The sequence below is a fragment of the Thermomonospora catenispora genome (assembly GCF_006363815.1).
GTDB lineage: Bacteria > Actinomycetota > Actinomycetes > Streptosporangiales > Streptosporangiaceae > Thermomonospora > Thermomonospora catenispora.
This window is the reverse complement of record NZ_RRYT01000005.1, coordinates 56047-113717: the sequence shown is the minus strand read 5'-3', so window position 1 is coordinate 113717 and position 57671 is coordinate 56047. Positions and strand designations below refer to the sequence as shown.

General features: G+C 71.5%; 51 protein-coding genes and 2 tRNA genes. 32 read left to right on the top strand and 21 right to left on the bottom strand.

The window, feature by feature from the left end:
* Positions 1–750: 750 nt before the first annotated feature.
* Positions 751–1221: an NUDIX domain-containing protein gene (locus EIO00_RS06285; RefSeq protein WP_140176079.1), complete on the bottom strand. Its 471-nt coding sequence runs from the start codon at positions 1219–1221 to the stop codon at positions 751–753.
* Positions 1222–1243: 22 nt separating this feature from the next.
* Positions 1244–2464, bottom strand: a complete 1221-nt coding sequence (locus EIO00_RS06280) for a helix-turn-helix domain-containing protein (protein WP_140176077.1) — start codon at positions 2462–2464, stop codon at positions 1244–1246.
* 457 nt (positions 2465–2921) lie between these two features.
* On the opposite strand from EIO00_RS06280, the gene EIO00_RS06275 reads away from it, so the two are divergent.
* The 12 genes from EIO00_RS06275 to EIO00_RS06220 all read left to right on the top strand — a co-directional run bounded on the left by EIO00_RS06275 (position 2922) and on the right by EIO00_RS06220 (position 10880).
* Positions 2922–3212 carry a hypothetical protein gene (locus EIO00_RS06275; RefSeq protein ID WP_241661162.1) on the top strand — a complete coding sequence of 97 codons (291 nt, stop codon included), beginning with the start codon at positions 2922–2924 and terminating at the stop codon, positions 3210–3212.
* Between the two features lie 70 nt (positions 3213–3282).
* Complete coding sequence (locus EIO00_RS06270) at positions 3283–3561, top strand: hypothetical protein (protein ID WP_140176074.1); 279 nt, start codon at positions 3283–3285, stop codon at positions 3559–3561.
* On the top strand, positions 3558–3848 hold the full coding sequence (locus EIO00_RS06265) for a DUF2867 domain-containing protein (RefSeq protein WP_140176072.1): 291 nt from the start codon (positions 3558–3560) through the stop codon (positions 3846–3848). The genes EIO00_RS06270 and EIO00_RS06265 overlap by 4 nt, the downstream gene beginning before the upstream one ends.
* Before the next feature lie 32 nt (positions 3849–3880).
* Positions 3881–4303, top strand: a complete 423-nt coding sequence (locus tag EIO00_RS06260; protein ID WP_140176070.1) for a hypothetical protein — start codon at positions 3881–3883, stop codon at positions 4301–4303.
* A 133-nt stretch (positions 4304–4436) separates the two neighbouring features.
* Entirely contained in the window at positions 4437–5171 is a 735-nt protein-coding gene (locus EIO00_RS06255; RefSeq protein WP_140176068.1) for a GntR family transcriptional regulator, read from the top strand.
* Between the two features lie 117 nt (positions 5172–5288).
* On the top strand, positions 5289–5726 hold the full coding sequence (locus EIO00_RS06250) for a plasmid replication, integration and excision activator (RefSeq protein ID WP_140176066.1): 438 nt from the start codon (positions 5289–5291) through the stop codon (positions 5724–5726).
* Positions 5726–5989, top strand: coding sequence for a hypothetical protein (locus tag EIO00_RS06245; RefSeq protein WP_140176064.1), 264 nt, complete (start codon positions 5726–5728; stop codon positions 5987–5989). Before EIO00_RS06250 ends, EIO00_RS06245 begins: the two co-directional genes overlap by 1 nt.
* A complete protein-coding gene (locus EIO00_RS06240) occupies positions 5986–6273 on the top strand; it encodes a hypothetical protein (protein WP_140176062.1) in 288 nt (95 codons plus the stop codon). The genes EIO00_RS06245 and EIO00_RS06240 overlap by 4 nt, the downstream gene beginning before the upstream one ends.
* Before the next feature lie 191 nt (positions 6274–6464).
* A complete protein-coding gene (locus tag EIO00_RS06235) occupies positions 6465–7832 on the top strand; it encodes an FtsK/SpoIIIE domain-containing protein (protein WP_140176276.1) in 1368 nt (455 codons plus the stop codon).
* Positions 7829–9481 carry a replication initiator gene (locus EIO00_RS06230; protein WP_140176060.1) on the top strand — a complete coding sequence of 551 codons (1653 nt, stop codon included), beginning with the start codon at positions 7829–7831 and terminating at the stop codon, positions 9479–9481. The genes EIO00_RS06235 and EIO00_RS06230 overlap by 4 nt, the downstream gene beginning before the upstream one ends.
* On the top strand, positions 9478–9726 hold the full coding sequence (locus tag EIO00_RS06225) for an excisionase family DNA-binding protein (protein ID WP_241661161.1): 249 nt from the start codon (positions 9478–9480) through the stop codon (positions 9724–9726). The genes EIO00_RS06230 and EIO00_RS06225 overlap by 4 nt, the downstream gene beginning before the upstream one ends.
* Positions 9726–10880: a tyrosine-type recombinase/integrase gene (locus EIO00_RS06220; protein WP_140176059.1), complete on the top strand. Its 1155-nt coding sequence runs from the start codon at positions 9726–9728 to the stop codon at positions 10878–10880. Before EIO00_RS06225 ends, EIO00_RS06220 begins: the two co-directional genes overlap by 1 nt.
* A gap of 52 nt (positions 10881–10932) precedes the next feature.
* Here the strand turns inward: EIO00_RS06220 and EIO00_RS06215 are convergent.
* Positions 10933–11005 (bottom strand) — tRNA-Ala (locus EIO00_RS06215).
* Between the two features lie 344 nt (positions 11006–11349).
* On the opposite strand from EIO00_RS06215, the gene EIO00_RS06210 reads away from it, so the two are divergent.
* Together EIO00_RS06210 and EIO00_RS25075 are read left to right on the top strand one after the other, a co-directional pair.
* Positions 11350–11538: a hypothetical protein gene (locus tag EIO00_RS06210; protein ID WP_140176057.1), complete on the top strand. Its 189-nt coding sequence runs from the start codon at positions 11350–11352 to the stop codon at positions 11536–11538.
* Positions 11538–12563 (top strand): peptidoglycan-binding protein, encoded by a 1026-nt coding sequence (locus tag EIO00_RS25075; protein ID WP_140176055.1) that lies wholly within the window; start codon positions 11538–11540, stop codon positions 12561–12563. Before EIO00_RS06210 ends, EIO00_RS25075 begins: the two co-directional genes overlap by 1 nt.
* Positions 12564–12818: 255 nt before the next feature.
* Here the strand turns inward: EIO00_RS25075 and EIO00_RS25070 are convergent, their stop codons facing one another.
* Positions 12819–12938 carry a DLW-39 family protein gene (locus tag EIO00_RS25070; protein ID WP_241661160.1) on the bottom strand — a complete coding sequence of 40 codons (120 nt, stop codon included), beginning with the start codon at positions 12936–12938 and terminating at the stop codon, positions 12819–12821.
* A gap of 211 nt (positions 12939–13149) precedes the next feature.
* Here EIO00_RS25070 and EIO00_RS06200 point away from each other — a divergent pair, with 211 nt between their 5' ends.
* Complete coding sequence (locus tag EIO00_RS06200; RefSeq protein ID WP_140176053.1) at positions 13150–13479, top strand: hypothetical protein; 330 nt, start codon at positions 13150–13152, stop codon at positions 13477–13479.
* A gap of 142 nt (positions 13480–13621) precedes the next feature.
* Here the strand turns inward: EIO00_RS06200 and EIO00_RS06195 are convergent, their stop codons facing one another.
* The gene (locus tag EIO00_RS06195) at positions 13622–14566 is read right to left on the bottom strand and encodes a DMT family transporter (RefSeq protein WP_140176051.1); all 945 of its coding nucleotides are present in this window, start codon (positions 14564–14566) and stop codon (positions 13622–13624) included.
* Positions 14567–14910: 344 nt separating this feature from the next.
* On the opposite strand from EIO00_RS06195, the gene EIO00_RS06190 reads away from it, so the two are divergent.
* On the top strand, positions 14911–15771 hold the full coding sequence (locus EIO00_RS06190; RefSeq protein ID WP_140176049.1) for an aldo/keto reductase: 861 nt from the start codon (positions 14911–14913) through the stop codon (positions 15769–15771).
* 96 nt (positions 15772–15867) lie between these two features.
* On the opposite strand, the gene EIO00_RS06185 is transcribed toward EIO00_RS06190, so the two are convergent.
* Positions 15868–16866 (bottom strand): NUDIX hydrolase, encoded by a 999-nt coding sequence (locus EIO00_RS06185; RefSeq protein WP_140176047.1) that lies wholly within the window; start codon positions 16864–16866, stop codon positions 15868–15870.
* Positions 16867–17172: 306 nt separating this feature from the next.
* The gene (locus EIO00_RS06180) at positions 17173–17409 is read right to left on the bottom strand and encodes a hypothetical protein (protein WP_140176045.1); all 237 of its coding nucleotides are present in this window, start codon (positions 17407–17409) and stop codon (positions 17173–17175) included.
* Between the two features lie 278 nt (positions 17410–17687).
* Here EIO00_RS06180 and EIO00_RS06175 point away from each other — a divergent pair, with 278 nt between their 5' ends.
* On the top strand, positions 17688–20135 hold the full coding sequence (locus EIO00_RS06175) for a HelD family protein (RefSeq protein WP_241661159.1): 2448 nt from the start codon (positions 17688–17690) through the stop codon (positions 20133–20135).
* A gap of 10 nt (positions 20136–20145) precedes the next feature.
* Here EIO00_RS06175 and EIO00_RS06170 read toward each other — a convergent pair whose 3' ends face one another.
* Positions 20146–21195 (bottom strand): DUF418 domain-containing protein, encoded by a 1050-nt coding sequence (locus EIO00_RS06170; RefSeq protein WP_241661158.1) that lies wholly within the window; start codon positions 21193–21195, stop codon positions 20146–20148.
* A 445-nt stretch (positions 21196–21640) separates the two neighbouring features.
* On the opposite strand from EIO00_RS06170, the gene EIO00_RS06165 reads away from it, so the two are divergent.
* Complete coding sequence (locus EIO00_RS06165) at positions 21641–22819, top strand: methyltransferase (RefSeq protein WP_241661157.1); 1179 nt, start codon at positions 21641–21643, stop codon at positions 22817–22819.
* A gap of 469 nt (positions 22820–23288) precedes the next feature.
* Here EIO00_RS06165 and EIO00_RS06160 read toward each other — a convergent pair whose 3' ends face one another.
* Positions 23289–23810, bottom strand: coding sequence for a pyridoxamine 5'-phosphate oxidase family protein (locus EIO00_RS06160; RefSeq protein ID WP_140176040.1), 522 nt, complete (start codon positions 23808–23810; stop codon positions 23289–23291).
* A gap of 1386 nt (positions 23811–25196) precedes the next feature.
* Here EIO00_RS06160 and EIO00_RS06150 point away from each other — a divergent pair.
* The 3 genes from EIO00_RS06150 (at position 25197) to EIO00_RS24115 (ending at position 27227) form a co-directional block, all read left to right on the top strand.
* Positions 25197–25706, top strand: a complete 510-nt coding sequence (locus EIO00_RS06150; RefSeq protein ID WP_140176036.1) for a hypothetical protein — start codon at positions 25197–25199, stop codon at positions 25704–25706.
* 742 nt (positions 25707–26448) lie between these two features.
* Positions 26449–26571, top strand: a complete 123-nt coding sequence (locus tag EIO00_RS25545; RefSeq protein ID WP_277752851.1) for a hypothetical protein — start codon at positions 26449–26451, stop codon at positions 26569–26571.
* 5 nt (positions 26572–26576) lie between these two features.
* A complete protein-coding gene (locus EIO00_RS24115; RefSeq protein WP_161602661.1) occupies positions 26577–27227 on the top strand; it encodes a tyrosine-type recombinase/integrase in 651 nt (216 codons plus the stop codon).
* A gap of 63 nt (positions 27228–27290) precedes the next feature.
* Here the strand turns inward: EIO00_RS24115 and EIO00_RS06140 are convergent.
* From EIO00_RS06140 to dnaA, 9 genes are all read right to left on the bottom strand, one after another.
* Positions 27291–27367: transfer RNA gene (locus tag EIO00_RS06140), tRNA-Ile, on the bottom strand.
* 115 nt (positions 27368–27482) lie between these two features.
* Positions 27483–28235, bottom strand: a complete 753-nt coding sequence (locus EIO00_RS06135) for a DUF3566 domain-containing protein (protein ID WP_241661156.1) — start codon at positions 28233–28235, stop codon at positions 27483–27485.
* Between the two features lie 133 nt (positions 28236–28368).
* Positions 28369–30915, bottom strand: a complete 2547-nt coding sequence (gene gyrA / locus EIO00_RS06130; protein ID WP_140176032.1) for a DNA gyrase subunit A — start codon at positions 30913–30915, stop codon at positions 28369–28371.
* A gap of 55 nt (positions 30916–30970) precedes the next feature.
* Positions 30971–32914, bottom strand: a complete 1944-nt coding sequence (gyrB, locus tag EIO00_RS06125; protein ID WP_140176031.1) for a DNA topoisomerase (ATP-hydrolyzing) subunit B — start codon at positions 32912–32914, stop codon at positions 30971–30973.
* A 393-nt stretch (positions 32915–33307) separates the two neighbouring features.
* Positions 33308–33940, bottom strand: coding sequence for a DciA family protein (locus EIO00_RS06120; protein ID WP_241661155.1), 633 nt, complete (start codon positions 33938–33940; stop codon positions 33308–33310).
* 144 nt (positions 33941–34084) lie between these two features.
* Positions 34085–35299, bottom strand: a complete 1215-nt coding sequence (recF, locus tag EIO00_RS06115) for a DNA replication/repair protein RecF (RefSeq protein WP_140176029.1) — start codon at positions 35297–35299, stop codon at positions 34085–34087.
* A 97-nt stretch (positions 35300–35396) separates the two neighbouring features.
* Positions 35397–36317: a phosphogluconate dehydrogenase (NAD(+)-dependent, decarboxylating) gene (gene gnd, locus EIO00_RS06110; RefSeq protein ID WP_140176027.1), complete on the bottom strand. Its 921-nt coding sequence runs from the start codon at positions 36315–36317 to the stop codon at positions 35397–35399.
* Between the two features lie 266 nt (positions 36318–36583).
* Positions 36584–37711 (bottom strand): DNA polymerase III subunit beta, encoded by a 1128-nt coding sequence (dnaN, locus tag EIO00_RS06105; protein ID WP_140176025.1) that lies wholly within the window; start codon positions 37709–37711, stop codon positions 36584–36586.
* 1210 nt (positions 37712–38921) lie between these two features.
* Entirely contained in the window at positions 38922–40910 is a 1989-nt protein-coding gene (gene dnaA, locus EIO00_RS06100; RefSeq protein WP_140176023.1) for a chromosomal replication initiator protein DnaA, read from the bottom strand.
* 622 nt (positions 40911–41532) lie between these two features.
* Between dnaA and rpmH the strand changes: the two genes are divergently transcribed.
* The 6 genes from rpmH to rsmG all read left to right on the top strand — a co-directional run bounded on the left by rpmH (position 41533) and on the right by rsmG (position 45257).
* Positions 41533–41670: a 50S ribosomal protein L34 gene (gene rpmH / locus EIO00_RS06095; RefSeq protein ID WP_012855281.1), complete on the top strand. Its 138-nt coding sequence runs from the start codon at positions 41533–41535 to the stop codon at positions 41668–41670.
* Positions 41671–41704: 34 nt separating this feature from the next.
* Entirely contained in the window at positions 41705–42103 is a 399-nt protein-coding gene (gene rnpA / locus EIO00_RS06090) for a ribonuclease P protein component (protein WP_241661154.1), read from the top strand.
* 16 nt (positions 42104–42119) lie between these two features.
* Entirely contained in the window at positions 42120–42434 is a 315-nt protein-coding gene (gene yidD / locus EIO00_RS06085) for a membrane protein insertion efficiency factor YidD (protein ID WP_140176019.1), read from the top strand.
* Positions 42427–43380, top strand: a complete 954-nt coding sequence (yidC, locus tag EIO00_RS06080) for a membrane protein insertase YidC (RefSeq protein WP_140176017.1) — start codon at positions 42427–42429, stop codon at positions 43378–43380. Before yidD ends, yidC begins: the two co-directional genes overlap by 8 nt.
* Before the next feature lie 97 nt (positions 43381–43477).
* Entirely contained in the window at positions 43478–43963 is a 486-nt protein-coding gene (locus EIO00_RS06075) for a Jag family protein (protein ID WP_140176015.1), read from the top strand.
* A gap of 619 nt (positions 43964–44582) precedes the next feature.
* Positions 44583–45257, top strand: a complete 675-nt coding sequence (rsmG, locus tag EIO00_RS06070) for a 16S rRNA (guanine(527)-N(7))-methyltransferase RsmG (protein WP_140176013.1) — start codon at positions 44583–44585, stop codon at positions 45255–45257.
* 1213 nt (positions 45258–46470) lie between these two features.
* Here rsmG and EIO00_RS06065 read toward each other — a convergent pair.
* On the bottom strand, positions 46471–46761 hold the full coding sequence (locus tag EIO00_RS06065) for a hypothetical protein (protein WP_140176011.1): 291 nt from the start codon (positions 46759–46761) through the stop codon (positions 46471–46473).
* 1048 nt (positions 46762–47809) lie between these two features.
* Here EIO00_RS06065 and EIO00_RS06060 point away from each other — a divergent pair.
* Positions 47810–48631: a ParA family protein gene (locus EIO00_RS06060; protein WP_241661153.1), complete on the top strand. Its 822-nt coding sequence runs from the start codon at positions 47810–47812 to the stop codon at positions 48629–48631.
* Between the two features lie 40 nt (positions 48632–48671).
* A complete protein-coding gene (locus EIO00_RS06055) occupies positions 48672–49619 on the top strand; it encodes a ParB/RepB/Spo0J family partition protein (RefSeq protein WP_140176009.1) in 948 nt (315 codons plus the stop codon).
* A gap of 1250 nt (positions 49620–50869) precedes the next feature.
* Here the strand turns inward: EIO00_RS06055 and EIO00_RS06050 are convergent.
* Together EIO00_RS06050 and EIO00_RS06045 are read right to left on the bottom strand one after the other, a co-directional pair.
* A complete protein-coding gene (locus EIO00_RS06050) occupies positions 50870–51859 on the bottom strand; it encodes a D-alanine--D-alanine ligase family protein (protein ID WP_140176007.1) in 990 nt (329 codons plus the stop codon).
* Between the two features lie 1134 nt (positions 51860–52993).
* Positions 52994–54226: an aminotransferase-like domain-containing protein gene (locus EIO00_RS06045; RefSeq protein ID WP_140176264.1), complete on the bottom strand. Its 1233-nt coding sequence runs from the start codon at positions 54224–54226 to the stop codon at positions 52994–52996.
* A 351-nt stretch (positions 54227–54577) separates the two neighbouring features.
* Here EIO00_RS06045 and EIO00_RS06040 point away from each other — a divergent pair, with 351 nt between their 5' ends.
* The 3 genes from EIO00_RS06040 to EIO00_RS06030 all read left to right on the top strand — a co-directional run bounded on the left by EIO00_RS06040 (position 54578) and on the right by EIO00_RS06030 (position 57147).
* Complete coding sequence (locus tag EIO00_RS06040) at positions 54578–55195, top strand: GNAT family N-acetyltransferase (RefSeq protein WP_140176005.1); 618 nt, start codon at positions 54578–54580, stop codon at positions 55193–55195.
* 989 nt (positions 55196–56184) lie between these two features.
* Complete coding sequence (locus tag EIO00_RS06035; protein ID WP_206664056.1) at positions 56185–56595, top strand: hypothetical protein; 411 nt, start codon at positions 56185–56187, stop codon at positions 56593–56595.
* Between the two features lie 153 nt (positions 56596–56748).
* A complete protein-coding gene (locus EIO00_RS06030; RefSeq protein ID WP_140176003.1) occupies positions 56749–57147 on the top strand; it encodes a DUF3224 domain-containing protein in 399 nt (132 codons plus the stop codon).
* The last annotated feature ends 524 nt before the right edge of the window (positions 57148–57671 follow it).

The window sequence follows — 57671 nt, the reverse complement described above, 5'->3', positions numbered from 1 at the left end:
GATACGCGGGCGATCCGGCTTATTGCTCCGAGTAGGAGCCGAACCGGAGAGCGCACAGCACAGTTCCGCCTGCCTGGTCTTCCCGTCTGCCGTCGTCCCACCCTCCGGGGAGCGGGCCAGGGCCAGGGCGTGAAGGTGGAGCGCCCCACTGGACGAACGACCTTCGCGCCCTGGCCCTGGTCTGCTCGGCTGTGCCTGGGACGGCGGTGGGCGGGAAGACCAGGCTTCCACCGCCACCACAGATCACCGGTTCCCGTGCGGGCTGGGCTTCCCGGAGCCGGAGTGCCCCCGCCGGAGGCGTTGTCTGTCTGCCGGGTCCTGGTGGAGGCTGGGTGCGTTGTCGGCTGTCGGAGGGGCGCTGTGCTCGCTGCGTTCGTGGGCCTCGTGGTCGGCGGGCTGGTGGGAGCGCTGTGGGGGGCCAGTAGCGGTTATGAGGCTTCCGACAGTGCGATAGGCACTGGCCTGCTGGGGGGTTTTGCGGGGACGTGGGTCGGTTTGATCGTGGCATCGGTGCGTAACTGGTCGAGCCGTCGTGGGCGTCGCCAAGAACGCTGAGGCGGCGGCGCGTACCCCGTGACCGCCGGTACAGCGGGGCACCTGGCGACGGGTTCGCGATGCGCGGCCGGCCGGACCGGCGGCCGGTGACCGGCGCCCACGCCGCACGCGCCGGACGGCGGGGCCGGGCGGCCGGGGCGGCGGCGCGAGCGCCGCCGCCTCTTGATCCCAAAAGGCTTAATTCGGCAAGGAAGATCAGTGGCGTGGCTGGCCGTGCTCCAGGTATCGGGTGCTGCCGTCCTGGCGGGCGGCTTGGCCCTGCACGATGCGGCGGGCGAGCCGGGTGATGGTCAGTTCGTGGACCTGGGCGACGTCGTGGAACTCGTATCGCGTGATCTCGGCCGGGTCGAGCTGGATCTTGTCGAGGTACTCGGCGGTGAGCGTGCCGCCGTCGAACAGGAACAGCAGCTTGTCGCCCTCGATCTGGTTGGGTGCCCAGTCGATCACCAGCAGACGGCCGATCGACGGGGAGATCCCGAGTTCCTCCCGCACCTCTCGGGCGGCGGCTTCGGTAGGGGTCTCGCCGTGTTCGAGATAGCCGCCGGGGATGTCGCGGTAGTCCTTGTAGGAGGGCACGACCAGCAGAACGCGGTCTTGCTCGTCGAAGAACAGGACGCCGGCTGCGACACGGGGACGGGCGAAGCTCTCTGTGGGATCTGGGGTCACCTGCACGACTCTAGGAGATGGGCTAGATGACCTTCATCCTGCGGGCTAGCTCTGCGAGCTTGCGACTGCGCTTGCCCGCGCTGGTGGTGCGGAGTCGTAGGACGAGCTGACGGCTCATGATGTGGTCGTGCACCTGCTCGGGGGCTCGGCGCTCGGCGGTCAGTAGCTTCTCGATCGCCTGCTCGGTCATGTTGCGGGCGAGATAGGCGTTCACCACTTCGAGGGCGTGGCGGACGCGTCGCTCAACCGGTAGTCCTCTGGTGTCCACGCGGGGGATGAGATCCAGGGCGATCTGTACATCACCGAGGGACATCGCTGCCGTGACCCGGTGGATCTTGACGTTGGTGGGGCCGAATGCCGTCCAGAGGTGGTTTGCGTCCGTGCCGATGAGCGTCGCCATCTCCTCGGCCTCGTCCAGGTACTCGGCGGCGGTGCTGCGGTCGCCGGCCCGCGCGGCGGCGACTGCTCCAGGGAGCAGCAGCGTTCCGTAAATCGAGACGATCTCCGGCGCGGAGGGGGTGAGTTCGCGGCGGAGGTAGTCGGCCGCCTTGCGGGTCATCTCCTTAGAGTCGCTGTGCCGGTCTTGGGTGTGCAGGGAGTGGATCACCGATCGGAAGAGTGAGCCGATCACGGCCGGGTCTTCGGATCGTTCGGCGGCGGCAAGACCCTTCTGGGCGGCGATCCATGCGAGATCGGCCTCTCCCAGCTTGGTAAGGATCATCGCAGCGGCCTGGTTGGCCAGGGCTGCCACGCGCTCGGCGCTACGGTGCTCGTCGCCGATGTACTCGCGGGCGGCAAGCTGTGCCTGAGTGATCAGCTCGGGAAGCCTTCGGAGCATGAGGCCATAGCGGGATGCCTGGTACGCCTCCATGACCTCAGCGAGATCGCGTTGTAGCTGGTCGAGTCGCGGGGCCTCGTGGTCTGCCTCGATGGTCCGCAGCAGCGGTGAGAGCTGCCGGTGATCGGTGAGAGCGGTCCGAACCGCCGACACGCCCGGCACTTCACGGGTGGGTTTGTCCGGCGTTGGCTCGCCGATCAGGTCGAAGACCGAGACTCCCAGCGCGTCGGCCAGTGCGCGAATGACGGACAAGCGGTCCAGGGGTGCCCGGTCGTTTTCGATCTTGCTCAGCCAATCCACGGTCCGGCCGACCAGTCCGGCCAGCACCTCTTGGGGCATGCCGCGCCGGACTCGATGCCAGGCCACACGCTGGCCTGGAGTCAGGCTCTCCCATTGATCGGTCATGGCCTGCCTGAAGCCTCCGGGGGATCCCGGAATTTCTTTCCGGGTTGAGGTCTACCAGCGGTTCTAGCTTCTCGACACGTCAGAACGCAATGGGTTTGCGTGATGACGGCTTTGAGCAGGGTCGAACGCTCCGGGAGGAAAGTGCATGAGTCAGGCGCATCGCGGGGGTGAAAGCGCTCCGTGCGCGTCCTGCGGTAGGCGTGGATGGAAGTGGCTCCATCCTCGCCGGGCGGTGTTGGTCGGGCGGCGGGATGAGCGGTCGGGGCCTGGGCTGACGCGGACGCCTTGTCTGCGGTGCAGCCCTCCACGGGTGACGCGGGCGGCGTGACGAGTCTGCGGGGTGGCCGACTGTCTTGGTCACCGAGATCGGATGACTGATCGGTGGTCGAGGTGCGCGTTTGGCGTGCTGGCGGGTCGTTCAGGAGGTGATGGGTTCATGCGTGGTGCGGGGCGGGCGATGGATGCCCCTCGGGAGCGGGACTTGCAGCGGTTGCGGTTGTGGGCGTTGGCGCAGGCGTTGCGGGCGCATGGGTTCGCGGCGGAGCTGGCGGAGTCCGATCCGCTGCTGGTGGTCGCCGGCGGGCCGGGGGTGCTGGTGCAGGTGCGCTGTCAGGTCCGGGACGAGTGCGGCGGTGAGCTGTGGTTCCGGTCGGCGAACGGCGTGATGATCGCTCCGGCCGATGACGCGCATCTGCATGAGGCGGTGGTGGCGGTCAAGGGCCTGGCGGTGCCCGATGCCGGGGCGTAGCGGCGGATACTCCCGCTGCGCGGCGCTGCACGGCATTGACCTGCATGTGGTGGCGGGTACTGAGGTCCCCATGTCTGACCCTCGTGTGGTCCACCTGGAGGCCCTGTGCCGCTGCCTGGAACAGCTCGGCGGCGGGTTCGGCGCTGCGCTGGTGCGGGCCTGGGATGGTCCGGTGGTGCTGCGGGTCACCTATCCGCATCCGGCCCGGCCGGCGGAGGACATCGGCTGTGTCCTGGAAGAGGGCGAATGGTGGTTCGCCTGGAGCGACGGGCGGACCATCGGCCCGGCCGATGACCCCGAGGGCGTGGCGCGCGTGATCGTCCGCGACCCCGGGAGGGGGCCGGTATGAGCAGGGCGGCGACGGCGACGGCGACGGATGAGACGGGCCGGTGGGTGCCGAACGTGCGCGCCGACCGGTTGGAGGCGGTGTGGCGGCTGGCGCGGCGGGAGTTCGGCGGGGAGTTCCCCACCGTCACGATCTGGTATGGGCTGACCTCCGGTCTGTGGCGGGCGATGGTGCCCGGCCCCGGCGGCTGGCGCTTGCTCGAATCACCCGAACCCGACGACCTGCGGATGCAGATCCGGGGCGCGGTGGGGTTCTGGCCGGTGTACGGCTCCCAGCACCACCGGTGCTAGAGGGCACGGCAGCATGGGAACGGGGTGAGGTGGTGGGGCGGGCCAGTGCGGCGCGTGATGTTCGTCGGCTGCTGGATGCGGGGTTGCGCCTGGCCTACGGCGACTCCGAGGAGGGCCGGGTCAGCGAACAGGCGTTCCTGGAGGTGGAACGGCTGGCCGTCAAGCTGTCTCGTCGGCACGGTCAGTTGCGGTTTTTGGGGATGCTGGCGGCCACGGTGCAAGGCGGGGTGGGGGGGCTGGCGCGGCTGACCGGTCGGTCCCCGGACGACATCGCCGCCGAGCACACCGGTTTTTGCTCCGATCGCGGGCTGCGGGAATGGATGGCCGAGGTCATGCGTACCCCTCCGGGTGCCGCGTGGTCACCGCCTCCGGCGGATGCGCCGATAGCTCCGGCGATGGCGCTGGTCCATCTGCATGTCACGGTCTGCCTGGCCCTGTGCCGTGCGACGGATTGACGACCCCTTCCCCTCGTGGGCTGGTTGAAGGTCCTGGTCAGGGCTGGGGTCGGGGGTGACGGGCTGGGGTGGTGGGCGTTAGAGTGCCGTAGGCGCTTGTGCGCTCATGTACCTAAGTCGTCAGGTGGTCGCCATGCCGAGTCTGGAGTTCGAGCCCCCCAAGTACGCGCGTGTCGTGCTGGAGCTGCGGCGGCGGATCGAGGAGGGCCAGTATCCGCCCGGCTCGATGCTGCCTTCGGAGTCGCAGCTCGTGCGGGAGTTCGCGGTCGGCCGTACCACCGTGGTCCGGGCGTTGCAGATGCTCCAACAGGAGGGGTGGATCGTCCGTGAGCACGGGCGGGGCTCGTTCGTGAAGGGGCGGCCGGCTTCCGAACGTGAGGTGACCCGGCCCGGCCTGGCGGTGCTCGACCAACCAGAGGCCCGCGATGGGGTGAGTCTCGTCCAGGTGGGCACGGTGCCGGCGCCCTCGCCCGTGGCGGCCGTGCTGGGCCTGGCCGAGGGTGCCTCGCTGGTCATGCGGCGTTGGGTGAGCACGCGGGACGGCATCCCCTCCGAGTTGGTGACCTGCTGGTTTCCGCCGGAACTGGCCTACGGCACCGATCTTGGATCGGACTCGCCGCTGCCGGTCGGTGTCCGCGCGCACCTGCGCTCTGTCAGGCAGTTGCGCATCGACCACATCGCCGAACGGCTCACCGCCCGCCTGCCCGATGCGGACGAGCCGACGTTGCTCCAGGTCGGCTCCTCTGATCCGCTCCTGTCGATCCTGGCGACCGCGCATGACGCCACCGATGCGGCGCTGTTCGCAGTCGAGATCGTCATGCCCGGCACTCTGCATGAGCTGGAAGACGTTTACAGTGTCCCCGACTGACCGCCCGAGTGTGACCTAGGTCACCTACTCCGCCACTTGTCCGCATGAGTTGATCGCTTATGCTGACAGCAGTCCACTTGATCGGACGAGTGGATGGGCGGAGAAGGAGTGATGTGAATGGGTATTCAAGGGCGGATTCCGGTGGAGTTCGGGCAGGTGTTCCCGCACGGCGTGTACGCGACCGGGCAGGCCGAACCGCTGACCAACTTCGACACCAAGCGGCAGGAGATCGACAAGGACACCGGTCTGCCGGTGTGGGTGGTGGACGTGTACGACGCCGACCCGGCCGCCAGGCACAAGGCGTCGGCGATCCGGGTGCGGGTCATCGCGCGGGAGTGCCCGGTGCTGCCGGAGCCGGTGATGGGGCCGTTCCGGCCGGTGGAGTTCACCGGAATGACGGTGACGCCGTATGTGGAGGTGTCCGGCAGGAACCCGCAGGGTGAGCCGATCACCCGTATCGCCTACTCCTACCGGGCGACCGGCGTCCAGGCCCCCGGCGGCTCGGCGGCGGGTCGGGGCGGTGCTCGCCCGGCGGCTGGTAAGGACGCGGCCTGATGTCCGGGCGGGTGTCGGCGCTGTCGCTGCCGGTCGGGTCCGGGGCCTCCAGCGAGTTCCGGGCCTTCCGGTCCCGGACGCCGCTGTTCACCGTGGCGGCCGGTCGGCTGCTGGTGACCTTCACCCTTCCGGAACGGCTGGGGGCCGGTGAGGTCGAGTTCGCCCGGCGGCTGGCCGAACAGGCGGCGGCGTACGCGGTCGAGGTCGAACGGCTCTACCGCTCCGGACACTCCTCGGCCCGGACTAGCAAGGGGGCGGCGTGACCCGGTCCTCGTTCATGTCGCAGAGCGTGCTGTTGGGCGCGGACGCCCGCATCACCTGCTCCACGTACCCGGACCGGCCCGAAAGCGGACCGATCCTGAGCATCAGCACCGGTGACCTCAACCTGATGATCTCGTCCGCGACCCGTGGCCGGGCGACCGATAACGACCTGGCCACGGCCCGGCGGCTGGCCGAGGCGGTCACGGCCTACGTCGCCGAGATCGAACGCCAGCACTCCGAGAACACCCGCTGCGACACGTCCACCCCGGACACGTCGGCGGCCTGACTGCTGTAGGTGGGGCGGCTGGAGCTGGTCCCTCCAGCCACCCCGGTTCTCTCCCCAACCAGTGCAGAAGTGAAGAGGTGAACAAGCGTATGTCGTGGGAGTTCCGCAAGGTCAAGCCAGGTGACAACGTCGCCGTCGAAGCCCAACGGGATCCGTTCGCCGCACCGAAGTGGGCGCCTCCGATCTGGCACATGCCCGAGGGCCTGGTCCTGCTCGTCAACCTGCTCCGCCTCCTGCTGCGGGCGGTCGTGTTCTGCCTGCGGCACCCGATCGCGGTCGGCTCGGCGGTGGTGGCCGGCTGGCTCGGCTGGCGGTACGGCTGGCGCGTGCCCGCCCTCGTCGGCGTCCTGGTCGCGGTCGGCCTGGGCGTGTGGGCGGCGATGGATCGGGCCTCGTTCCTGCGCCGGGTCTACCGTCCGGCGCGGGCGCGGTGGCGGGGCTGGTGGGTGTACCGGCGGCACTGGCAACCGGTCCTCGTCACCGCCGGACTCACCAAGACCCACCGGGGCCGCGAATACCTGCCCACGCTGCGCCGGGTCGAGTGCGGCCCGGCCTCGGACCGGCTGCTCGTCCAGATGCTCAAGGGGCAGGCTCCCGACGCCTGGGAGAAGGTCGCCCCGAACCTGGCGCACGGTTTCGGCGCCACCCTGGTCCGGGTCCGCGAGGGGAACCGGCCCGGCCGTGTGTGGCTGGAGTTCGTTCGCGTTGATGCCCTGGCGTCTCCGATTCCGGCGCTGCCGATCCCGGACGCGGCGGCGGTGGACCTGCGGGCGGTGGAGGTCGGCCGCCTGGAGGACGGTTCGCCGTGGCGGCTGCGGCTGCTGGGCACCCACGTGCTCGTGGCCGGGGCGACGGGTTCCGGGAAGGGCTCGGTGCTGTGGTCGGTGATCCGCGCCGTGCTGCCACTGATGGTCGCCGGGCTGGTCGAGGTCTGGGCCATCGACCCCAAACGGATGGAACTCTCGTATGGCCGCCCGCTGTTCGAGCGGTTCGGCCGCTACTCCTCCGACCCTGGCGGTGGCATGGTCGCCCTGCTGGAGGAGGCCGCTGGCGACATGAACGCCCGCGCCGACCAGTTCGCCGGCCACACCCGCACCTTCACGCCTACGGTGGAGCATCCGTTCCGGCTGATCATCGTGGATGAGCTGGCGTTCCTGACCGCCTACAGCCCCGAACGCGACCTGCGCAAACGCGCCGAATCCGCGTTGGCGATTCTGACCAGTCAGGGCCGGTCGGTCGGGTACTGCGTGCTCGGCGCGCAGCAGGACGCCCGCAAGGAGGTCAACAACCTGCGCAACCTGTTCCCGGACCGGATCGCGCTGCGGCTGGATGAGGACGAACAGGTCGACATGGTCCTGGGCGACGGCGCACGCGACCGCGGGGCGCTGGCCGACCAGATCTCGACCGTTCCGGAGGTCGGGGCCGGCGTCGGGTTCGTCCGGCTGGAGACCTGCCCGGACCCGGTGCGGGTGCGGGCGGCGTACGTCTCGGATGAGGACATCCGGCAGATGGTCGCCTACGCGCTGTCCGGTGGCGCCTACCGGCCGGAGGCCGCATGACCGGCACCGCTGAGACCACCGCCTCGGCTCCGGTCAAGACGCTCGCGCCGCTGGCGCGGGAGGTCGTCAAGGCGGTCGCCATCGAGCACGGGGTGTGCATCCGGCCGGTGCCGATGCGGCGGGTCAACCTGGCCACCGGCGAGAGCGAACGCTTCGACGTGCCGTGCGGGCACACGCTGGCCTCGGTCTGCCCGTCCTGCGCCGAACGCAAGCGCAAGCTCCGCGCCGTGCAGTGCGCCCAGGGCTGGCACCTGGACACCGAACCGGTGATCGAGCGGGCCGACCCCAACGCCGAACAACGCCACCTGATGCAACTACGCGCCCACGCCCAGGCCCGGCGGGACGCGGTCGAGGCGGACGGGCCGGACGAGCACGGGGACCTGGCCTGGTGGGACGGGCTCCTGCTGGAACTCGATCGGGAGATCGAACGCACGGGCGTCGCGGGCAGGCTCCGCACCGGCGACCAACGCTCCCGGCGGACCCGCTCCACCCGGCGGCGTCAGGACGTGCCCGACCTGCCCCGCCGGCCAGTGGAGAACCGCACGGTCGGGCGGACCTTCCTCGGCAAGGGCGGCCGAACGTTCCGGCCGTCGATCTTCCTGACCCTCACCCTCGACTCCTACGGCAAGGTGCGGGCGGACGGCACACCCGTCGACCCGAGCACCTACGACTACCGGCGGACGGCCAGGGACGCGCTGCACTTCTCCAAGCTGATCGACCGGTTCGTGCAGAACCTGCGCCGCTTCGTCGGCTACGACGTCCAGTACTTCGCCACCGTCGAACCCCAAAAGCGGCTCGCCCCGCATCTGCACATGGCCATCCGCGGCACCATCTCCCGCGCCGACCTCCGCCGCGTCGCGGCGGCCACCTACCACCAGGTGTGGTGGCCCTCCACCGACCGGATCGTCTACCCCAACGGGCGGCTACCGGTCTGGGATCCAGCGGCCGGTGACGACGGCGCGGGCGGCTACGTCGACCCGGACACCGGGGAGGTGCTGCCCACCTGGGATGAGGCACTGGACGCGATCGGCGCCGACCCGGACGCCACGCCGCTGCACGTGGTCCGGTTCGGTGAGCAGGTCCACGCCGAGGGGGTGCTGGCGGATACGCCGGACGCGCGGCGGTGCATCGGCTACCTGACCAAGTACCTGGTCAAGAACGTCGCCGAATGCCACGCACCCGAGACCGAAGCCCAGCGGGCGCACGTCGACCGGCTGGCCGACGCCCTGCGCTATGAGCCGTGCTCGCCCACCTGTGCGAACTGGCTGCGCTACGGGGTGCAGCCCCACAACCCCCGGCCCGGCCTGGTCCCCGGCTTCTGCAAGGGCAAAGCCCACCGCCGCGAACACCTCGGCTACGGCGGCCGGCGCGTCCTGGTCTCCCGGCGCTGGTCCGGCAAGACCCTCGCCGACCACAAGGCCGACCGCAAAGCCTGGATCCTCGCCCGGCTGGCTGAGGCGGGCATCCCGGCGGCCCGGCCCGACGAGCCGAACGGCACCTACGCCTGGGAACGCGCCGGACCCGGCGACCCCGACGTACGGCCACTGGACGAACGACTGCTCCATCTGATCGACGAACGCCTACGGCGACGCGCACAACTCGACCAAGCGACACAGGCTCAACTCTCGGCAACTGCGGAGGCGGCGTGACCGAGCGGAAGGACATGATGCAGCTCGACCCTGATGACCGGCTGCTGACCGTTGCGGAGGCGGCCGAACTGCTCAACACGAGTCCGCGGTTCCCTCGGCGGTTGATCGAGGAGCGGCGGATCCGCTTCGTTCGCTATGGGAAGCGGCACGTTCGTATCCCTGAGTCGGCGCTTCGGGAGTTCATCGCGGCGGGCCTGGTGGAGCCGGTGACGGTGCGGGGTCGGTCGAGGGGACGGGCGGCCTGATGGCTGGGAAGCGTCGGTTCGGAAGAGTTCGGCAACTGGCGTCGGGGCGTTGGCAAGCCCGCTACAAGGGTCCGGACGGCATCGACCGGCCGGCTCCGCACACGTTCGCCACCAAGACGGAGGCGAACCGATGGCTCGCCCTGAAAGAGGCGGAGATCCTGGCGGGTGACTGGCTGAACCCTGACGCGGGGCGGGTGCCGTTCAAGGAGTACGCGGAGGCGTGGATTCTGGAGCGTCCGAACCTGCGGCCTTCGACGGTGGCGCGGTATGAGGCGCTGGCCCGGCTGCACCTGGTGCCCACGTTCGGCAAGTTGGATGTGGGCGACATCAACGATGCGCACGTGCGGCGGTGGCGGAAGACGCTGCTCGACAACGGCGTCGGGCCGGTCACTTTGGCGAAGGCGTATCGGCTGCTCAAGGCGATCATGGGCACGGCGGTCTCGGACGGACTGACCAAGCGCAACCCGTGCAACATCAAGGGCGCGAGCGTGGAGCGCTCGCCGGAGCGACCGGTCCTCAGCATCGGGGAAGTGTTCGCCCTGGCCGATGCGATCGACGCGCGGTACAAGGCGCTCGTCCTGCTGGCGACGTTCGCCAACCTGCGGTGGGGTGAGGCGGTGGCGCTGCGCCGCAAGGATCTGGATCTGGAGGCGGGCACGGTGCGGGTTGAGCGGGTGCTTGTCGAGGTGAGCGGTCGTCCGTTGCACTTCGGTCCGCCCAAGACGGAGGCGGGTGTGCGTACGCTTCCGATCCCGAAGGTCGTGCTCGGCGCGGTGAAGGAGCATGTCGAGCGGTTCGCCCAGGACGGGGATGAGGGCCTGGTCTTCGTCGGGGAGAAGGGCGCGATGCTGCGGCGGCCGAACTTCCGGCGCAACTGGCTGCGGGCGCTGGACAAGGCGGGCCTCAAGGGCGTCCGGTTTCACGACCTCCGGCATACCGGCAACACGCTGGCGGCCATCGCCGGCGCGACGCTCCCCGAGTTGAAGCAGCGGATGGGGCACGCCAGTGATCGGGCGGCCATGATCTACCTGCACGCCACCGATGAGCGGCACCGGGAGATCGCGGACACGCTCAGCGCGATGGCCAAGAAGGAACTCAAGCGGCGGAACCGATCGGGCACGCAACGGGCACGGAAGCGGCGGCGGGCGTCCTGAACGATCAAGGCCCAGGTCGAGAAAGAGGCTCTGACCTGGGCTTTCGGCTGGGTGGAGCCTAGGGGAGTCGAACCCCTGACACCCGGCTTGCAAAGCCGGTGCTCTGCCAACTGAGCTAAGGCCCCCTGGTTCTCACGGTCGGGGTCGTGTGCTGGAGAACCGCGACCGATCGTACACCGTGACGCCGCCGGTCGAAGCGGAGCGGGTGACCGGGAGGGGGACAACGATGTGGCGGCAGAGTCCGAGTTGCCGGATTCTGCTGACAGGTCACCCAGTGTGGTCGGATGATAGCGGTGAGGCGCCGGATGAGTTCGAGCGGCCGAGGGGCACCGGTCGGCGCAGGCCTGTTCCGGCTGCCGCCGAACACCAGCGTATCGGGCGTTTCGCCCTGAAGACAGGGCGGCATGTCGCGCCGCTCCGTTCATCGCGCGGCATGCCGCCGAACCCCCCGACACCAGGAGAACGAAGAATGCCCCAGACCAACGAGCCGCAGGGCCCGGCGGAGATTCAGCTGATGGGCCAGGTGGACGTCCATCTGAACGCGCACAGGCCCACCGAACCGGACGAAGAGGAGGTCCTGCGGCAGCTCTACGGCGATCCCGACCCCGACGGGTTCTTCCGCAGCGCCGGCGAGGCGGACGAGGAGGCGACCGACTGATGGGCACCGCAGCAGGGATGCTGGCGGCCGCCCGCGCCGACATCGGGCTGTCCGGCCGCCCCAACAAGATCACCCGGGATTACGCCTCCCGGAACGGCAACGAGTTCCTGTCCGCCCCGTGGTGCGACATGGCCGTCACCTACTGGGCGCGCAAGAGCGGCAACCGCGCCGCCGTCCTGCCGGGCGGGGACCGCGCCTACACGGTGTGGCACGCCCAGGACTTCCAGAAGATCGGCCGCTGGTACAGCGGGACGGTCGCCAACGTCAACCGCGCCAAGCCGGGCGACATCGTGTTCTTCGACTGGGGACAGTCCAACTCGATCGGCGCGATCGACCATGTCGGCGTCATCGAGAAGGTGCTCGGCGGCGGGCGCGTGCAGACCATCGAGGGCAACACCGGGGACGCGGTCCGCCGCCGCGTCCGGTCCGCCTCGGTGATCGCCGGCTACGGCCGTCCCGCGTACGGGGTCGACGACTACAAGTGGGACGGCAAGGTGCCGGCGGGCGAGCCCGCGCTGGTCAAGGGCGACACGGGCAAGCGGGTCCGCGATCTGCAGAGCGCCCTGATCAAGGCCGGCTACAAGCTGCCCCGCTACGGCGTCGACGGTGACTTCGGCGACGAGACCGAGGCCGCCGTCAAGAAGCTGCAGGCCGACCATCCCGACATCGTCCCCAAGGTCACCGGCAAGTACGACCAGCAGACCGCCACGGCCCTGGCCAAGAAGCTGGGGCAGGAGCCGCCGAAGCCGGCCCCGAGCAAGCCCAAGCCGCCCAAGGCACCGTCGACGCCCGCGCCGCCGTGGCCCGGCCGGTACCTGCGTCAGCCTCCGATCATGCGGGGGGACGATGTCCGTCGCTGGCAGGCCCGCATGAAGGAGCGCGGCTGGCGGATCACCGTCGACGGGGCCTATGGGCCCGAGTCGGAGCGGGTGTGCCGGGCGTTCCAGGCCGAGAAGGGCTTGGAGGTGGACGGCATCGTCGGCCCGATCACCTGGCGGATGACCTGGGAGGCGCCGATCACGTGAGGGCGGCCGAGACCTGAGCGAGGAGGCCCTCCGCCGCGCTGCACCCGTCCAGACCCCGGCGTCCGCGCCGGGACCTGGACGGGTGCAGGCGTGGAACGTCCGGTGGATCGCCTCACCGGCAGGGCTCTTCACAGAACACGGCCCGTACGGCGCGAGGCGCGTTCATGCGCTTCGCAGGCCGTGAACGGGCCGCGGCGGGGTCATGCGTTGTCACCGGGACGTCCCCGGTGGTCGCGGGGATGTCCCCGGTCGAGATCAGCTGTCAGAGGATGTGGCCTCGGTCCACAGGTCCAGCTCGGCGCGGTCCTGCTGCAGTCGACGCCACACGACCAGCCCGCCAAGAGCGATGACAGCGAGAATGATCAGCTTCTTCACGGTGCGGACCCCTTCACCTCGACAATGTCGACCCGGGACGGCCAGTGGACACTTCCCCGGGCTCTCCGCAGCCTAGCAACCGGGACGGGCGTCTCCGCACCCCGTGGCCCAATTTCACCCCACGTGCCGGGCTTCCCATGGTCAGGGCGTGTGGAATCCCGGAGGAAGGGCGATAACAGGACTGTTGCCGACACGAAGGTCAGGCAGTCCGATGGGCGTACAGGACGACTTCGACCTCTGGGAGTCCGAGCTGCAGGGTCTGCTCCCTCCCTCACCCGACCCTTACGACGACGGCATCCCCGATCCGTCCTCGACGCCGTCCGGGCCGAAGAGCACTCCCTCCGCCGATTCCTCCGGACGGCAGGACGCCGCCGGGGACGACTCCACGGGACGCCGTCCCGGCGGCCGCTGCCTCCTGGTGACCCTCGCGGTGATCGCCGTGGGGTGCGGTCTGCTTTGTTACCTGGGCGGCTGGGTCCTGGCCGCCGCCGTTCTGGCGGTGTGCTCCCTCATCCTCTTCCTGTGGCGCATCGGCTGGTGAGCGGCCGTCCGGCCGACCACCGAGCCGACCGCCGGCCGCCGGGCGGGTGACAGACCTGCCCTCGCCCCACCAGGCCGACCACCGAGCCGCCGGAGCCGGGGCCGGGGGGCGGGCGGCGGATGTTCCACGTGGAACCTTGCGATCAACGGGAGGCCCGGTCGGCCGAGAAGGGCTCCTCGGCCACGGGCGGGGAGACCTCCGACGGTGCCGGCGGCCCGGCGGGCTGCCTGCTCATGGCCAGGATCGAGCCGCCGAGGATGAGCACGAAGGCCGAGACGATGATCGGCGTGAAGGGCTCGCCCAGGAAGACCACCCCGGCGAGCACCGCCACCGCCGGGTTGACGTAGGTGAAGACCACGGCCCGCGCCGGCCCGACCTCACGGATCAGGGCGAAGAAGATCACGAACGCCAGCGCCGTGCAGATCACCGCCAGGCCCGCCAGCGCCGCCAGCACGCGACCGGAGGGCATGGCGTCCGGCCAGGTGGCGGCGGCCGGTCCCGCCGACAGCGCGGTGGCGAACGTCAGGCAGACCGCGGTCATCGGCAGGCCGGGCACGTCCGACAGGCGCCGCGCGGCCAGCAGCGGCCCCAGGGCGTATCCGCAGGCGGTCAACAGGACCTCGACGATCGCCCGGGCGTCCCCGCCGCGCAGACCGGGCGCGGTCAGCACGGCGACGCCGGCGAACCCGATCGCCAGGCCCGCCCAGCGCCGTCCGCCGATCCGTTCCGACCCGCCGGTCAGCCGTCCCGCCAGCACCGCCAGGATCGGGGTGACCGCGATCAGCAGCCCGGTCATCGAGCTGGTCAGCCGATGTTCGGCGTGCGCCAGCAGCCCCCAGGGGAGGACCATGTCCACCACGGTGAAGGCGGCCAGCGTCGGCCAGTGCCGGCGGACCAGGTCCGCCAGGCCGCCCGCCCCGAGCGCGCATAACGCCAGCGGCAGCAGCACCACGGCCCCGACCGCGGTGCGCGTGAACACCACCATCGGCACCGAGACGCCGCCCTCCACGGCGACCTTGATCATCAGGTACGGAACGCCCCAGATCACGCTCATCAGCGTGAACAGCACCCATCCTCGGCGGCTCACGGTCCTCCCCGATCACGACGGCGCCGCCCGTCGGACGGCGCGGCGTATGCTCATCCACACCCGGGCGGCCCGAGCCGCCACGGGCTCTTCGCGTTTCCTTCTCGGCGGCTTTCCTCCCCGGCGGCATGATCGGCATCACCCCTCACTTCTCTCCGCCTCGCGGCCCGGGACCCCGCGCCCCGCCCCGGCGGGTCCGCCGCGGCCACGAGGCCCGTGGCGCATCCCGGCGCGGCGCGGATGCGACGAGGCGCGCACGGATCCGGAACGTTCGTCCGGGGAGGCGGCAGAGGCGATCGCGGGAAATCGGGGAAGAATGGGCACGGCGATGTCACAAGGAGGTGCGCATGACCGAGCGGCCGGCGGCGGCCAGCGGTGAGTTCGCGCTGGGCGGTGCCCTGCCGGTGAACCGGCTGGGGTTCGGGGCGATGCGGATCACCGGCCCCGGAGTATGGGGGGAGCCGGAGGATCGGGACGAGGCCATCCGGGTGCTGCGCCGGGCCGTCGAGCTGGGCGTGAACCTGATCGACACCGCCGACTCCTACGGGCCGTTCGTCAGCGAGGACCTGATCGCCGAGGCGCTGCACCCCTACCCGGACGGGCTGGTGATCGCCACCAAGGGCGGCTTCACCCGGCAGGGACCGGGGATCTGGCAGCCGGTGGGGCGGCCGGAGTATCTGCGGCAGTGCGTGGAGATGAGCCTGCGGCGGCTGAAGCTGGAGCGGATCGACCTGTATCAGCTGCACCGGATCGACCCGAAGGTGCCGCTGGAGGACCAGGTCGGCGTGCTGCGCGACATGCGGGACGAGGGCAAGATCCGCTACATCGGCCTGTCGGAGGTCGATGTGGAGCAGCTCGAGGCCGCCCGCCGGATCGTCGACATCGTCACCGTGCAGAACCTCTACAACCTCACCCAGCGGGACCACGAGCCGGTGCTGGAGCACTGCGAAAAGCACGGCATCGGCTTCATCCCCTGGTTCCCGCTGGCCACCGGCAAGCTCGCCGCCTCCGGCGGGGTGCTGGACGACGCCGCCGAACGCCACAACGCCACCCCGGCCCAGATCGCCCTGGCCTGGCTGCTGCACCGTTCTCCGGTGATGCTGCCCATCCCCGGCACCTCCAAGGTCGCCCATCTGGAGGACAACGTCGCCGCCGCCACGATCTCCCTCGCCCCCGAGGAGGTCGACCGCCTCTCCGCCCTCGCCTGACCGGCCCGGGAAGGCCGGCGAGCGCGGCGGGCGTTCCCCGAGGCCCGGCGGGGTCGCGACGCCGGCGCGGGACCGTCGGTCCCGGCTCGGCCCGGCTCAGTCCCGGCCGGTGAACAGGGCGGTGACGGCCTCCAGGTCGGCCTCGGAGACGCGGATGACGCCGAGGCGGGCGTACCAGTGGACCCACACCGGCTCCAGGCCCGGCTCGTTGGCGAAGTCGAGGGCGGAGACGCGTCCATGGGCGTGGGCGACGGTGCGTTCCGCCAGGCGCTGGATCTCGGCGGGGGTGCGCCAGCCCACGTTGCGGGCCTCGTCGGCGCCCGGGGCGAGATCCCCGGTGACGGTGGCGGCGTAGATGCTCCAGTCGTGCCCGGCCCGCCGGCCGGGCGCGACCGGGCGGCGGCACCGGTTGGGCAGCCATCCTCCGGTCAGCGGCCGCAGGGACACGACCGTCAGGCCCAGCTCTTCACCGGTCTCCGCCCGTGCGGCGTCTTCGGGGGTGCCGTGGTCGTCCACGTGCCCGGCCACGGGCGCGATCCCCACCGGGGGACGCACGCGTTCCAGCAGCAGGCGGGCCCCGTCGCCGCGCACGATGTCGATCCCGACCGACCGGTGGTCGCACACCGGCACGCCGGGGGCGGGGGCCTGGGGGAAGGGTCCGCCGGTCCGCGCCCATTCCTCGGCGGGGTGCTCGGTGGAGGCGATGCGCGCCCACCGTGACTGGGCGGTGGACCGGGGCACGCCCATGGCCGCCCCCAGTTCCGCGTACGAGGCGCCGGAGGCGCGCAGCGCCCGCAGCGCCAGGGTGCGGATCGCCTCCAGCCGGGGCATCAGCCCCTGCTCGATCCGGTACACGGTGTCGGCCTGCCGGGCGGCCATGTCCCCGGCCGTCTCCCGGTGCGCCTCCAGCGCCCGTGTCACGGCCGGGGATCCGTCCCATCCGCCGATCCGGATCTCCGCCAGAGCCGCCAGCGCCCGCCACAGGTCCTCCGCCATCGCCGCACCGTCGGCCCCGACCAGGGCGGCCTGCACATCGTCCAGCCGGATGAGGAGGTCCTCGCCTCCGTCCTCTCGACGGATCCGCTCCACGCCCACGTCCGCCTCCGCGCTGTATGAAGTCTCATACAGCTTAAGCGCATGAACGTCCGTCGGCCGGTGGCGTCCGAGCGGCACGACCGCCGGTGGGCCGGCAGTGGGGTGATGGCAGGGCGGCTGAGCGGCCGACGGCGGGCATGCTCCGCGGCCCGGGCCCGCGCGCGGACGACGGATCTCCACGAATCTCGAGACGGACTCCGGCGGATCCCGGCGCATCTCGGGCATCCCGGTGCATCCCGGCGGATGCGGCGCGCCGACGGTGCGGCCGTTCGAGGGGAGGGCTCGATCGGTCGAGGACGGCGATGCTCAGGCCGAGAACAGGTGGCGCAGGCGCCAGTGGTCGGCGGCGCGGGCGAGCTCGGCCACCGCGACGGAGGAGTCCTCGCCTTGGACGCGCACCCGGTAGATGCGGGCATCGTCGGCCTCGCCGTACGCCTTCAGCACTTGACGGACGGTGTAACGCGCTCCCCGCCACTCGTAGGCGGTCAACCGGCCCGAGGCGTCGGTTTCGGCACGGATCGACTCGTTGAGCAGATGCCCCATGGGCACCTGACCCTATCGGAGTCTCGAACTGGTATTCGACCGTCGGAGGTCGTGTCGCGTCGCTCTCATCCGCGGACCCCCAGCACGGCGGAGAAGAGCGGCCGGAACCGGCCACCGGGTGCGCGAGGCCCGGTGCGCGGCCGTCACGGCCCGGACGGCGTCGGGCGCACGGCCGACGACAAGCCGCACTGAAGGCCCGAAAAATGCTATGCTGGCCAACTTACGGGGAAGAGGTGAACAAACCTCCCCAACTCAATTATATCACTGGAGGGGGAACGTTGTCGAGTGCCGACGTGCAGCGCGAGCAGGAGCACGAGCAAGAGTACGTGTCACGTCTGTACCGGCGGCTCGACGGGCTGCGCCGGGAGGCCTCCGCACGGCTGGCGGACACGCTGCGGCAGGTCGCCGCGAGGGATCAGGACCGGTGGGACCGCGAGGCGGCGGCCGCCCGGTACACCGAGTGGCTGGCCCGGCTCGCCGCCGCCGAACACGGACTGTGCTTCGGCCGGCTCGACATGCGGGACGGATGGCGACGCTACATCGGCCGGATCGGGCTGCCGCCGGAGGACTCCGCCGGCGAGGACGCCGAACCGCTGCTGATCGACTGGCGCGCGCCCGCCGCCCGCCCCTTCTACCTGGCCACCGCGCTCGAACCCCACGACGTCGCCCGCCGCCGCCACATCAAGACCCAGGGCCGCCGGGTGGTGGAGATCAACGACGAGTTCCTCGACCCCGACCAGGCCTCCCGGGCCGGCGACGCCCCGCTGACCGGCGAGACCGCGCTGATGGCCGCGCTCAAGGCCGACCGGACCGGCCGCATGGGCGACATCGTGGCCACCATCCAGGCCGAACAGGACGCCGTCATCCGCTGCGACCACCGCGGCGTGCTGGTGGTCCAGGGCGGCCCGGGCACCGGCAAGACGGTGGTGGCCCTGCACCGCGCCGCCTACCTCCTCTACACCTACCGCGACCTGCTGGCCAGGCGCGGCGTCCTGGTGGTGGGCCCCAACCCCACGTTCCTCAGCTACATCGAGGACGTGCTGCCCGGCCTCGGCGAGACCGGCGTGCTGATGTCCACGATCGGCGGCCTGTTCCCCGGCGTGACGGCCGACGGGGTCGAACGGCCCGAGGCCGCCGAGATCAAAGGCCGCGCGGAGATGGTCGACGTCATCGCCAAGGCCGTCCGCGACCGGCAGCAGACCCCCGGCGAGCTGCTCGCCCACCGGGACGACGACCTGTGCTCGCCGCACCCCCGCCCGTCCGCGCCGGACGAGCCGCCCGCCTCCGAGGAACCGGCCCCCGGGCGGCGGGCCCTGGAGATCGAGACCGCGCAGGGCACCCTGCTGCTGGACGACGAGATGTGCGCGCGGGCCCGCGAACGCGCCCGCCGCACCGGCCTCCCGCACAACCCGGCCCGGCCGTACTTCGTCGACGCGGTCCTGGACGCACTGGCCCGGCAGGCCGCCGACCGGCTCAACGAGAGCATCCTGCTCCCGGAGGTCCTCGCGGAGCTGGACCCGGACCCCGACGAGGAGCCGGTCACCGACCTCTTCGACGAGGAGGACGTGGCGGCGATCCGCCAGGACCTGCGGCACGACCCGGCCGTCGCCGAGGCGCTCGAGGAGCTGTGGCCGACGCTGACCCCGCAACGGCTGCTGGCCGACCTGTACGCCTCCCCCCGGCGGCTCGCCTCCGCGGCGCCCCGTCTCACCGAGCGCGAACGCGCCCTGCTGGAACGGGACCCGTCCGCGCCGTGGACCCCGGCCGACGTCCCCCTCCTCGACGAGGCCGCCGAGCTGCTGGGTGAGGACGACAGCGCGGAACGGGCCCGGGCCGCCGCCGAGCACCGCCGCCGCGTCGCCTACGCCCAGGGCGTGCTGGAGGTGGTGCACGGCTCCCGCTCCATCGATCTGGACGCCGACGAGGAGGCCGCGCTGACGGCGAGCGACGTGGTGGACGCCGAGACGCTGGCCGCCCGGCACGAGGAGCGGGACTCCCGCACCATCGCCGAACGCGCCGCCGCCGACCGGACCTGGGCGTTCGGCCATGTGATCGTGGACGAGGCGCAGGAGCTGTCGCCGATGGCCTGGCGGCTGTTGTTCCGCCGCTGCCCGGGCCGGTGGATGACGGTGGTCGGCGACCTGGCCCAGACGGGCGACGCGGCCGGCACCTCCAGCTGGGAACGGGTGCTGGAGCCGCACGTCCCGGGCCGCTGGCGGCTGGAGCGTCTCACCGTCAACTACCGGATGCCCGCCGAGTTCATGGACGTGGCGGCCCGGGTGCACACCGAGCTGACCGGGTCCTCCCTCGCGGAGCGGCCCCGGTCGGTGCGCAGCATCGGGCAGGTCCCCTGGCGCGCGGAGGTCCCCGCCGCCGAGCTCGCCGACCGCCTGGACGCCCTCGTCGCCGACGAGATCGCCCACCTGGGGCGGGGGCGCCTGGCCGTGATCGTTCCCTCCGGTCGTGCCGCGGGGTTCGTCCGCCCCGACCCCGACCTGCGCGAACAGGTCGTCCATCTGACCGTGGCCCAGGCCAAGGGATTGGAGTTCGACTCGGTCATCGTCGTCGAGCCCGCCGAGATCCTCGCCGAGGGCCCGCAGGGTCCCAACGACCTGTTCGTGGCGCTCACCCGGGCGACCCGTCGTCTGGGCGTCGTCCACACCCCCGGCGGCCGGCTGCCCGCCGCGCTGGCCGAGCTGCCGGAGCGCGAGCCGGTGGCCTCCTGACGCCCGTCCCTCAACGGCAGGCGGCCGGAGGACCGTCGGGGAGCCCGTTGGGCAGGAGGCGCCACCAGGTCAGGCAGCGCCAGACCCACTCCAGCGGGCCCCGGCGGAACCGGCGCAGCCACCATCGGCTGAAGACCGCCTGAGCGGCGAGGACGGCCAGCGCGGTGCCCGCCACGGCGACCACGCGGGGGCGGCCGCCGAGGTCCAGCAGGGCGTCGGCGGCCAGGATCAGCGCCGAGGCGGTGACATAGTTGGTCAGCGTCAGCCTGCCCAGCGGGACGAGGACCGCCGTCAGGGCGCCGCCGAGGCGGGGGACGCGCAGCAGCGTCAGCAGGCCGGCGGCGTAGGCGGCCGCCGTGACCAGCCCGGCGGTCGCCGGCAGCGGGGTGTCGAACGCCGCCCCGCCGGCGCGGACCTGCCAGAGGTTCAAGGCGAGCGCCGCCGTGCCGGTGATCGCGAACGCGGCCGTCACCGGCCGGCGGCGCTCGGAGAGCAGGCGGGGCAGGCCGTACTCGGCGGCGGCCATCCCGAGCAGGAACAACCCGGGGACCAGCGTGATGCCGCCCCGGGCGACGACCAGGGACGCGACGGTGCACGCGAGCCCGCCGGCCAGCACGGCCCGGCGGGGCAGCCAGGAGGCCGGCAGCACGACGGCGATCCCGCCCAGCGCATAGGGGAGCAGGATCTCGTTCGGCTGCAGCGTCTGGTGGGCCGCGCCGATCAGGATCAGCGCCCCGAACCGGGCCAGCAGCACGTCCCGGGGCCGCTCCGAGCGCCGCCGCGCCGATCGCAGGAACACCACGGCGCCGAGCCCGAACAGGAACGACAGCAGCGGAAAGAACCGCTGGTGCAGCAGCGTCTCGTACAGGTGCGCCGCCGGGCCCGGATCCACCGGGGCGGTCGGGCGGATCCCGGTCATGGCGACGATGTTGGGCGCCAGGATCCCGCACAGCGCCAGCCCGCGCACCGCGTCGATCTCCGCGATCCGGGGGGACTCTTCGAGCGCCGGCGGCGCCTCCGGAGGCGTCGTCGTCCCCGGGTCGGCCCGACGGTTATCCACAGCCTTGTCCGTCACCCCGCCGCCACGAGTTATCCACAGGCTGTGGGCGGTCGGCCTCCACAGCCCGCGACCAGCGCATTGCCCAGCCCGTCCACCGTGTTTCCCCAGGAGGATCCCCAGATCTCGGCCACTTGTCCACGTGTGGACGGCGGGCTGGGGATTGCCCTGTGGACAACTCTCCGCACCCCCTTCGTCCACAGCCTGTGGAAAACCTGTGTCCACACCCCGCGACCAGCGAGAAGGCCCTTTCCCCCACCGGCTGTCCCCAGCCCGATCCCCATGTTGTCCACCGCCATTCAACCGTCCCGCCCGCCCGCCGGGCGACCGGAGACGAGCACCAGAAACGACGACCAGAAACGACGACCGGAGAGGACGATCGGGGAAGAGGATGCGCCGGCCCGGGGAGCGCGATAGCGTCGAAGCCCGATCGGCGTCAGGGAGTCCCGTGCAGGAGAACACCCACGTTCGATGGACCGAGGCGGGCGAGACCCGCACGGCGCGCTGGCGCTCGGCATCGGGATCACCGCCGCCGAAACAGGTGACCGTCGCCGACGACCGGATGCGGGCGGACGACGCCTACCGGCTGGCCTGCACGGGCACCGCCCTGCTGTGGCGCGGCGACTTCCACAACGCCCGCCGGCTCCTGCAGGCGATGAACCGGCGCTTCGACCGGTCCCGGCGGCGCCGCCCCCGCCCCGCCCCGGGCGACCCACAGGCGTTCCATCTGTACCGGCTGACCCAGGGACAGCGGGCCCGGACCCTCGGCATGCTGCTGATCCCGCTGGACGCCGACTACCGCGTTCCGCTGCGACGCGCCCCCGACGTGCGGCGGGCGTGCCTGGAGGCGTACGGGCCCGCGGACGAGCCCTCGCTGGTCGCCCTGCGCGAACTGCTGGGGGTGATCGGGGCGCACGAATGGCGCCGCAAAGGCGTCCCCGTGCCCGCCCTGGGCGAGCGGATCCACCCCCACTACGGGGTCTTCTCCCCGGTCCGGGGAGAGTACGTGGACCTGGTCGCCCGCGCCCCGCTCCCGCCGGACCCCTCGCCCGCGTTCGACATCGGCACCGGCACCGGCGTGCTCGCGGCCCTCCTGGCGCGCCGAGGCGTGCGCCGGGTGATCGCCACCGACGTCGACCCGCGGGCGCTGGCCTGCGCCCGGGAGAACATCGAACGGCTGGGCCTGGCCGACCGGGTGGAGGTCCACCGGGCCGACCTGTTCCCGCCCGGCCGCCGGGCACGGCTGGCGGTGTGCAATCCCCCGTGGATCCCGGCCAAGGCCGCCTCCTCCCTCGAGCACGCCGTGTACGACCACAAGGGCCGGATGCTCCAGGGGTTCATCGCCGGGCTGGCCGACCGCCTGGAACCGGGCGGTGAGGGCTGGCTGATCCTCTCCGACATCGCCGAGCACCTCGGCCTGCGGTCCCGCGACGACCTGCTGGCCGCGTTCGACGCCGCCGGCCTGACGGTGATCGACCGGCTGGACGCCAAACCCCGCCACCCCAAGGTCCACGACCCCGACGATCCGCTGCACCGGGCGCGAGCGGCGGAGACCACCTCCCTGTGGCGGCTGACTCCCCGCCGCCCCCTGCAGCGGCCGACTGATCGATCACAGCACGCTCACTGAGAATCACACACCGCTTATCGCAGAGACTCGACCGTTCATCGACCGCATCCCCGTCTCGGCGAATCCGCGCGCCTTCGCGCGACTAACGTCATGCGCGCCCAGTGAGGACACCCGACGGCGGGTGACCGGGATGGGACCACCGGGCCTTGCGGTTCCGCTCGGCGCTCACCGGTGAGCCGGAACGGGGGCCGGCTCACCCGGGTGAGCTCAACGGGCTTGCGGAAAGGTCCGCCGGGACGGCGGTCTCAGCAGGTGTGTCGGCACATCGACACGGGCCGGGGGAACGAGGTCACGGCGCTCAGGCGTCGTGACCTCGTTCGTTTCCCCCGAGCGAAGGTCCGCGCCGCGTCCCCCCGGCCGCCCGGGCGCCGCCCGTCACCGCCGCCGCGCGAGAGGCGTCCGCCGCCCGCCGACGCGCTCGACGGCGACGGCGCCGGCCGGACGCGCCCCCGGGCCCGGGAGCGCGTCTTCAGCGAGGACGCATCTCGTGGGAGGGGAACGTCCAGCGGGTCTGGCTGTAGACGTCGCCCTTGCCGAACCCGAACGCCTTCCGCGGAACGACCGCGAAGACCCAGGCCGCCCCGCCCTCCGGGACCGCGAAGGCGCCGTCGCGCACCCCGAACCGCCACTGCTCCCCGTACTTGGCGGCGAAGGCCCCGGCCAGCCGCGCGAGCCGGCGCTCGTCCGTGACGCGTTCGGCCCGGCCCTCGACGACCACGTCCATGCCCTCGTTCCGGTTGGTGCCGGTGGTGAGGACGCAGTGAGGGTCGGCGGCCAGATTCTTGGCCTTGCGCTCCTCGGGGCCGGTGCAGAAGTGCAACGCGTCGTCCATCCAGACCGCCACGAGCGGCGTGACGTGCGGACGGCCGTCGGGACGAACGGTGGACAGCCAGTACAGCTCCGCTCGTTCCAGCACCGCCCGGCCCTCCTCCCAGGAGGCCGCCGTGGCGTTCTCACTGCTGTAGCGGACGTCGAGTTCTGTCGTCGGCATGGTCCGACCTCCCTCTTCCGCCTCGGTCCGCCGGTCGCGGCCGGCCGCATCGCGACGCCCCGTCCGGGCCGGACCGCCTGCCGACCGCTCGACGGCGCCGCCTCGCCCCGACGACCGGCACGACCGCTTTCGCGGTGCCCTACCCGATGAGAACGCCCTCACAAGCGCCCCCGGCGACTCCCCGCCCGACCCTGCCCGCCTCGCACCTCGGTGGCGAAACCGCTGGTCAGCGGCCTCGCCACCGCATGCGGAGGCGATCTGCGGCACCGGCCGCCGCGGCCCGGCGCCGCGATGCGGCCGGACAAGCCCGCCCGACGGAACGACGGAAACGGCGGTGACGAAGATCAGAAAATCCGGTGGCACGGGCATGAGGAACCGCCCCGGCGGGGTACACCCAATGCGACGTTTTGTCAGACCCTCTGGGAATCATTTGTGGTATGAGCACTCATGCGCATTCGGCCGTGCGCTGCCCCCACTGCAGCACGGCGCTCATGATCTCCACCGTCAACGGGAACTCGCCCGCCCCTCCGGTGCGGGAGGAATGGACGCCGCCGCCGGTGTGGGAAGTGCTGGCGCCCTATGCCGATCGCGTTCGGAACGCCGCCACGGCGAAACGCGGCGCGGCCAAGGTCCGGGAAAGCATGAGGCGCGCCCGAGCCGCGGCGGCCCAGCGCAGAGCGGCACAGGCCGCCCGGGTCCGCCCCAGCCGGAGCGCATGACGGCCAATTCGATCACCGTCTTCGGGTCGGCTCTCAACGCCTCCCCGGATCGGGCGCCGCGAATCGCCGGAGAGGCGTCCGCTCCACGACGAGAAGCCGCGCCCGCCGAATGAAGAATCGTTCTCCGCCCCGTCTGGACGTTCCTCGGGAAGACGATCGGTCACCGCCGGCAGATCGTGTTCCGCCCTCCCGACGGCGACGGCGGAGATCGCTTTCGATTCCGGCGTTCCACTCGCCGGCATCGCCCCGCGGTTCCGACCGCGTCAAGACCGCGACTCCGGCACCACGGTCCCGTCCGGCCGGCATGCACACGCCCGGGTGCCGCGTCATCGCCCCGCGCACTCCCCGGGTCCTCCCCCGGCCTTGGTTTTCTTCCGCAAGGCGCCTTCGGACGTTCCGACCTTCCCGGCCCGAGCGGACACGCCCCATGCCCCCTCCGCCCTCGTTCCCCGGCGCCCCGCCGCCCGATCCCGCCCCGGCCGTTACGATCTTCGACGGGACGATCCGACCCGCACACGGCACCGCGGCGACCCGGCTCCACAGCGGAGAAACCGGCCTCTTCGCGCGCTCTCCCGCTGGACGGGCCGTCCAGGCCGACCGGGCTCGCCGACGCCCCGCCCGCCGTCGACGGGCTCGTGAGCGACGCTCCCCTCAGGAGGACCGGGCGATGGACGACGCCGTGACGAGACTGGCCGAACGCCTGACGGCCATCGACGACTGGTCCGACCGGCTGGACCGGCGACGCTCCCAGGTCCTGCTGATGCGCGAGTACCTGCGCCGTGCGGCCTGGTGGTCCGCCGAACTGCACGCCGACCGCTGGCCGTTCTTCGACATCGCGGCCCTGATCGACCCGGAGGTGCGCGCCCCCTTGCAGGTCGTCGAGGCCGTCCGGGCGGCCGGCCCCGACTGGGTGTTCCCGTCGGTGGCGCAGACCTGCGAATGGGCGCTGCACTTCGCCGCGCTCGGCGAACGCGTCAGGCTGCCGAACCTGCCGCACCCCTTCGAGCCGTTGATCCTGATGTTCGAACGAGGCAGCACGTTCACCGTCGACGGCACCGGGTTCATCGAGGTCGACGGGCTCGCCTTCCGACGAGGAACACGCAAAGACCACCTGGTCACCGAGCCGTACGCCCCACTGGACACCGACGCGCTGAACGCACTGGACCACGCCCGCTGATCCATGCGTCGTCGGACATGGACCAAATCCATGCGTCGTCGGACATGGACCAAGGGTCGGATCCGTGGGGTGGGCTTGAACCGCCGGCCCCACCCTCACCGGTCGTCCCGTCTCACGGCGACCAACGCCCATGGCACCGCTGACCTGCCGACGGCCCTTTGGGCACGTTGATGTCCGCCGATGTCGCCGCCACGGCGCCGTCGACGGTGACAGTACGGCGATCCGGAATGCCCGTACGTACGAACAACCAGATGGTGTGAGGGCAGCACCGCGTAGATGAGCGCTCCGGAACGACGCAGTCCCTCAGAGATACGCTCGATCAGCCTGAGGAGGGGTTAGGAGAACGGGTGTTGGGTTACCGTGCCCGTAATGCGTCCTCACTCCTCGTCTGGGGGTCATGCGTTCTACCAGGGCGTTTGCACAACCGGCGGTCCGCTGCAGAACCGGCCCGTATTTGGTGGGCTTTCGGTGCTCTGGCCTGCGGCTTTACTCTGGGGGTTCCTCATCACCCCTGGAGGGATCGCAACCGCCACTCGGTGGTGTTGCCGCAGTCGCACCGGGGTTCCTGCACCCCTAGAGGCGTCGCAACACCATCAGCAGGCCCAGGCATCTCAAAACCGGGTTCTTCACCGCCCCTGGGGGCGCTGCTGTGCGGTGGGGTCTCTGACTGGTGGCTTTGTTGGCGTCCGGCCCGGCGGTCGCCGCCCGGTGACCGGCCTTCAGGCCGCATGCGCCGCCGCTCTTGAACAAGCAGATCAAGGCCGGCCACTCGGTGGCCAAGGTCCACATCATGCGCACGGTCCTGGGCGCTGCGCTGACCCGAGCGATGCAGGAAGAACTGATCACCTCAACGCCGCCCGACTGACCACGTTGCCACCCGCACCTGGGCGCAAGGTCAAGCCCTGGTCGGTGGATGAGGCGCGGGCCTTCCCGGCGGCTGCGCGCACTGAGCGGCTGTATCCGGCGTTCGTCTTGCTCCTCGCCTACGGGCTGCGGCGCGGTGAGGTCCTCGGCCTGTCCTGGGATGACATCGACTTGGATGAGGAAGTCATCCGGGTCGAGTGGCAGATGCAGCGCATCGACGGTCAGCTCACCCGGACACCGGTCAAGACCGCGGCCGATCGGCGACACCTACCGTTGCTGCCGATCGCCCGTGAAGCCGTGATCGAACTGGCCGAACGGCAGATGGTCGCTCGGCGGCAGGCCGGTGACGAGAGGGAGGAGACCGGCCTGGTCTTCACCACCCGCCACGGGCGGCCCATCGAGCCCCGGAACCTGGGACGCACCTTCGAGCGGATCTGTGATCAGGCCGGCCTGCGCCGAATCCGGTTGCACGACCTGCGGCACACCACGGCCTCATTGCTCAAGAAGATGGGCGTTCCGCCCAGCGACGCCAAGGAGATCCTGGGGCACGCGCGCATCTCGGTGACGCTGGAGATCTACACGCGCGGCGACGGCGAGAGCCACCGTGATGGGCTGGGCAGGGTGGCCGATGAGCTGTTCGGAGACCGGGGAGACTAAGGCCGTTGCCGTCAGCGCTGCCGTCAAAAGCCCCCACCGGATACCCGGTGGGGGCTTCTGAGCTGGTGGGCCTAGGTGGACTTGAACCACCGGCCTCATCCTTATCAGGGATGCGCTCTAACCGACTGAGCTATAGGCCCGAGTGCCGCCGCTCTGTGGGGCACGTGCATGGAGATTACCCCATCTGAGGGGACAACCTGAAATCGATTTGGCGACTCGTCCCCCGGACGCGGCGGCGGAGCGGTGCATGGGCGGCTACTCGGCCTCCTTGAGGGTGACCTCGACGCCGCCCACCAGGTCTGCGGCCAGGTTGTAGATGACCGACCCGACCGTGCACAACGCGGTGATGAGCAGGACGTTGAGGGCGCCGACGAGGATCGTGTAGCCGAGGATGCGCCAGAAGCCGAACCAGCTGCCGGCGTTCACGCCGTCGGTGGAGTCCTGGTCGCTGGTGAGGTCGTTGACGGTCTCGCTGATCGCGTCGAAGACGCCCAGGCCGGACAGGATGGTGTACAGCACTATCACGGCCACCAGCAGGACGAGGAAGGCCACCAGCGACATCACGAAGCTGAACTTCATCACCGACCAGGGCTCCAGCCGGGCCAGCTGGAGCTGGGCGCGGCGCGGGGCCTTGGCGCCGCCCAGGCGGGCGGCGGGCCGCCTGTCCTTGCCGGCCGGTGCGGCGGGCTGTGCGCCCGTGGCCCGCGGTGCGCCGGCCGGCGCACCGGACCGTCCGGCCGGCTGGGCGGGCTGCATGGAGGGGCGTCCGGCGCCGCCGGCGGGCGACCAGGCGGGGTCCTTCTTCCCCTGCCCGGCGCCCGGGCCCGGGTCGCTCACCGGGGTGATGCCCTCGGGACGGGTGGCGTCGGGGGCCGCCTCGTCCTTGCCGGAGGTGCTCTGGGCGGGGAACGACTCGGTGGAGTCGCCACGGGGCCGCGACGCGCCGCCGGGGCCGGGTGCGGCGTCGGCCTCCGAGGGGTTGCTGCTCTTGTTCGGCTGAGTGCTCACTGGTCCTCCTCACGGCCCCGCGAGCCGTCGTCCGCGGGCCGCTGCGACGCCTGACCGGTCGCGTCGGTCACCGAGCCCCCCGCGGACCCGCCGGCAGACGAGGCGGGTCCGCGGCGACGCGGGCGGGGAAGGGTCACTGGTCGTCCTTCTCCGCCCCGTCGGGGTCGTCGGCGTCGGCCTCACCCGCGGAGGCGTCCAGGCCCGCCGCGGACTCTCCCATGGATTCCACGTTCCGTGCGATGGCGACGATGCTGTCGCCTTCGGCGAGGTTCATCAGCCGAACTCCCATGGTCTGCCGTCCGGACCGCTTGATCTCGGCGGCGCTGGTCCGGATGACGCCTCCGTTGGAGGTCATCGCGAACACTCCGTCCTCGGGACGGACCATGAGAGCCCCCACCAGCCCGCCGCGGGATTCCACGATCTTCGCGGTGAGGACGCCCTTGCCTCCGCGACCCTGCACAGGGTACTGCTCCACCGGGGTGCGCTTGGCGTAACCGCCTTCGGTGGCCACCAGCACGTCCTCTTCGTCGTTGCGGACCACGTGCATGTCCAGCAGGTGGCCGTTGTCGAAGCGCATCCCGATCACGCCGCTGGTGGCCCGGCCCATCGGGCGGAGCTGCTCGTCGTCGGCGTGGAAGCGGATGGCCTGCGCGTTCGTCGACACCATCAGCAGGTCGTCGGTGGGCGAGACCAGCCGGGCGGCGATCACCTCGTCGTCCTCGGCGAGGTTGATGGCGATGATCCCGCCGCTGCGCGGGGAGTCGAAGTCCTTGAGCGGGGTCTTCTTGACCTTGCCCTGCTTGGTGGCCAGCACCAGGTAGGGGGCGACGTCGTAGTCGCGCAGGTCCAGCACCTCGGCGATGCGCTCGTCGGGCTGGAAGGCCAGCATGTTGGCCACGTGCTGGCCGCGGCCGTCGCGTCCGCCCTCGGGCAGCTCGTAGGCCTTGGCCCGGTAGACCCGCCCCTTGTTGGTGAAGAACAGCAGCCAGTGGTGGGTCGTGGTGACGAAGAAGTGCTCGACGATGTCGTCCTGCTTGAGCTGGGCGCCGCGCACCCCCTTGCCGCCGCGCTTCTGCTCGCGGTAGGCGTCCACCCGGGTGCGCTTGGCGTAGCCGCCGCGGGTGATGGTGACGACGATCTCCTCTTCGGCGATGAGGTCCTCATATGAGACGTCGCCGTCGTAGGGGACGATCTGGGTGCGCCGCTCGTCGCCGTACTTCTCGACGATCGGCTCCAGCTCTTCGCGGACGATCCGGCGCTGCCGCTCCGGCGAGGAGAGGATCTCGTTGTAGTCGGCGATCTCGGCCATCAGCCGGTCGTACTCGTCGGTGATCGCCTGCCGTTCCAGGGCGGCCAGCTTGCGCAGCTGCATGTCCAAGATGGCCTGCGCCTGGACCTCGTCGATCTGCAGCAGCGCCATCAGGCCCTGCTGGGCCTCCTGCGCCGAGGCCGAGCCGCGGATCAGCGAGATGACCTCGTCGATCCGGTCCAGGGCCCGCAGCAGGGCGCGCAGGATGTGGGCGCGTTCCTCGGCCTTGCGCAGCAGGAAGCGGGTGCGCCGGATGATGACGTCGATCTGGTGGTCCACCCAGTAGCGGATGAACTGGTCCAGTCGCAGGGTGCGGGGCACCCCGTCGACCAGCGCCAGCATGTTGGCGCCGAAGGTCTCCTGCAGCTGGGTGTGCTTGTAGAGGTTGTTGAGGACGACCTTGGCGACCGCGTCCCGCTTGAGGACGATGACCAGGCGCTGGCCGGTGCGGCCGGAGGTCTCGTCGCGGACGTCGGCGATGCCCTCGAGCTTGCCCTCCTTGACCAGCTCGGCGATCTTCAGCGCCAGGTTGTCGGGGTTGACCTGGTAGGGCAGCTCGGTGACGACCAGGCAGGTGCGGCCCTGGATCTCCTCGATCTCGACCACCGCGCGCATGGTGATCGAGCCGCGGCCGGTGCGGTAGGCGTCCTCGATGCCCTTGCGGCCGACGATCAGCGCGGAGGTGGGGAAGTCGGGGCCCTTGATCCGCTCGATCAGGGCGTCCAGCAGCTCCTCGTCGTCGGCGTCGAAGTGGTCCAGGTACCAGAAGACGCCTTCGGCGACCTCGCGCAGGTTGTGCGGGGGGATGTTGGTCGCCATCCCGACCGCGATGCCCGCCGACCCGTTGACCAGCAGGTTGGGGAATCGTGCGGGCAGGACGTCGGGTTCGGTGGAGCGGCCGTCGTAGTTGGGGGAGAAGTCGACGGTCTCCTTGTCGATGTCGCGCAGCAGCTCCATCGCCAGCGGGGCCATGCGGCACTCGGTGTAGCGCATGGCCGCGGCGGGGTCGTTGCCGCGCGAGCCGAAGTTGCCGTTGCCGTCGACGAGCGGGTAGCGCATGGCCCACGGCTGGGCGAGGCGGACCAGCGCGTCGTAGATCGCCGCGTCGCCGTGGGGGTGGTAGTTCCCCATGACGTCGCCGACGACGCGGGCGCATTTGAAGTATCCGCGGTCGGGCCGGTAGCCGCCGTCGTACATCGCGTACAGCACGCGCCGGTGCACCGGCTTGAGCCCGTCGCGCACCTCCGGCAGCGCCCGGGACACGATGACCGACATCGCGTAGTCGAGGTAGCTGCGTTGCAGCTCGACCTGGATGTCGACCGGTTCGATGCGCTCGCCCGGTCCACCGCCTGCGGTGGTCACTTCCGTCACTTCAAAGTCCTCTTCTCAGATGCGGAACGTCATGCGGCCGGCGGGGCCGGGGCCGTCAGATGTCGAGGAAGCGCACGTCCTTGGCGTTGCGCTGGATGAACTCGCGCCGGGGCTCGACGTCCTCGCCCATCAGCACGCTGAACAGCTCGTCGGCCTGGGCGGCGTCGTCGACGGTGATCTGCAGCAGCACCCGGCGCTCGGGGTCCATGGTGGTCTCCCACAGCTCCCGGGCGTTCATCTCGCCGAGTCCCTTGAAGCGCTGCACCCCGTCGCGGGGGCGGGGATCGCGCTTGCCCGCGGCGATGCCGGCCTCGATGATGGCGTCGCGTTCGGCGTCGGAGTAGGCGTACTCGGCGTCCTGGCCGCGCTGGTCCCACTTGATCTTGTAGAGCGGGGGCTGGGCCAGATAGACGTGTCCGGCCTCGATCAGCGGCCGCATGAAGCGGAACAGCAGCGTCAGCAGCAGGGTGTTGATGTGGTGGCCGTCGATGTCGGCGTCCGACATCAAGATGATCTTGTGGTACCGGAGCTTGGCGATGTCGAACTCATCGTGCACCCCGGTGCCGAGCGCGGTGATGATCGCCTGAACCTCGGCGTTCTTGAGGATCTTGTCGATCCGCGCCTTCTCGACGTTGAGGATCTTGCCGCGGATCGGCAGGATCGCCTGGAACCGGGCGTCGCGACCGCCCTTGGCCGAGCCGCCGGCCGAGTCGCCCTCGACGATGTACAGCTCGCACTTGCCCGGGTCGGTGGACTGGCAGTCCGACAGCTTGCCGGGCAGCGAGGTCGACTCCAGCAGGCTCTTGCGCCGGGTCAGGTCGCGGGCCTGACGGGCGGCGATCCGGGCGCGGGCGGCCTGGCTGGCCTTGTTGACGATCTCCTTGGCCTGGCCGGGCTCGCGGTCGAACCAGTCGCGCAGGTGCTCGTGGACGACCTTCTGGACGAACGAGCGGGCCTCGGTGTTGCCGAGCTTGGTCTTGGTCTGTCCCTCGAACTGCGGGTTGGCGAGCTTGATCGAGATGATCGCGGTGAGGCCCTCGCGGACGTCCTCGCCGGTGAGGTTGTCGTCCCTCTCCCGCAGCAGGCCCTTCTCGCGGGCGTACCGGTTGACGATCGTGGTCAGCGCGGAGCGGAACCCCTCCTCGTGGGTGCCGCCCTCGGCGGTGTTGATGGTGTTGGCGAAGGTGTGGACCGACTCCGAGTACGAGCCGCTCCACTGCATCGCGACCTCCACCGCCATGCCCTCGGTCTGCTCCTCGAAGGCGATGACGTCGGGGTGGACGGGCTCTTTCTTGGCGTTGAGGTAGCGGACGAAGTCGGAGATGCCGCCGTCGTAGCGGTAGACGACGCGGCGGGGCTCCTCACCGTCCACGTTGTGCTCGGGCCGCTCGTCGGTCAGCGTGATCGTCAGGCCCCGGTTGAGGAACGCCATCTCCTGCAGGCGGCGGGAGAGGGTCTCGAAGTTCCACTCCAGGGTCTCGAAGATCTCGCCGTCGGGCCAGAAGGTGATGGTGGTGCCGGTCTCGTCGGTGGGCTCGCCCTTGGCCAGCGGCGCGATCGGGCCGCGCCAGGTGTAGGACTGCCGCCAGACGTGGCCTTTCTGGCGCACCTCGGCGTCCAGCCTGGTCGACAGGGCGTTGACCACGGAGGAGCCGACACCGTGCAGACCGCCGGAGACCGCGTATGACTTTCCGTCGAACTTGCCGCCGGCGTGCAGCGTGGTCAGCACCAGCTCGATCGCCGGGCGCTTCTCCACCGGGTGCTCGTCGACGGGGATGCCGCGGCCGTTGTCTTTCACCCGGACGCCGCCGTCGGCCAGCAGCGTCACCTCGATGGTGTCGGCGTACCCCGCCAGCGCCTCGTCGACGGAGTTGTCGACGATCTCATAGACCAGGTGGTGCAGTCCGCGCTCGCCGGTGGAGCCTATGTACATGCCGGGGCGCTTGCGTACCGCCTCCAGGCCTTCAAGGACGGTGATGGAACTAGCGTCGTACGCCAAAGGAGATCCTCCTGCCGGGGATGCTCGCCGCCGCGTCACGCGAGTGTGCCGTGCCCCCGCGCTCGTGGTGTGCCCCGTAACACATGTAACGGGCGTCCGTTGTGCGGTATCGACGTCCGAACGGCCCGTGACGGCGCAGCATCCTGAACCCGACCCCATTCTACCGGCTGGACCGTCAAAAATGGCCACTCCGGAGCGCCAGGAACGCGTTTGACGGTCGAACAGCCCCGTGGATGAGCCCCCCCATACGCCAGGGGGGTTGCTCTGCCCTACGCGGCGCTGGTCGCGAAACTCGTCGGTAGCGTCGCCGAATCCCCGGCCGGCCCCGGCCGTCGTCCCCGCGGCGCCGCCGAGCAGGTCTTTCGCCGTCCTCCACGGCTTCCGCGCGGGGGTTCAGCGCACCCGCCAGGCCCCCGGGCGGCGCGGGCCCGAGGAGGGCCCCACGACCTTGACCCGGGTCACCGTCCCTTGTCCGAGCTCCTGGTTGAGCCGCTTCACCAGCTGGCCCGCCAGCAGCCGCACCTGGGTGGCCCACGCGGTGGAGTCCGCCGCGACGGTCAGCGTGCCGTCCTCGAAACGCTCCGGCTTGGTGTGCCGGGCCAGCTCCGGCCCCACGATCCGCGGCCAGTCGCCGAACACCCTGCCGACCGCCGCCCGGGTCTCCCAGCCGCGGTCGGCCAGCAGGTCCCGGATCGCCGCGGCGAACGGCTTGGGGTCCCCGCCGCGGCCCGCCTCCCGCACCGGCCGCGGCCGGGCGGCCTTGCGCCTGCCCTGCCCGGGGAGGGTGCCGCGCTTGAGGGCGTCCGCCCGGGCCTGCGCCAGGGCCTGACGGGCCAGCTCGATGCCGGACAGGGGCCGGGGCCCCGCCCGGTCCTCGCCCTGCGGCCCCCGGTCCGGCGCCTCCCGCGGCCCGGGCGGCCCGGGCGGGTTCTGTGAGTCCTGTGGGCTCTGTGGGCTCTGCGGGTGGTGCGGGGCTCGGTCCCGGGGACCCCGTGGGTCGTGCCCGCCCTGTGGATCGTCGCTCACGCGCGCACCCCCCGTCGCCTCCCGAACGCCCCGCCCGCCGGGGCGCCGGTCACCGGGACACGGCCCTCCGCCGGGGCGCCGCCTCCCGCCGCCGGTCCGGCGAGGCCGGCGACGCTCGCCCGGCGGCGGGCGCCTCGGGCCCGTTCACGCCACACGGGTCACCTCCCCGTGCTCCACGCTGAAGGAGTCGCCGCTCAGCTCCGCCGGAACGTCATCGGGCACCGCGGCGGTGATGAGCACCTGCTCGGCCGGCGCCACCAGCTCCGCCAGCCGGCGCCGCCGCCCGGAGTCCAGCTCGGCGAACACATCGTCCAAGATCAGCACCGGGTCGTCCCCGTCCGCCCGCAGCAGTTCGAACGCCGCCAGCCGCAGCGCCAGCGCCAGCGACCAGGACTCCCCGTGGCTGGCGTATCCGCGGGCGGGCAGCCCGCCCAGCTGCAGCACCAGCTCGTCGCGATGCGGCCCCACCAGGCTGACCCCGCGTTCCAGCTCCTGCCGCCGCGCGTCCCGCATCGCCGCCTCCAGCGCGGCCGCCAGCGCGCCCCGCTCGACCCCCCGCCCGCCGTCCACGGCCTCGCCGGCGGACCGCTCCCGTCCGCCCTCCGGTGCACGGCCGTCCTCGGCGGCCAGGACGGGGAGCGGGGGGAGGCGGTCGCCGATGGAGGTGCGGTAGGCCAGGGAGACCGCGCCGCCGCCCGGGGCGAGGGCGGCGTACGCCTTGGCGACCGCCGGGGTGAGGTCCCAGACCAGGTCGAGACGGGCGGCCAGGAGCTCCGCGCCCAGACGGGCCAGATGGGAGTCCCACACCTCCAGGGTGGCCAGGACCTCGGGGCCGGGGGAGCGCCGGTGGGCGGCCGCGGACTTGAGCAGCGCGTTGCGCTGCTTGAGGACCCGGTCGTAGTCGGCGCGGACCCCGGCATGGCGGGGGGCCCGCGCCGTCAGCAGCTCGTCGAGGAACCGGCGCCGCTCCCCCGGGTCGCCCTTCACCAGCGCCAGGTCCTCGGGGGCGAACAGCACGGTGCGCAGCACCCCCAGCACGTCCCGCGGCCGGGGGACGGGGGAGCGGTTGAGCCGGGCGCGGTTGGCCCGGCCCGGGTTGATCTCCAGCTCGATCAGCGCCTTGCGGTCGTCGCGCACCACCCCGGCGCGGACGATCGCGCGCTGGGCGCCCTGCCGGATCAGCGGGGCGTCGGTGGCGACCCGGTGGCTGCCGTGGGTGGCGACGTAGCCGACCGCCTCGACCAGGTTGGTCTTGCCCTGCCCGTTCGGCCCCACGAACACGGTGACCCCCGGCCGCAGCGCGACCTCCGCGGTCGCGTACGAGCGGAAATCCTGAAGCGACAGGTGGGCCACATGCACGAGACACGAGGGTAGGGCAGAGGCGGGACCGCCAGGGGCGGCGCACGATATCCACAGCCCTGTGGAAAACTGTGGAAGATCAGCGAATCCGCCCAGGTCAGAGCGGAGGAGTCTGGACGTCCGCCCCGGCCGAGTCGGCGCCCTTGGCGGACTCCACCGCGTGCCCGCCGAACTGGTTGCGCAGCGCCGCCACCACCCGCATCGCCGGGGAGTCCTCCTGCCGGGAGGCGAACCGGGCGTACAGCGCGGCGGTGATCACCGGCAGGGGGACGGCGTGGTCCACCGCGGCCTGCACCGTCCACCGGCCCTCGCCGGAGTCCTGGGCGTATCCGCGGATGCCCGACAGCCCGGGGTCCTCCTCCAGCGCCCGGACCAGCAGGTCCAGCAGCCAGGACCGGATCACCGTGCCCTCCTTCCAGGAGCGGAAGGTCTCCGGCACGTTGGTCACCAGGCCGCTGGCGGCGATCAGCTCATATCCCTCGCCGAGGGCCTGCATCATCCCGTACTCGATGCCGTTGTGGACCATCTTCACGAAGTGGCCCGCGCCGACCCCGCCGGCGTGCACGAACCCGTACTCGCCTTCGGGCTTGAGGGTCTCGAAGATCGGCATCAGCCGCTTCACGTGCTCCTCGTCGCCGCCGACCATGAGGGCGTAGCCGTTCTCCAGCCCCCACACGCCGCCGCTGACGCCGCAGTCGACGAACCCGATGCCCTTGGCGGCCAGCTCCTCCGCGTGCCTGCGGTCGTCCGCATAGTGCGAGTTGCCGCCGTCCACGACCACGTCGCCGGGCTCCAGCAGTTCCCCCAGCCTGTGGACGGTCTCCCGGGTCGGGTCGCCGGCGGGCACCATCACCCACACCGCACGCGGCGCGGGCAGCCGCTCGATCAGCTCCTCCAGCCCGGCCACGTCGCTGATCCGCGGGTCCCGGTCGTATCCGACGACGTTGTGGCCGCCGCGGCGCAGCCGTTCGGCCATGTTGCCGCCCATGCGCCCGAGCCCGATCATTCCGATGTCCACAGCTCAACCCCTCTCACCTGCCGGTGCGGACGACGGGCGCCCGCACCGGCGACGTACGCCTCGGTCATGCTCTCGCCGATCGTTCCCGAATGTGGACGACTTGCGCCGAAGCGTCCTCATCATCCCCAAGATCGGGAGGGCCGGACGCGGGCGGGGGCCGAGGGTCGTCTCGGACGGTCAGGGCGCCGGGCGGGGCGGTCCGTCGCCCGGTGGCGCGGCGCTCGTCCGCGCCACCGGCGCCCTGGGGGTACCCGGTCCGGGACGGATCATCCGGACAGGCGGACGGGCATGATCAGGTACCGGTAGTTAGGGTTGGCGCCGTCCTCCGGCGGCTTGCCGGTCAGCACCGCCGGCTTGGTCGGCGTGGTGAACGACAGCCGCGCCACGTCCGAGCTGATCGCCGACAGCCCGTCGAGCAGGAACGAGGGGTTGAAGGCGATGTCGATGTCCTCGCCCTCCAGCGACGCCTCCAGCGCCTCCACGGCCTGCGCCTCGTCGCCGGTGCCGGCCTCCAGCACGACCTCGCCCTGCCGGAACGACAGCCGCACCGGGGTGTTGCGCTCGGCCACCAGGGACACGCGCTTGACCGCCTCGATGAACGGGCCGGTCTGCACCTCGGCCAGCCCCGCGTACTCGTTCGGCAGCAGCGACCGGTACTTGACGAAGTCGCCGTCCAGCAGCCGCGAGGTGGTCCGCCGCCCGCCGCCGGAGAACCCGATCATCCCCTCGCCGATGCCGTCCGTGCCGCCGAGCGCGATCGACACCTCCGCGCCGTGGGTGAGGGACTTGGCGGTGTCGGCGAGCGTCTTGGCGGGCACCAAGGCCGTGGCGGTGAAATCGGGGCGCTCGGGGTTCCAGTGCAGCTCCCGCACCGCCAGCCGGTACCGGTCGGTGGAGGCCAGGGTGACGGTCTCCCCCTCGATCTCCACACGCACGCCGGTGAGCATGGGGATGGTGTCGTCCTTGCCGGCCGCGATGGCGACCTGGGAGACCGCGGCGGCGAACTCGTCACTGCCCACCGAGCCCGCGGCCGGCGGCATCTCCGGCAGGGACGGGTAGTCCTCCACGGGCATGGTCAGCAGGGTGAACCGGGCGCTGCCGCAGCGGAGCATCACCTTGGCCCCGTCGGTGGTCACCTCCACAGGCTGGGGAGGGAGGCTGCGGGAGATCTCGGCCAGCAGCCGTCCCGAGACCAGGGCGGTGCCCGGCTCCTCCACGTCGACGTCGGTGGTGACCTGAGCGGACACCTCGTAGTCGAACGCCGACAGCTTCAGCCGGTCGGTCACCTCGATGTGCATGCCGGCCAGCACGGGCACGGGCGGCCGCTGCGGCAGGGACCGGGCGGTCCAGGCCACGGCGTCGGCGAGGGCGTCTCTGTCGATGCGGAACTTCAAGGGGACACGCCTCCTGCAGGTTGCGGGTTCGGATCGTGGGCGAGGATCCCAGAGTCGCGCGCCGGGCGCTCGGTCCCCAGGCCCTGAGTCGAGTCGAGATTTTTCTTGAGTAGAAAAGGTGCAGTACTCGTCATAGGGGCCGTGGATACTGTGGACGACCGGCGTTCGCCCAGGTCAGACCCTACATTTTCATCCACTGCCCCTGTGGGTGTCCGGTGGACGGCGCAGTCGGGCCTGGGGACGGCCGAGCCGTCCCCACACGTTGTCCTCATGTTGTCCCCCGGTTTTCCACCAGTTGTCCGCAGCCCAACGGAACGTCATCCACCACTGTGGACCCTAGGCCCCTTCGAAGGGCCGTGAGGGCGGTCTCGGCCGAGCGTCATCCCCAACCCGTCCCCAACTCATCCCCAGGATGTCCCCAACCCCGTCCCCAGGGCGCTCGGGCGGCCCGAGCCCGCGTCCACACGCTCTCCACCGCCGGTCCCCAGGCTGTCCGCAGGCTTTCCACCGTTTTCCCGCGGTGATCCACAGGGTTATCCCCAGGCTGTGCGCCTGCTCGGGCATATCCCCCCATATCCGCGGCCCCGCAATCCACACCGTCCCAGAACGCGTCGTCCACACCTGAGCACACCCGCGCACGTCATCCACAACCGGCGAGTCAACGAAAACGCCCGCCCCTCCTCCACGATCCGCGGGGCGCCCCCACGGCCCGGCGGACCGCAGCGGTGCGGGCGCCGGCGGTGGGGGGGCACCGGCGGTCCGTCGGGCCTCACCTCCCCGCCGCGGTGCCGTGGCCGCCCGGGCCGCCGTGCCCCTCCCGGACGGTCTCTCCGGCGCCTCGCCGGCCCCCCCTTCGCGCCCTTCGCTTCGCTCTGCGGCGTTGCGGCCCGTCGGCCGGGCCGTCTCCGTTCCGCGGCCCCCTCCCGGCGCCCTGCCGGCTCCAGGGGATGCTCCAAGAGACCTCGTGGTCTCGGTGGCCTTCGTGGCCTTCGCCTCGCGTCCTTCCGCTTCCTCCCTCGTCGGGAGGCGGAGGTCTCCTCGGAGGTCCCTGATGAGGAGGGACGAGGGAGGGGGCGGGGGAGGAGAGGGAAGCGGAGGAGACGAGGAGAGGGACGGGGAAGGGGGCGGACGGAAGAGCGGCGGAGACGACGGCGCACGGAGGGCTTCGGCGACCGGGCGCCCCGGTCGCCGGTCGCCGGGGTGAGCGGGGTCAGCGCTTGCGGGCCTGGTTCTTGATGCGTCCGGTGAGCTCGGTGACCTGGTTGTAGATGGCGCGGCGCTCGGCCATCAGCGAACGGATCTTGCGTTCGGCGTGCATGACGGTGGTGTGATCGCGTCCGCCGAACTGCGCGCCGATCTTGGGCAGCGACAGGTCGGTCAGCTCCCGGCACAGGTACATGGCGATCTGCCGGGCGGTCACCAGCATCCGGGACCGGGAGGGGCCGCACAGGTCCTCGATGGTGGTGCCGAAGTACTCCACCGTCTGCGCCATGATCAGGCTCGCGGTGATCTCCGGACCGGTGTCGTTGGGGATCAGGTCCTTGAGCACCGTCTCGGCCACCCGCATGTCCACCGACTGCCGGTTGAGGCTGGCGTAGGCGGTGACCCTGATCAGCGCCCCCTCCAGCTCACGGATGTTGGTGGCGATCTGCGAGGCGATGAACTCCACCACGTCCGGCGGCACCGCCAGACCCTCCTGGCGGGCCTTCTTCTGCAGGATCGCGATCCGGGTCTCCAGCTCCGGCGGCTGCACGTCGGTGGTCAGGCCCCACTCGAACCGGTTGCGCAGCCGGTCCTCCAGCGTCACCAGGTCCTTGGGCGGCCGGTCGCTGGAGATCACGATCTGCTTGCTGGCGTTGTGCAGGGTGTTGAAGGTGTGGAAGAACTCCTCCTGGGTCTGCTCCTTGCCCTCCAGGAACTGGATGTCGTCGACCAGGAGGATGTCGATGTCCCGGTAGCGGCGGCGGAACCCGTCGGCCTTGCCGTCGCGGATGGCGTTGATGAAGTCGTTGGTGAACTCCTCCGAGCTCACATAACGCACCCGCGCCCCGCTGAACAGGCTCTGCGCGTAGTGGCCGATCGCGTGCAGCAGGTGCGTCTTGCCCAGCCCGGAGTCCCCGTAGATGAACAGCGGGTTGTAGGCCTTGGCCGGCTGCTCGGCCACCGCGACGGCGGCGGCGTGGGCGAACCGGTTGGAGGACCCGATGACGAACGTCTCGAACGTGTACTTGGGGTTCAGCCGGGCGTGCTCGGACCCGGGCTTGGGCTGCTCGCCCGCGGGGCGACGCGCCTGCCACGACGGCTGTTCGGCATCGCCGTCCCCCGGCCGCTCGCCGCGGCCCTCCCCGTGCCGGGGACCCTGGTCGCGGCCGTCGCCCGGTCCCGGCCCGTAGGGGCCGGGCGAGGCGGCGCGGGGGTACCCCTCCTCGTACTGCTGCGGACCCTGCCCGGGCGGCGCGTCGTCGGCGCGGTGCCGCCCGCCGGCGGACATCCGGTGCTCGGCGTCGTCGTAGGGCCGGCCGTGGTCCCGGGCGGCGTGCGGCGGCTCGGCGCCGGGACGCTGCGCATCGTCGTAGCGGTCCTCATAATGCGGCGCGCCCGACGGCCGGTCGGCGAGATGAGGCGCCCGGCCCCACGGCGGCGCGTCGTCCCGGCCGCGGTCGTCGTCATGGTGGACGGGCGGCGCCGCATGCCGTCCCTGAGCGGCGTAGGCGGGGGGCCGGCCCGTGGGGTGGGAGGCGTCGTACCCGCCGCCCTCATAGCCGGGGGGCTGCTCACGGCTCCACGGGTAGCCCTGGCCCCCTTGGGGATAGGAGTCCTCGGGATATCCACCGGGGCGGCCGGAGCTGTGGATAACTTCCGGCCGGGACTGCCCTCCGTAGGCCCCCTCCGGCGGCTCCGGCCGGCGCTCGGCGGACTGCTGCTCGGCCGGCGGCTGGGGCGGCTCGGGCTGGACGGTGACCGCCACGAAGATCTCCCGGCCGAGCTCCTTGGACAGCGCCTGAGTGATCAGGCCGCGCAGCCGGGTCTCCAGCGCGTCCTTGGCGAACTCGTTGGGGGCGGCCAGCAGGGCGGTGCCTTCTACCAGCGCAAGCGGGCGCACCAGAGGCAGCCAGGCCCGGTAACTGGGCGGCAGGTCCCCCTCGGAGAGAGCGGCCAGCGTACGGGCCCACACCGACGCGAGGTCACGACCGTCCATACGCCACATCCCTCCCCATTCGCCGTAACCAGAGTCCCAAATCTGGACTCCTATCGCAGGGGACTTACTCTCTCACGCGTCATCCACAGAGTTGTCCACACCCTGTGCAAAACCGCACAGGAGGCTGTGTAAAACTCTGCTGGCGAGTGGGGTCCGGAGGGGAGATTCCTGGAGGCGCCGGTGCGCGTGGCGGCTCGTGCGGCGGACTGGAACCGAGCTCGCCCGGTGACGGTAGTGGGTGCCGACGGGTGGCCGCAACATCAACCGCCCGATCCATGCGAGAGCCGTACGGGCACCGTGCGAACGTCGCACGCCGTCCCCCGCAGTGTAGACGGCCCGCCCCCGGGACCGCATCGGTTTGACCCGGCGGCGGACGGGGCGTACCGTTCTACGGTCGAGTCGTATCGGCGGCGATCACGCGTGCCCGCCTTCCGTGACCAGGAGCGCCTGTCCCTCATGGGCGGCAAGTACCCTCGATGGGGGCGAGCGGTCCGGGCGAGCCAGGCGGGCCCCCGCTGCGGGGGACCGGACGCGCTCGCCGAGTGCGACCGCACAACCCAACCACCTCAGGCGCCACGGCCTGCAGGGATCACGCGACCGCAGCACCACACTGGAGTCTCGAGTGAGCAAGCGTACGTACCAGCCGAACAACCGCCGCCGCCACAAGAAGCACGGGTTCCGGCTGCGCATGCGCACCCGGGCGGGCCGTGCGATCCTCGCCGCGCGCCGGCGCAAGGGCCGCGCTCGCATCTCGGTCTGACCCGCACCGCCCCATGCTGCCCTCCGGTCACCGGATGCGGCGGCGGGACGAGTTCACCTTGACCGTCCGGCGCGGTCGCCGCGCCGGACGTCCTCATGTCGTCGTTCACCTGCTGCGCCGGGATGACACAGCCCACGCTCCCCCCGCCCCGCGCCCCAAGGCGAACGGTCGGGCGGCGGTCCCGGCTGCGCGCCGCACGGACGACGACCTCCCCCGCGTCGGCTTCATCGTCGGCCGCAACGTCGGCAACGCCGTCGTCCGCAACAAAGTCCGCCGCCGACTTCGGCACCTGGTCGCCCGGCACCTGGACCGGTTGCCGCCGGGTAGCCTGCTTGTGGTACGCGCCAATCCGGCCGCGGCATCGGCGCGTCACGACGAGCTGGCCAAGGATCTCGAGTCGGCGCTGGACCGGCTGCTGCGGCGACGGGCCTAGGGGGTCGCTGGCGGACATGACGAACGACAAGCGGGTGTCTTTGGCCGCCCGTCTCCTCATGCTCTTCGTTCGCGGCTACCGGAAGTTCCTCAGCCCGCTGCTGGGGAACCAGTGCCGCTTCCAGCCCACCTGCAGCGCCTACTCCCTGGAGGCCCTACGGATCCACGGGGCCCTGCGCGGGAGCTGGCTGACGGTGTGCCGGATCGGCCGCTGCCACCCGTTCCACCGCGGCGGGTACGACCCGGTGCCGCCGGCGAAGCACAACGAGACGTCAGGCCGCACGCCGAGCGGCCCCCCGATCGCAGAGCCCAAGGAGCTGCCCGGTGCTTGATTGGCTGTACGAACTCGTCGCCAAGCTCATCGTCCTGATCCACAGCGGGCTGAGTACCGTCGTCGACCCCGACAGCGGCTGGGCGTGGGGCGGCTCCATCATCCTGCTGACGGTGCTCCTGCGGCTGCTGATGGTGCCGCTGTTCATCAAGCAGATCCACGCCTCCCGCAAGCTCCAGGAGCTCAACCCCCAGGTTCAGGCGCTCCGCAAGAAGTACAAGAACGACCGGCAGCGCCTCAACCAGGAGATCATGAAGCTCTACCAGGAGCACGGGGCCAACCCGCTGTCGGGCTGCCTCCCGCTGCTGGTGCAGATGCCGGTGTTCATCGGCCTGTTCCAGGTCCTCAACGGCATCTCCCGAGCCGAGGACGGCGAATCGAAGTTCGGGATCTCGGCGGAGCTGATCGACAGCGCCCAGAACGCCCACATCCTCGGCGCGGCCATTCCCGACACCTTCCTGAACGCCGTCCGCGACACCCCCGTCTCCTGGAGCGCGGTCGCGGTCACCGCCATCGCCGTGGCGATCAGCTCCACCACCACGTTCCTCACCATGCGCGCCAGCATGAAGCGGCAGCCGGTGATGGACCCGGACAACCCGATGGCCGCCGCCCAGAAGATCATGCTGGTGATGGCCCCGATGTTCGGCCTGTTCGGCCTGGGCTTCCCGCTGGGCGTGCTGATGTACTGGGTGACCTCCAACACCTGGACGCTGGCCCAGCAGCACTACATCTACTCCAAGTACCCGCCGCTCGGCGCCACGGCGAACGGCGCCGGCAAGGACGCCGCCCCGGCCAAGAGCACCGGGAAGAGCACCGCGCCCGTTCCGGCCAAGAGCCGGCTCAAGAAGGACTCCGCCGCGCAGCCCGAGCCGCAGCGCCCGAAGATCGTTCGGCAGCAGCCGTCTCGCAAGCCGCGCAGCAAGCGCAGCGGATCCTCCAAGCGCTAGATTCGAGGGCAGGGAACGCGTGCGTTCCCTGCCCCGCCGTGTAGCGCCGCCCGCCCCGTCGGCGGGTAGCCGAGCAACCCGTCGACAAGGAGAACCCGTGAGCCAGACCGACGCCACCGAGGTCGACGTCCAGGCGCTCGAGCAGGAGGGCGAGATCGCCGCCGACTACATCGAGGGTCTGCTCGACATCGGGGACTTCGACGGCGACATCGACATGGACGTCGAGGGCGGACGTGCCGTGGTCGCGGTCGTCGGCGCCTCCCTGGACGAGCTTGTCGGCAAGCGCGGCGAGGTCCTGGAGGCCTTGCAGGAGCTCACCCGCCTGGCCGTGCACCGCAAGACCGGCAACCGCTCCCGCCTGATGCTCGACATCGGCGGCTACCGCGAACGCCGCCGCGCCGAGCTCACCAAGATCGGCCAGGATGTCGCCGCCGAGGTCAAGCGGACCGGCAAGCCCAAGCCGCTCGCCCCCATGACCCCCTTCGAGCGCAAGGTCATCCACGACGCCGTGGCCGCCGCCGGCCTGCACAGCGAGTCCGAGGGGGAAGAGCCCGAACGCTACGTCGTCGTCTATCCCTCCTGATGACCGACCCCTCCTGACGATCGACGCCTCACGAACGCCGGGCCCGCCGCATCGCCCGGCGTTCGGCGTGTTCGGGCCGCCGCTCCGTCCGGGACCGCGGGGCTTCGATCCGGCCGTGGCGGGGGACGGCGGACCGCGGGGCGGGGCGGGCCGATGAGCGACCGTCTGTGATCGCGCGGCCGGACGAGGCCGACGCCCCGGCGGGGTGAGCGGCGCATCGCCCCCCCGGATACGGCGATGTGCGCTTGCGGCGCCCGGGCGCGAGACCTGAGCGGTTCGCCGGGAAGACGGTTCGTTGCGAAGGCGCGCCGAGCGCGGTGGGGGGGCGCCGGCGGCCCCCCGGGAGGGCGCCGATGCGCCGGCGCCGCCGGTCGCCCGGCAGGGCGAAGCCCCATCGGTGCGGCCCAGGGCGGTGCCCGTGAGACGCCCGCGGTGTCCTCTGTTCTTCGTCGCTCACCTGAGCGGGCGCGGAGAAGGGCTCCTCGTGCCGGGTCGCGTCGGCAGGGATGAGCGTCGGTGAGCGCTTCCCGCCGAAGCGGCTGCGTGAAGCCGTGGGACGGTCATCCACAGCGGGCGGCCTGTGTGCACGTCCGCTGCTGTTTATGGAACGATTCGTACGGTGAGGAACCCAAGCTCGGCACCGGACGCGGCACGGGAGATCTTCGGCGACGCACTGCCGCTGGCCGAACGTTATGCGGAGTTTCTCGCCGATGCGGGAGTTGTGCGAGGCCTGATCGGCCCACGGGAGGCCGACCGGCTCTGGGAACGGCACCTGATCAACTGTGCAGTGGTGTCCGATGTGGTGCCGGAGAAGGCGACCGTGATCGACATCGGTTCCGGTGCCGGGCTGCCCGGGCTGGTGCTCGCCATCGTCCGGCCCGACCTGTCCATCACGCTGCTGGAACCGCTGCTGCGCCGGACCACGTTCCTGAACGAGGCCGTCGCCATGCTGGAGCTGGCGAACGTCGAGGTGCGGCGCGCTCGGGCCGAAGAGGTGGCGGGGGACTACCAGGCCGACGTCGTCACCGCTCGTGCGGTGGCTCCGCTGGACCGGCTGATCGGTTGGGCGCTTCCGCTGCTGCGCCCCGGCGGGGAGCTGCTCGCGCTGAAGGGCGAACGTGCCGGTCAAGAGCTTGCCGAGGCCGCCCCGGTGCTCAAGCGTTTCGGGGTTCGCACCACCGAGCTGCTCAAGCTGGGGCAGGGTAGGGTCGAGCCGCCGACGACGATCGTTCGCGTGGTCGCCGCCCGGACGCCGCCGCGCCGCGCGAAGAAGTCGAGGAAGAGGTCCGCATGACGACGGCACCAGGACCGGGCCGGCCGGGCCAGGCCGGTGACGCGGCGCAGCACGACCCTCAAGGACCGGGCGGGCGACACGACGACCTGACGACCTGCTCGGCCCCCCGTCCCCCTGCCGCCCCGGTCACCGGCTCCGCCGCCGACCCGTCCGGTGCCCGATCCACGATCCTCGCCGGTGCGCCGTCGGCCGTGGCCGTCTCTTCGCCGCCGGGGGCGTCCGTGCACCCTTCCGCCGCCTCCACCGGCCCGGCCCCTGCACCGTCCGCTCCGTCTTCCGCCACCGACCGCCCGGAAGCGCCGGTCGGTGCTCGCCCCTCCTCGACGTCCTCCTCGGCGGCGTCTCAAGGGCCGGCCGCCTCGGGCGCCGCGCCTTCATCGGCCGCATCGCCGTTGCCGGCACCGGTCGACATACGGGTCTACCCGGTGGACGACGTACGGGTCTACCCGCTGGACGATGCTCCGCCCTCGGCCGCGTCATCTCCGGCACGGTCGGGCGCACCGGCCGTTCCTCCGCCCGCTCGACCGGGCGGTCTTCCTTCTCAGGGGCCGCTGGACGACCGCGCCGCCGTTCAGCCCGCCGAGCCGACCGGCTCTCCGGAGGTCCCTCGGCCTCGAAGGCCGGTCGACGCCGGCCCTGCTCCGGCTGCGCCGGCCGATCCGGCAGGCGCGCCGTCCGCTCCTTCCCCTGTGCGGCCGGATGCGGCTTTTCCGCAGGGAACGGCTGGAACGGCCTCCGCCTCCTCCCCTTCGGGAGCCGACCACCCGGCCGAGCCGGCCGAGAAGACGTCCTCTCCCTCGCCGGAGGGGACGGGGGACGCTCGTTTCTCTCCCCCGGACCGGCCGGCCATGCCGTCGGGATCCACCGGTGCGAGCTCGGCCGGCTCCGGGCTTGGCTTCACGCCGGCCGCGGGCGACCGCTCGGATGCGCCCGCCGGCCCGTCTGCGAGCGCCCCTCCTTGGTCCACGCCTTCTCGTGGTGCAGCGTCGCCGAGTCCTGCCGGCCTGAGCTCCGCCGCCTTCCCGCCGGCGCAGGGGCGGGAGGATGTTTCACGGGAAACATCGCCTCCTGCCGTGGCGGGCGAAGCAACTCCCTCGCCCAGCGGGTCGGAGGGCCCTCACCGCCTGGGTTCTTCCGGCGTGGGCCCCGCCGCCTTTCCGGCGGCTCGATCGGATGCGCCGTCCGCTCCCTCATCCGGACGGCCGGATGAAGCTCATGCCACCGGGGTGAGCTCCCCGGCGGCGGAGACGAGCGCGGCTTCGGGCGCTTCTCGTCCGTCGCAGGGCGGCGCCTCGGCATACCCGCCGCCGTGGCCGGAACGATCGGGGATTCCCACCGCCTGGCCGATCGGCCCTTCCGGCGCCATGACCGGGCCCTCGTCGGGAGGGACGGGGAACACCGGCTCCGCCGCCGTTGATTCCAAGCACAGCGGTGCGCCGGGACGGGCCGAGGAACAGCCGCCCATGGCGCCTCTGCCCGCGCCGCCCTCCGGCTCCTCGAGCATGAGCCCGACCCTGCCGCACGTCCGCAAGGACCGGCCGGATGCGGCCCAGAGCGCGCCTGCTCGCGATGGCTCCTCTCCGCCGATGCCGCATGTCGGGTCATCGAGCGCACGAGCGGCCCCGGCGGAGGCGGAGGATTCCCCTGTCGGCGGAGCGTTTCTGAGACCGGGCACGGCCTTCCCGCACAGAGCCTCTGCCGCCCGGAGCGAGACCGGCCCGCCGGAGAAGGCGGCTCGGCCTCCCGGTGATGCCGAAGGAATGGGCGACTCGCCCGGGACAAGGCCCGGCGGAGAAGGCCGCTCGTGGGATGCTTCTCCTACTCCGTTCCGTTCCGGACCGGGCGGCGTCCTCTCCGGACGCTTCTCGGGCGGGGCGCCGCCCGGCGGTTTCCCGCCCGCTCTCGGACCACCCGACTCGAGAGCGGCGAAGGGCAAGGGACCACCGGGCCCCCGCTCCCCGACCGGATCGGGGGCAGCCGGGGGCGACGAGAACACATCTCCGCACAGATCGGCTCCCTTGCCCCCTCCCATCGTGTCCGGCGGTGTGGGGGCGGCGGCTCCCTTCACCGGTACGGTCGGTGGGCGACCGGTGGGGGAGACGGTCGAGCGAATGCCGGTGGGCGGGTCCGGTACGGTTCCCACCGGAACGAGTGGTACGTCGGATGGTGGGTCGGGCCCTATGACGGATGGTTCAGCGACGAATGCGGTGCCCGGCGGGTCTGCAGACGCGCCGGAGGAGATGACGAAGCCGACGCAGTCCGCTGCCCAGAGCAGACCGGGGAGTGAGAACGCATCCGGCACGGCCAAGCGGAACAAGCCGCCGTCCGGACATGCCGCGTGGGGCACCACCTCCGGAACGGCGGCGACCGGTTATGTGCCGACCAGCGGAGGGAGTGCCGACGGTCCCCCGCCTCTGGCCGGTCGGGCATCCACCCAGGGGGAATCGGAGTTGGTGCGCGAAGCACTGCAGAAAGCCACTGTTTCACGGGAAACATCGTCGCCCGCTCCGGCAAGCGGATCCGCCCAAGGCACCGGGCGGGCGGGGGCCGCCGTGCAGTCCACGTCCGGACAGCAGGAGTGGCCCAAGCCGCCGACCTGCCGGGTGATCACCATCGCCAACCAGAAAGGCGGCGTCGGCAAGACCACCACCTCGGTCAATCTGGCGGCCTCTCTGGCCATGCACGGGCTGAAGGTGCTGGTGATCGACCTCGATCCTCAGGGCAATGCGTCCACCGCGCTGGGAGTCGACCACCACGCCGACATCCCGTCCATCTACGAGGTGCTGATCGAGGATCGGCCCCTGGCCGAGATCGTCGTATCGGCTCCAGAGCTTCCCAACCTCTACTGCGCCCCTGCGACCCTCAATCTGGCGGGGGCGGAGATCGAACTCGTCTCCAAGGTGGCCCGGGAGTCCCGGCTGCGCCGGGCGCTGGACCGCTATGACAAGGAGCAGTTCGACTACGTTCTCATCGACTGTCCGCCCTCACTGGGGCTGCTGACGGTGAACGCGCTCGTCGGTGCGGAGGAACTGCTGATCCCGATCCAGTGCGAGTACTACGCGCTGGAAGGGCTCGGGCAGCTGCTGCGCACCGTCGATCTGGTGAAGTCGCACCTCAACCCCCAGCTCGAGGTCTCCACCATCCTGCTGACCATGTACGATGCCCGGACTCGGCTGGCCGCCCAGGTCGCCGACGAGGTCCGCGGGCACTTCGGTGACATCGTGCTCAAGACGGTGATCCCCCGGAGCGTGCGGGTGTCGGAGGCGCCGAGCTACGGACAGTCGGTGATGACCTACGATCCGGGTTCCAGCGGCGCGCTCGCCTACAGCGAGGCCGCGTGCGAGATGGCCCACCGTGGCGCGGGAAGGGCCTGATGACGACCAGTGACAGCATTGCGCCAGGTGAGGTGACGAGGTGACACAGCAGCGGCGCGGTCTGGGCAGGGGACTGGGTGCCCTCATTCCCACGGGGCCCGCTCCAGGAACGGGCGGTGCGAACAATCGAGACGGCTCGGCCCCGGACCTGGAGCCGGTGGCCGGAGCGCATTTCGCCGAGCTGCCGCTGAGCTCGATCACCCCCAACCCCCGGCAGCCTCGTCAGCACTTCGACGAGGAGGCGCTTCAGGAGCTGGCCGAGTCCATCAAGATCGTCGGCCTGCTGCAGCCCGTGGTGGTGCGGCGGACCGGTCCCGACCAGTACGAGCTGATCATGGGGGAGCGCCGCTGGCGGGCCTCCCAGCAGGCCGGGCTGGAGACCATTCCGGCGATCATCCGGGACACCTCCGACGACGACCTGCTCCGTGACGCCCTCATGGAGAACCTCCACCGCCAGCAGCTCAACCCGCTGGAGGAGGCGGCCGCATACCAGCAGCTGCTGGAGGACTTCGGCGCCACCCATGAGCAGCTGGCCGCCCGGATCGGCCGGTCCCGCCCGCACATCACCAACACCCTGCGCCTGCTCAACCTGCCTCCCGCGGTCCAGCGGCGCGTCGCCGCCGGTGTGCTCAGCGCCGGGCACGCTCGCGCCCTGCTCTCCCTGGACAGCGCCGAAGCTCAGGAGGCGCTCGCTCAGCGCATCGTCGCCGAAGGCCTCTCGGTCCGGGCGGTCGAAGAGATCATCCAGATGCGGGAGATCGAGGAGCCGTCCAAGACCCCTCGCCGCCAGGGCCGGAAGAAGCCCGTGGCCCCCGCCCTCCGCGAGCTGGCCGAACGCCTCTCTGACCGCTACGAGACCAAGGTCCGGGTGGACCTCGGCCGTACCAAGGGCAAGATCGTCGTGGAGTTCGCCACCCTCGAGGACCTCGACCGCATCATCAAGGTCATGGCGCCTGACGAGCCCGGCCTTCAGAGCACCGATCTTTGATTCACCCCTTCCCCACCGCCCCGGAGCCTTTGTCTCCGGGGCGTTTTTCTGTGGGGGGCGCTCAGACCGCTCAGGCCGTCTCGCGGCACAGCGGCCACGACCGATGCCGAAGAAGTGCGTCGGCGTTCACCATCGGGCACTCGGAGGCGGTGGATACGCCGATGCCCCCTCGCGTTCGCCGCATCATCTCCAGACCACCCGGCGGACCCATGCACCCGGTGATCCGGCACGCCCCTGTGCGACGCCTCCCGATCCCGCACAGGTGTGTCATGCGGCGATGAGTCCCGCCCACACGTGCTATGCGGGCATGCCTGCATGGGGTACGGCTGTCTGATCTCCCGCGAGGCGCCTCGTTCCCGGGCAGGGGACGCCTGCTCTCCTGATGCGGGCCGCCCTCATCGTCGACCGGCCCCCGGCGACAGGCCGTGTGCTCGGCATGCAGGACCGTGCGCGCGAGTCCGTGCCGTTGAACGTTCGGAGGCGGCGGTGCCCGTGCGGGGCGGTGCATGATCGGGAAACGCCGCGTGCGACGCCCTCACCGCCGGGCCGGCGGTGAAGCGGGACGCCGGTGGAGGAGGCGTGAGGCCTCGCCGGGGCTTCTCCTGGGCCGGAGCGGACGGCGGTGAAGCGGGAAGGGTCGACCCGCACGAGGGTGACCCGCCTTCAGGAGGAGGTCATGCACGACGGGTACCCGCACCACTGGGCGCGCGCACCCGTCGTGATACCTGGGTCAACCCCCTGCACGGCGGATACCCGCGTACAGGGGCGGGTGCAGCTCCTCCGGGTTCCTGCGGCGTCTGTAGGGAGGCGCTTGCGGCGCCTCCGGGGCACTCTTCACCGCTCACCCGTCGCGGCTCATCCCGCCCGCCGGCTGCTGCGGCAAAGTCCACCCCCGAAGAGACAGGGCCGTCCGGGGGCGCATCCTGGCGATCCCGTGCACTCGCCGTGGAGTCCGCTTCCTTCAGCGCACGGATCCGCACCCGGATGTTTCCCGTGAAACATCGGCCTCACGGTCGCCGCATGCCCTCTTCCGCGTCGCCTCGTCCTCGGGAGGCCTGCGCGCGCCGCCCGTCGTGAGAGGCGGTCGGGTGTTCAGAGGCGATGTGCTCCGGCACCCTGGCGTGACAGGGCCGCCCTTCGCAGGCTCCCCGCCGGGTCGGGCGGGCGTCGCTCCTCTCTCGGGGCGCATGACCGGTCGGTGCACAGAAGGACTTCGGCTCAAGGCCTCTGCCGCGGGCGGAGGTCATGTTTCACGAGAAACATCGGGTGCGGATCAGGTCCACCAGGGTGGGGCCCAGCTCCAGCTCGGCCGCCTGAAGCGCACGGGGGAAGAGACTGGTCTCGGTCATGCCGGGCGCCACGTTCACTTCCAAGAAGTGGATCTGCCCGGCGGAGTCGACGATCAGGTCGGTGCGGGAGAGGTCTCGAAGGCCGAGAGCGCGATGCGCGGTGAGCGCCACCTCGGTGGCTTGGCGGATGGTCTCCTCGGGGAGACGGGCGGGAGTGATGAACTCGGTGTCGCCGGCGTCGTAGCGGGCGGTGTAGTCGTACAGATCCCCGGCGGGAACGATCTCCACAGGCGGGAGCGCCATGGGCATACCGTCGCGCTCGATGACGCTGACGGCGATCTCGGTCCCCGAGACATAGCGTTCGATGAGAGCGGTGTCGCCGTAGGCGAAGCAGCCCACCATGGCGGTGGGAAGCTCGGACGGCTCATGGACGGCGGAGACGCCCAGAGCGGATCCGCCCCGTGCCGGTTTGACGAAGAGGGGAAGGCCCAGCCGGCGGATCACGCTGTCCATCAGGGCGGTGGCGCCGAGATCGTGGAAGACCTCTTTGGGCAAGGTCACCGAGTCCGGGGTGATCAGACCGGCGGCGCGGACCACCGACTTGGCGGTGGGCTTGTCCCAGGCGATGCGGCAGGCATGCGGCTCGGCTCCGACGTAGGGGATGCCGAGCAGATCGAGGACGTCCCGGATGGCTCCGTCTTCACCCATCGCCCCATGCAGCACGGGGAACACGGCGTCGGGAGGAGAGGCCTGCAAGGCGGGCAGCAACGTCGCGTCCGCGTCGCGGATCTCCACATCCACATCGAGGGCGCGAAGTGCGTCGGCGACCCGACGGCCCGAGCGCAGCGACACCTCGCGCTCGTAGGACAGTCCGCCGGCGAGAACGATCACATGGCCGAGTTCGCGCTCCTCGTTCTCTGCCGCGGCGAACCGTCCCTGCTGGATGCTCATGCCCGTGCTCACCTTTCATGCAGATTTCATGCAGACCCGTCCGGTCAGGCTCACCGCTCTGCCGCCACCGGCTCGCCTGTACGGCCCTCGATGGTAGGGGGCCGGTGTACCGCCTCAGTCGATCGCGGAGGCGCATCTACCGGCGAGCCGCTGGGATCCGAGAGGGCACGGGTGGTCCGTCCAGCGGAGGCGCTCCGCTGTCCGGTGTCGTGGGCCTGCCCGGCCCGGCCGGCGCCCCCGCTGCCGGCCGGACCGCCCGCAGAGTGCGGGGCGTGCAGGCGATGTCGATCTGTTCTTTGCCCGGAGCGGGCACGGTGGTTCCCCGCGAACGGCTCTGTGCATGGCTCCGGGGCCTGTGACGCTTCGGAGATCGAGTCGGGGAGGGGGCGGGCGGGGAGGCCGGCCTTGCCCCTCTCGGGCCCGACCGGTGAACGGCGCGTGCCGACCACTGCTGCCGCCCGAGCAGGGACGGCCGCGGGGAAGAGCGTCCGCGCCACGAGATCGTGGAGACGGTCTTGCTCGTGGGCCGGTCACCTCGTGGCGCTCCCCGCCGTACGGTTCCCCGCCTCGGCAGACGCCGTACCGGCGTGCACGCCGCCGGCGAGAGCAGGCGGAGGCGGCCGCCGGAAAACCGGGGTGGGGACGAGGAAACCGGGATGGGACGACGGGGCGGCGCCCGAGCGCATCGACGCCGGCCTGCGCCGGCACCGTGCGCGCCCGGCACGATCGCCGATCCAGGAGCCCGGGAGGGGAACGCCCTGCAGCTCCCCGGGATCAGTCCTCGTCCTTGGACCGATCCCGACTTCCCTGGATCGAGGGCCTGTGACTCCCGTCGGATCAAGGCGGGGCCCGTGCAGGACCCGTTCGAGCGGGGTGCGGCGGGCGGGACGAGACAGGAGAGCCTGATCTTGCTCCCGGGCCCGGATCAGGACAGGCCGTAAGGAGCATTACGTTAAGCCCCTTAACAGGCTTCTCTTGGGACGGGCTTCTCCAGGAACTCGGCGAGACCCCGTGGAGGGCGGGCCGACCCGGCCGACCCCGACGCGATGCCCCTTCGCCGACGAAAGGTCCTCCCGGGGCTCGGCGGAGGCGCAGAACCCCGGCGCTCGAGAGCGCAGAAGCGGTATCGGGCGTTCAGGCGGTGTCGGGGCCCGGGGTGTCCATGCCGCTGCGTTCCGGAGCCCGTGTGGTGCCGAAAGTGTCCCGCAGGTCGATCTCGCGTTCGATCACCGCGGCCAGACGACGGACGCCCTCACGGATACGGTCCGGCTCGGGGAAGCAGAAGGACAGCCGCATGTTCCGCCGGCCCTGGCCATCGGCGTAGAAGCCGGTGCCGGGGACATAGGCGACCCGCTCGGCGATCGCCCGGGGAGCCATCGCCTTGGCGTCCAGCCCTTCGGGCAGGGTCACCCAGACGAAGAAGCCCCCCGCGGGGCGGGTCCAGGCGGTGCCCTCGGGCATCAGCGTCTCCAGGGACTCCAGCATCGCGTCGCAGCGCTCGCGGTACATCTCCCGGAACGACTTGATCTGCTGCTTCCACGGCTGGGTGGTCAGGTACTCGCGTACCGCGAACTGGGAGAAGCCGGAGTGGCTGAGGATCGCCGACTCGGCCGCCAGCACCAGTTTGGCGCGCACCGCGGGCGGGGCCAGCGCCCAGCCGACCCGGAAGCCGGGGGCGAACGTCTTGGAGAACGACCCCAGATAGATCACATGGTCGGGGTCGTCGGCGCGCAGCGCCCGCATCGGCTCACCGTCGAAGCCCAGCAGCCCGTACGGATTGTCCTCGATCACCAGCACCCCGCAGGAGGCGCAGATCTCCAGGATCTCGGCCCGGCGGGCGGGGGGCAGGGTGACGCCGGCGGGGTTGTGGAAGGTGGGGACGGTGTAGAGGAACTTGACCCGCCGACCCGCCCGGCGCAGCCGCTCCAGGGTCTCGCGCAGCGCCTGCGGGATCAGCCCCTCCTCGTCCATCGGCACATGCACCACGTCCGCCTGGTACATGGCGAACGTGCCGAGCGCCCCCACGTACGAGGGCGCCTCGGCGAGCACCACGTCCCCGGGGTCGACGAAGATCCGGGTGAGCAGATCGAGGGCCTGCTGGGAGCCGACCGTGACGATGACGTCCTCCGGGGACCCTTGGATCCCCTCCAGGGCCATCACGTCGCAGATCCTGGCCCGCAGCTCCGGATCGCCCTGCGCGGAGGAGTACTGGAGCGCCTGGGCGCCGCGCCGCCGGGTCAGCTCCCCCAGCATCTCCCCGACGATGTCCAGCGGCAGCGCGGACACATACGGCATCCCGCCGGCCAGCGACACCACCTCCGGCCGGTTGGCCACGGCGAACAGGGCGCGGATCTCCGAGGGCACCATCCCGGCGGCCCGGGCGGCGTAACGGTCGGTGTAGGGGTCTGTTCGCGTGTGCTGGTGCACGGATACCTCCGGGGCCGGGAACCACACGGCAAACTGCGTCACGATCGCAGGCGGTCTGGTGATGGTCCGGGTCAACGACACGCCCGGTGCGGCCATGTTTCCGTGATGCTCCGGTCGACGCCGGTCGCTCGATGTCCCTGTCAGATACGATGCCTCAGGGACCCTAGGGGTTGTCTTGACAACGCCCGAAGAGGTTCCGCGGCTCGGGGGACGCGGTCGGCGCCTCCGCCGCCGTCGGCTCGGACAGCCCGTGGACGGGCGCGGGAACAAGCACCAGGGGGTGCCGATCTGGTGTCGCGTCGGCTCGTCAGCATCACGCTCGACAACCTGGACGATCTGCCGCCCCGGTGCCGTAAGTGCGTGTTCTGGGAGCTGGACCCGGTCAGCGGGGAGCGCGCCCTCGAAGCCGGGGACCCCGCCTTGGAGAAGGAGGCGTGGATCTCCTCCACGCTGCTGGAGTGGGGCAGCTGCGGCAAGATCGTCTATGTCGACGGGGTGCCCGCCGGCTTCGTGCTGTACGCGCCGCCGCTGTATGTGCCTCGTTCGATCGCCTTCCCGACCAGTCCGGTCAGCGCCGACGCCGTTCTGCTGATGACCGCCCATGTGATTCCGGAGTTCGCCGGCGGGGGGCTGGGCCGGATGCTGGTGCAGGGGGTGGCCAAGGACCTGGTCCGCCGTGGCATCAAGGCCATCGAGGCGTTCGGCGATCTCAAAGGCGAGGAGGGCGGGTGCATGGTCCCCGCCGACTATCTGCTGGCGGTCGGCTTCAAGACCATCCGCCCCCATCACCGCTTCCCTCGGCTGCGCCTGGAGCTCAAGTCCGCCCTCTCCTGGCGTGAGGACGTCGAGGTCGCCCTGGAACGCCTGCTCGGCTCCATGACCCCCGAAGGCGCTCTCCGTCCCGTCTGACCCTTCCCGGAAAGCGTCGACCGCCGGATCGCCGGCGGCGTCGAGCCCCGCCGGGCCGCGCAGTGAACGGAACGATGCGCCCGCCGTGCACGGGGTCGCGGGTGATGCTCTGCGACCGTGGGGTCGTGGCGCCGCTCCCGGCGGCGGCCGGTCGTGTGGATGGCTCTTCCGGCGTCGGCCATGACGCGTGGAGCGCTGGGGCGGCGTGTGCCGCTGCCGGTCCCTTCACGCCCCGGTGCGGTCGTGCGGAACGCGCCTTGCGGGATGCCGAGGCTGAGGTCGTGAACGCCGCACGCCGCGGACGCCGGTCCCGGGTCGATGCCGCCTCAGAGCGCGGTCGCCCACGGGGATGCCCCTGGAAGGGGACTCCCGGAACGGGAACATCGGTCGCTCATGAGGCTCCGAGCGCGGGATGCCGGCCGCCACGGCGGTCGAGGTCGCGGGTCGCCGACCTGAACGCGGTCGGCCGGAGACAGGGGGACGGGACCGCCCGGGCACGAGGCGCCTGAGGTGCGGGCGTGAGGTGCCCGGAGGGGGATCGCGTGGGCCTGAGGCGCATGGACGCGGGCCGCGCACCTGGAGAGCCGTACCCGGATGAGTCAGCGGCGGCCGACCGGTGATCCGACCGGATGAGCCGGCCGGACGGGTGCGACGGTGCGCCCGGCCGGCGGGCGGGCGAGGCGGGCGAACGAGCATGGCGGCCTGCGAGCGGCTGAACGGCCCGGTCACCGTGGGCTCTGGACGAAGCACCGACTCACCGGCGGGCCGCTCGGAGCACGTCGTGTCGTATGCCGCGGTGTCTTCGGGCGCGGTCGTCGAGCGTGATGCCCGCGCTCGACGACGAGTCATGCATGAGACTCGACGGCTCGTGAGCCGGTGACGATGCCCGTTCCCGGGGCGATGAGCGGAACACGGCGCTCGGTGGATTCATCTGAACGGAGAGCGTTTGCGAGAAGCGGTGCGGACTTCCCGTCGTCTGGGACGGCCGCGTGAACGACATGGATGGGAAGCACGCCATGCCCAGCGCCAGGTTCTTCTTCGACGCAGGGTCGGGCGGGATTCTGTGGGGCGCCACGCCGGAGGACAGCGAGGAGTGGGGGTACCCGATCGATCTGTCCCTGCTGCCGATCAGCCAATCCCTGCGTGCGGAGCTGGAGCACCTGGTGGCCTGGTACGACACGTCGCTGAACCGGGATTACCCACCGGACCCCGGGCCATGGGGGGAAGAGGAGCGGGCCCGGTTCGACGAGGCGGTGCGCCGGGCCCTCGAGCGGCTGCGCGCGGAACTCGGACCGTCGTGGGAGATCCGTGACGAGTTCGAGGGGCCGCACGAGGATCCGGACCTCGATCGCCGTCTGGCCGATTCGTCCGGTCGCATGCGCACGGATCCCGACGAGTGAAGGCGTCCCCGTGCGGGCTCTGTGACACGGCGGCCTTCATCGACACCGGTCGGATGCACGGGGCCATCGGCGTTCGGCGTCGGGCCGTGTCCGGGGGATCATGAGCGGACGGCTCGACGGCAGATTGTCGGTGGCGTTCCTTAGCATCCGAGGATGCACGCTTCAGGGACGTTCAAAGTCGCCGATTTCACCCCGGCTCCGACACCGGACTCGACGATCAAGACCGCACTGCCCGTCGCCATCTCCACGATGGAGAAGCAGTACGAAGGCGAGGTGGTCGGGCGCTCCGCCACGTTGTTCACCTCCGCGTTCGATCAGGGGACCGGCACCTACGTCGCGATGGAGTCCTTCGAGGGAGCGCTCAACGGCCGGACCGGCACCTTCAACTTCGCGCACTCTGCGACGACCCAGGGCGAAGGCAGGGACAACACGTTCTTCGTGATCGTCCCGGGGAGCGGAACGGGAGCGCTGACCGGGATCACGGGGACGGGCGGCATCGCCATCGATGCCGACGGCACGCACCGGATCTGGTTCGACTACGAACTCGGCTAGGGCGCATCCGGCGAAGCGTGGGTCGATCGAGAACGGAGCGGTGACGAGGATGATCGCCGCCCGATGACGCGGGCGGGAACCGTCGGGTCCCCTCGGGCGGCGGAGCCGCACCGCGACACGCCGTCGACCTGCGCCCGAGATCGACACCGGTCGAACACCGAGGCCGACCGGGCGGGCGCCGTGCCGTGTCCGGCGAAGGGCCGCCATCGGCCGGCGGCGGTCCTTCGCCGGGTGGTGCGGCGCGGCGCGGTGAACCGGCCGATGCGGCCCGGGTGCAGATCGGGCCGCCGGCCGCCCCGTGCCGATGGGCGGGCCGGCGGTGGCGGCCGGGCCTCGGCTCAGCGGCGTTCCAGCCGAAGACGGGTGCAGTCGTGCGTCCGGGCGGCGGGCAGGAAACGCGCGCCGTGGACGCGGGTGGAGCGCCGGATCGGGATGGCGCGATGACCGGCGTCTCGGTGCGGGAGTGGTGCATGGACGTCTGGTGCGCATGAGCGCCCCCTCGCGCTTCGATGACGGGGGTGTCG

What these genes read in the sequence shown, in the direction of transcription:
- EIO00_RS06230 (WP_140176060.1), top strand. Translation starts at nt 7,829, where the DNA reads ATGACCGGCACCGCTGAGACCACCGCCTCGGCTCCGGTCAAGACGCTC.
- dnaA (WP_140176023.1), bottom strand. Translation starts at nt 40,910, where the DNA reads ATGGACGGTCGTGACCTCGCGTCGGTGTGGGCCCGTACGCTGGCCGCT.
- EIO00_RS06160 (WP_140176040.1), bottom strand. Translation starts at nt 23,810, where the DNA reads ATGCCGACGACAGAACTCGACGTCCGCTACAGCAGTGAGAACGCCACG.
- EIO00_RS06180 (WP_140176045.1), bottom strand. Translation starts at nt 17,409, where the DNA reads ATGGGGCATCTGCTCAACGAGTCGATCCGTGCCGAAACCGACGCCTCG.
- EIO00_RS06270 (WP_140176074.1), top strand. Translation starts at nt 3,283, where the DNA reads ATGTCTGACCCTCGTGTGGTCCACCTGGAGGCCCTGTGCCGCTGCCTG.
- EIO00_RS06045 (WP_140176264.1), bottom strand. Translation starts at nt 54,226, where the DNA reads ATGGTGCCCTCGGAGATCCGCGCCCTGTTCGCCGTGGCCAACCGGCCG.
- rnpA (WP_241661154.1), top strand. Translation starts at nt 41,705, where the DNA reads ATGCGGCGGCGGGACGAGTTCACCTTGACCGTCCGGCGCGGTCGCCGC.
- EIO00_RS06190 (WP_140176049.1), top strand. Translation starts at nt 14,911, where the DNA reads ATGACCGAGCGGCCGGCGGCGGCCAGCGGTGAGTTCGCGCTGGGCGGT.
- EIO00_RS06065 (WP_140176011.1), bottom strand. Translation starts at nt 46,761, where the DNA reads ATGCTCGAGGAGCCGGAGGGCGGCGCGGGCAGAGGCGCCATGGGCGGC.
- EIO00_RS06280 (WP_140176077.1), bottom strand. Translation starts at nt 2,464, where the DNA reads ATGACCGATCAATGGGAGAGCCTGACTCCAGGCCAGCGTGTGGCCTGG.
- EIO00_RS06235 (WP_140176276.1), top strand. Translation starts at nt 6,465, where the DNA reads ATGCCCGAGGGCCTGGTCCTGCTCGTCAACCTGCTCCGCCTCCTGCTG.
- EIO00_RS06050 (WP_140176007.1), bottom strand. Translation starts at nt 51,859, where the DNA reads ATGAGCATCCAGCAGGGACGGTTCGCCGCGGCAGAGAACGAGGAGCGC.
- EIO00_RS06210 (WP_140176057.1), top strand. Translation starts at nt 11,350, where the DNA reads ATGCCCCAGACCAACGAGCCGCAGGGCCCGGCGGAGATTCAGCTGATG.
- EIO00_RS06245 (WP_140176064.1), top strand. Translation starts at nt 5,726, where the DNA reads ATGTCCGGGCGGGTGTCGGCGCTGTCGCTGCCGGTCGGGTCCGGGGCC.
- EIO00_RS06030 (WP_140176003.1), top strand. Translation starts at nt 56,749, where the DNA reads ATGCACGCTTCAGGGACGTTCAAAGTCGCCGATTTCACCCCGGCTCCG.
- EIO00_RS06275 (WP_241661162.1), top strand. Translation starts at nt 2,922, where the DNA reads ATGGATGCCCCTCGGGAGCGGGACTTGCAGCGGTTGCGGTTGTGGGCG.
- EIO00_RS06265 (WP_140176072.1), top strand. Translation starts at nt 3,558, where the DNA reads ATGAGCAGGGCGGCGACGGCGACGGCGACGGATGAGACGGGCCGGTGG.
- EIO00_RS06250 (WP_140176066.1), top strand. Translation starts at nt 5,289, where the DNA reads ATGGGTATTCAAGGGCGGATTCCGGTGGAGTTCGGGCAGGTGTTCCCG.
- EIO00_RS25075 (WP_140176055.1), top strand. Translation starts at nt 11,538, where the DNA reads ATGGGCACCGCAGCAGGGATGCTGGCGGCCGCCCGCGCCGACATCGGG.
- EIO00_RS06255 (WP_140176068.1), top strand. Translation starts at nt 4,437, where the DNA reads ATGCCGAGTCTGGAGTTCGAGCCCCCCAAGTACGCGCGTGTCGTGCTG.
- EIO00_RS06220 (WP_140176059.1), top strand. Translation starts at nt 9,726, where the DNA reads ATGGCTGGGAAGCGTCGGTTCGGAAGAGTTCGGCAACTGGCGTCGGGG.
- yidD (WP_140176019.1), top strand. Translation starts at nt 42,120, where the DNA reads ATGACGAACGACAAGCGGGTGTCTTTGGCCGCCCGTCTCCTCATGCTC.
- EIO00_RS06150 (WP_140176036.1), top strand. Translation starts at nt 25,197, where the DNA reads ATGGACGACGCCGTGACGAGACTGGCCGAACGCCTGACGGCCATCGAC.
- EIO00_RS06200 (WP_140176053.1), top strand. Translation starts at nt 13,150, where the DNA reads ATGGGCGTACAGGACGACTTCGACCTCTGGGAGTCCGAGCTGCAGGGT.